Below are 57,140 nucleotides of genomic sequence, written 5' to 3'. Positions count from 1 at the left end.
GCAGGAACCGTTGGGTGATCTGATCCGCAAGCGCAGCGCCAGCCAGTTCTCCTATATCGCTCGTGCCGAATACACTTTGGGCCTTCGCCTGAATGCGGCTGTGCTGGTCGTCGATGTCGAGGCGAACAAACTCGGATGGGAGGCCAAGCGATGTCTGAAGCACCTCTCGCAGCGGGGGCGTGGCCAAAATCTGGTACCATGCCGCGCTGTTCGAACTGGCCGCGCGCCAAACTGTGCTGAGTTCACGGGAAAATCCAAGAGCCAGCCGCATATCATTGTCGGCTTTTCCGATTTCGGTCTCGAAGGTTTGGTTCCTAAAGTTTTCGACTGTCCGGCTAGAAAGACCCGGGTCTGCCTTGTGAGTCGGAGACGAAGCTGAAAAATCGAAATCTGCTGCCAAGGCCCTGTATCTGCGATCTGCAAGCCTGTTTGCGAGCGCTTCTGGATCGGCCACACCTTCGGCCATGACAGTTTTGATGAAATACCTGTTTTCGATATCATCCGAGAGCCCATAGGCACCTAGAACGACACGCATGAGCCGACGGTCAGACACGATGTCGTCGGGAGTATTGATGTCCGCGAAGCGTTCCAGAAAATAGTTTGAATCCGAAAGCGTCGACCTGCTTTGGTTGAACGCAGATTTCTGCATTTCGAGCGTTGCGTTGAGCAAGTTCCATCCAGGCAGGCCGGTTCCTAGGACAAAGGGTTGAAAACTCATTGCTTTGCTTGCGCCAACAGATGCGCCTCCAACGGCAAGAGTTGCCGCAGCAATTTCAGGCACGCATAGGCATTTTGCTCTGAAATTGATGACTTGGCCTGTGCGAGGAGCGCCGCACTGTGCGGATCTGCAAGGATGTCAGACAATGTTTGAACCTGACCGAAAAGTCTTTCCCACAATGGCCGTGCCTCCACTTCACCGCTCAGAAGCAACTGGGCAAGGTAACACGCGCGCCGAACCGGAGTATTGGCCTGATCAGGATGGATTGCATCCCTGAGGCGTAGAATATTGGCCTTTGACGTCAAGACCGTGATCCGTGAGCGACGGTCCCCATTCTCGATGACAGCGCCATTAATCAAGACTCGTTCCTTCGGGCCGAGCTTTAGAACTAGTCCGCTCATCCCGACTTCCCCGTGGCTGCGAGGCCGCGTAACACGGCAAGATTGATGTCAAGAAGGGGAGTAATTTCCAGCTTTTCAGAAAGAACTTTCCGAGAATAATCTTGAGTAAACTCAGACAGATAAAAGATCTTTGCGCGAAGCTCTGCGGGTAGCCCGTTTGTTGAATTTGCGACATCAGCGGCGAGAGTGATCCAGAGCTTCCGATTGTCCTGCAAAGCAGAAGCAAATCGTGGAAAATCGTCGTGACGCAACTCGGCGGCGCATTTTAAGCGACGTGTCGTTTCAAGAATGATCTCGATTTCAGTATCCCTCGCCGATTTGGCAGGAGTCGATGCGTAGCTTTGATACGCGTGCATATGTGCAGCCATTGCCTGAGCCTATGTCCTATCGTCGTTTCGATTGTGTGTCGGGCCACCGGGGTGGCCCGATAGCGCGTTATCGGAACAATGAAAGCAGAGACTGCGGCGCCTGATTGGCGATGGAAAGTGCCTGTACCCCCAACTGTTGTTGCACCTGGAGGGCCTGAAGGCGTGCCGATGCTTCTTCCATATTGGCATCGACAAGCGTACCGATCCCAGATTTGAGCGAGTCTGTCAGACTGCTGATAAAGTTCGACTGCGTTTCGATCCTGCCTTGGGCCGAACCGAAAGATGCCGCTGAATCGATAGCGTTCTGGATCATGAATTCGATCGCGACCAGGGCCGCATCGGCCCCAGCGTCAGTGGTCACATCGATGTCGTTCAGCTTTTCCAGACCGCCGCCAATTGTGACTTCTGTTGGGCTGGTCAGCGTATCGATCCGGGCCGCGATCGTATCGGTCGCATCAGTCACGGTCGAGGTCACTGTCAGGTTGCTTCCCGAGGCAGTGATGTTGAGAACATCTGTATCAAGCCCTTCTTCGGCTGCGTAAATTGCGAAGGCCTGCGCAAGTCCTTTCGCAATATCGCCTGCGGTATCCCCGTCGCGCGCTATGTACATGATTTTCTGGGCATCTGTCGCCGTGGTACCTGTTGTGTAGTCTGCGGCTGTAAATTTGTCGCCGTTGGCGTCCGTGCCCGTCAATCCGATGCTGAAGATCTGGCCGGCACCCGTGGGGGTGGTTACGGCAAGCGAGACGCTTTGGGTCGCGTTGAGAGTTGCCGCCGCCGTCAGGTTCGCGACGGTGCCGCCGGTCACAGAACTTGCAGCTGTCCCAAGGTCTTTCTTGCCGACAGTGATGTCGCTTGCCGCCACGCCGGAAGATGATCGATCCAATGAGGCAAGAACATTGACAGTGCCGGAACCAGCCGTGGTTGCCCGGTTCGACAGCAAATTGAGGCCGTTGAATTGGGCGGCGCCTACAACGGCATTGATCTGGTCGCGCAGGGCAACAATGTCGGTCTGGATCTTTGCGCGATCGACATTCTGCTCTTGCGACGCGACAATCTTGCCTTTCATGTCTGTCAGTAGGTCTGTGACCGTTTCTGCGCCGTTTCGGGCAACGGCGACGGTGGACTCGCCAAGATTCAGGCTGTCGGAAATTCCCTGGAATCCCTTTACGTCGGATTCCATCACCTTCGAAATGGCCCAGACCGCAGCATTGTCACGCGCGTTACCTACAGATTTCCCTGTAGAGATCTCGTTCTGCGTTTCAGTCAGACGAGAGTTGATGGATTTCAGGGTTTGGAGCGCAACCATCGCGCCATTGTTTGTCAGAATACTGGACATTGTGTTCCTTTCAACTGTGCTTTGCACATCTTAATTCAAGCCAAGTCATTTGGCCTGGGTTTGAATGCCATTCTGACACGTGCTGGGAATTTCCCGCGCCACTGATTTGTGCACGATCAAACTCTTTGGAATTCATGAAGGAATTATGAATTGATGGAGGTGTCGAAATCTGAAATGGATCAAAATTTATCCACACAACTCCAAAAATTAACTACTGATTAATGCTCTCTATGGAATATCGAGATCAACATTCTGTGAGAGATAAAATGATTGTTCCAAACAGCCACGGTCTGACACTGAATGATCGATATGGGGCTTCCCCATCTCTTGAGCTTACCAATTCGGAAAGGACCAAGGCAGATGCATTCCAGTTCGAGATGATCAGTCTCGACCTGCTTCTTTGGAAAAAACAGAATTTTGGTTCAGGTGGTGACAATCCTCGTCTCTCGGCAGAAACAAGTCATAAAAATTATATTTTTCCAAACATCCATTGTCAGACAAGCTGTTCTGACAGCGATCATGGTGCTGAAGGAACTATCGAGCCGGTGATGGATGGCGATCGGACAATCCCAACTGATCCTAAGTTTTCAGAGCATTCCAAACATCCAAAGCTTCCTGAAGACCAGTTACTTTTCAGTTCTGATTCAAACGGAGCTGTTTCCTCTTCTGATCTTATAAACCTGACAAAAGATCTGGACATTATTGTTCCGTCAGACGACGAAAATCCCAGAATGTCCGATCTGGATGTTTCAGATAAAATTCTGGAAAATGAAGCTTTTTCAGCGCCTTGGTTGGTCCGTGCAAATGTATCGAGTCAGCCGCTAAAACCTCAAGACTACTTCTTGCAGTATCAACATAGTCAGGTCGATGGAGATGCTCCTTCGCTCGGACTGTTTCGATTGATAACCGGTAAAAGCAACTTGGAGAAAGTTGTGCACATTAAGGGCCACGAAACACCTGACCCGAAAAAGTTTGGACTAGAAGCAATACGCTTGCACCAAACTGCACAAACCGGTGAGGATATTGACATTCGCCCAGTCCGCTCTCCTGCCGGATTAACACGTGTGCCGACATCAGCTCATTCGCACCCCGAAATTCAAACAAAGGAATTTCCAACCAACGGTAGCGTTGAAAATCAAAGGCCAGCGCAGCTACAGCAAGATACGAACGGCGTGCGCCCCAGTTGGGACCCCAAAAAGCCTGCTGTGCCAACATTTGAGGCTTCGATCCACTTGGCGTCGCCCGAATTGGATGCGGAGGTGCCGCCGACGCACGCGCCGCGTTTGAGCGAAAGCGGTCTGAGGCTGGTGGCACACGATCGGCTTGTCGCAAATCCGGCACCGCTCCAACCTCGGGTGCCAGACGGCGATGGCGCGGAACCGCAGTCTTTGGTCACCGTTGAGACCATCGGTGACATACTGGATGTGACTTTCACGTCCTCCAGCAAAGAGGTTCTCGATCTGATGTCCCGTAATCAGCACGAACTCAAAACGACCTTCAAACGTTTGGGCATCGAAGGGTACGAATTCACGTTCAACAGTGGCCGTTCGGGATCTGACGCGCAAAAGCGTTCGCCGGAAATTCGACCACCGGAGACGGAAATCGACCTTTCGATGACCGCGACAATACAAAAAGTTGATGCAGTTGTCTCCGGCATCGACAAGCGAGTGTGACGTACGATGGATGTAGCTTCGATCATGGGGGGAAACAGTGGCACGTCTCAGGCGCAAATCTCGAATGTGTCGCAGGATTTCGAGACTTTCTTGAGGATGTTGACCACGCAGATCCAAAACCAGGACCCGCTCAGCCCAATGGCGGCCGACCAATTCGCGAGTCAACTGGCTTCGTTTTCCATGGTGGAGCAGCAGACTCTGACCAATCAGAAACTGGATATTCTTGCTTCCGCGTTTGGTGCTGGTGGCATCACGGCATATGCGTCAGTCGTCGGCAGGTTTGCCTTGCATGAAGGACCGTTTGATTTCACCGGGGCGGAAATAACGCTGGAAATCGCTGATATCACCGAATTCGACGGAGATGTGAAACTTGTCATCCTCGACTCAAGGGGCGCGGTTGTTTCCGAAGCCGCCTTGGCTGCGGGACAGTCGAGAGTGACTTGGAATGGAACGGATTTCGAAGGTCGGATCGTAGCTCCTGCCACCTATACGGCGGAAATCCGCAGGGTAGCAGATGAAACAAATATCGACGTGCGCATTGCCACAGGTGATTTGGTCGAAGAAGTGCGATTTGGGGCGACGCAGGTGGAATTGTTGCTGGCCAACGGCACGGTCGTTCCTGAAACGGCGATCACGACGCTGCGGTGATCAGCCCAGTGTTTCGCCAAGAGCTGACTTAACTTCCGCTTGCGCAGCACCCATCAAGACAGGGTCTTGCAACGCCCAAACCTGTTTCCAAGTCATTTTAACAATGCAACTAGGCCTGAAGCGGTTTCACGACGAGTTCGCCTTCCTCCTGCGCCTTCATCGCGAGCGCGGCAGCATGTGCGCCGGCTGCGGTGGTGAAGTACGGGATCTTGTCATAAAGCGCGACCGACCGGATATCGCGGCTGTCTTCTACGGCTGCCGCACTCTCGGTTGTGTTCATCACAAGATCGATCCCACCGTCTTTCATGAGATCGACGATATTGGGCCGACCCTCGTAAACCTTCTTGGTGACTTCACAGGTGATGCCGTGTTCCGACAGGAATTTCGCTGTGCCTGAGGTCGCCACGATCTTGAACCCAAGTTCCACGAGAATCTGTGCGGTTTCTACAAGCTGGTCAGTCTTGTCATCATTCTTGATCGAGAAGAACACGCTGCCGGAACGGGGCAAATGGTTTCCCGCGCCAAGCTGTGCCTTGAGGAACGCCCTCGGGAAAGATCGGTCCCATCCCATGACCTCGCCAGTGGAGCGCATTTCCGGGCCGAGAATCGTATCGACTCCCGGAAAACGTGCGAATGGCAGCACGGCTTCCTTGACCGAGAACCACGGCATCATTGGATCGGCAAGGGTCATCGGGTCCGCTAGCGGCAAGATCGTATCGTAATCCGCGTTCTCGGGATAAGGGTCGCGCATTGGGAAGTTGGTCAACGGTTCGCCCGCCATGACACGTGCCGCAATGGAAGCGATGGCCGAATCTGTCGCCTTGGCGACAAAAGGTACCGTGCGAGACGCGCGCGGGTTCACTTCGATCAGATAAACTTCGCCATCCTTGATCGCAAATTGCACGTTCATCAGACCAACGACGTTCAGCGCAAGGGCCAGGGCTTCGGTCTGGCGATTGATCTCGGCAAGAATGTCGTCGGAGAGCGAGTAGGGTGGCAGCGAACAGGCGCTGTCGCCCGAATGAACGCCTGCCTCTTCGATATGTTGCATGATTCCAGCAACATGGACCCGCGTGCCATCGCAAAGCGCATCCACGTCAAGTTCCACCGCTCCGGACAGATAGCTGTCCAGAAGGACCGGGCTGTCGCCGGACACCACGACCGCCTCGTTGATATAGCGTTCAAGGTGACCCATATCGCGGACGATTTCCATCGCGCGCCCGCCCAGAACGTATGAGGGTCGGATGACCAGCGGAAAGCCGATATCTTCTGCAATCGCCATGGCTTGCGCACCGGTTGATGCGATGCCGTTATGGGGCTGCTTCAGACCGAGCTTATTGACAAGCGCCTGAAACCGTTCGCGGTCTTCGGCAAGGTCAATCGCATCCGGCGTGGTCCCGAGGATTGGAATGCCCTCGGCCTCGAGAGCGCGAGCCAGCTTCAGCGGCGTCTGCCCACCGAACTGCACGATCACACCGTGAAGCGTGCCGTTCTCCTGTTCCACGCGCAGGATCTCGAGGACATGCTCAAAGGTCAGCGGTTCAAAATACAAACGATCCGAAGTGTCATAATCGGTCGACACGGTTTCAGGGTTGCAGTTGACCATGATGGTCTCGTAACCCGCGTCAGTCAGCGCGAAACAGGCATGGCAGCAGCAATAGTCGAATTCGATCCCCTGACCGATCCGGTTGGGGCCACCCCCGAGGATGACCACTTTCTTACGGTCGCTCGGACGTGCTTCGCACTCGACCTCGCCCATCATCGGGGCTTCGTAGGTGGAATACATGTAGGGGGTCTGCGCTTCGAATTCGGCGGCGCAGGTGTCGATCCGTTTGAAGCAGGCCTTCACGTTCAGCTTCAGGCGGCGCGCGCGGACGTCTTTTTCTGTAAGACCTGCCAACTTGGCCAGTCGGGCGTCGGTGAAACCCAGCATCTTCACGGCGCGCATGCCAGCCTCGTCAGCCGGAAGCCCGTTGGCGCGGACCACTTCTTCGGCTTCCACGATTTCGCGGATGCGGGCGAGGAACCACGGGTCGAACATCGTCGTCGCGTGAATGTCGTCATCAGACAGGCCGTGCCGCATGGCCTGGGCAATGGTGCGCATCCTGTCGGGGGTCTGTTTGCTGATCGCCTTGATGACAGCCGATTTTTCCGGCGCGCCCTCAATATCGATCTCATCAAACCCGGTCAGACCGGATTCCATTGAGGCCAGGGCCTTTTGCAATGACTCGTGAATGGTACGGCCAATCGCCATAGCCTCGCCTACGGATTTCATCGCAGTGGTCAAATGCGGTTCGGATCCGGGGAATTTTTCAAAGGCAAATTTGGGGATCTTGGTGACCACATAATCAATAGTCGGCTCGAACGACGCGGGCGTTACCTTGGTGATGTCATTGTCCAGCTCGTCAAGCGTGTAACCCACCGCCAGTTTTGCCGCGATCTTGGCAATCGGGAAGCCCGTTGCTTTTGAGGCCAACGCCGAGGACCGGCTGACCCGCGGGTTCATTTCGATCACGACCATGCGTCCGTCCTGCGGATTGATCGCCCACTGAACGTTGGAGCCTCCGGTCTCAACGCCGATCTCGCGCAAAACGGCGATCGAGCCGTTGCGCATGATCTGGTATTCCTTGTCGGTGAGCGTCAACGCAGGTGCGACAGTGATGGAGTCTCCAGTGTGTACACCCATCGGATCAACGTTTTCGATGGCGCAGACGATGATCGCATTGTCGGCGCGATCGCGCACGACTTCCATCTCAAACTCTTTCCAGCCCAGCAGCGATTCATCGACGAGGATCTGATTGACCGGCGACGCATCCATGCCCGAGCGGCAATAATGCATGAAATCTTCGCGGTTGTAGGCCACGCCACCGCCTGTGCCGCCCAAGGTAAAGGCAGGCCGGATGATCGCAGGCAGGCCGATATGCTCCAGTTCGGCCAAGGCCAAGGCAACACCGGCATCCAGATCAGCGTTTCCGTTCGCCTTTTTCGGGGCGGTGATGATCGTGGCCTTGGGATTTTCCAGCCCGATCCGGTCCATGGCTTCGCGGAAGAGCTTGCGATCCTCAGCCATTTCAATGGCTTCACGCTTGGCCCCGATCATCTCGACGCCGTATTTCTCAAGGACGCCCATTTCTTCCAGCGCCAGCGAGGTGTTCAATCCTGTCTGACCACCCATCGTTGGAAGCAGCGCGTCAGGACGCTCTTTTTCGATGATCTTGGCGACGATCTCCGGAGTGATTGGTTCGATGTATGTGGCGTCGGCCAGTTCCGGATCAGTCATGATGGTGGCCGGGTTCGAGTTCACGAGGATGACCCGATACCCTTCTTCGCGCAGCGCCTTGCACGCCTGCGCACCGGAGTAGTCGAATTCGCAAGCTTGCCCGATGACGATGGGCCCTGCTCCGATGATCATGATCGATTTGATATCGGTACGTTTGGGCATTGTGTCACCTCGTTTTGCGCGGTCCAAGCCGGGTGCAGACCCCGGCGGGCAAATTCCAGCGGGTTATAGACATGCGTGAGTGACGTTCAAGCCTCTTGCGACGTTGTTTTTACCCGTACAAGCTTTTCAGCGTTGGCCACGTCCGATGCCGTCTCGCGCCGCATACGCCCCTCGCATTGTGCAACGGGTCAATCGACACTCTGGAACGGCTAAGCTTTGGTCACATTCGTCAACTGGACATGGTGGAATCCCACGCGGTGGCTGGACTTTTGCACCAACCTGCATCATTGAGCCGGGCGACTTGAAATCTACACAGAATTGGGAATCCGACATGCATGCCTTTCGCAGCCACACCTGCGCCGATCTGACAAAGGCCGATGTTGGCCAGACCGTCCGCCTGTCTGGCTGGGTGCATCGTATCCGGGATCATGGCGGCGTTCTGTTCATCGACTTGCGGGATCACTACGGCGTCACACAGCTCTTGTGCGATTCGGACAGCCCGGTTTTCTCGAATGTCGAAAAGGTGCGGTCGGAATGGTGTATCCGCATCGACGGAGAGGTTAAGGCGCGTGACGCAAGTCTCGTGAACCCGAAACTGCCAACCGGTGAAATCGAAGTGTTCATCCGCGATATGGAAGTGCTGGGTGCCGCTGAGGAATTGCCGCTCATCGTGTTCGGAGATCAGGAATATCCCGAAGAAACCCGTCTGCGCTATCGCTTCCTCGATCTGCGGCGTGAGGCGATGCAGCGCAACATGACGTTGCGGTCTGATGTGGTTGCCTCGATCCGCAAGCGGATGTGGGCGCAGAATTTCCGCGAATACCAGACGCCGATCATCACCGCGTCCAGCCCCGAAGGTGCGCGCGATTTCCTCGTGCCGAGCCGTCTGCATCCGGGCAAGTTTTACGCGCTGCCGCAAGCGCCGCAGCAATTCAAACAGCTGATCATGGTCAGCGGCTTTGACAAGTATTTCCAGATCGCGCCCTGTTTCCGCGACGAAGATCCCCGCGCCGACCGGTCGCCGACGGATTTCTACCAGCTCGACATGGAGATGTCCTTTGTCAGCCAGCAGGACGTGTTCAACACGATCCAGCCGGTGATGCAGGGCGTCTTCGAGGAATTTGGCGGTGGTCGCAAGGTCGACAGCGAATGGCCGCAGATTTCCTATCGCGATGCCGCCCTGTGGTACGGGACCGACAAGCCTGACCTGCGCAACCCGATCAAGATGCAGGTCGTGTCCGATCATTTCCGGGATTCGGGTTTTGCGATCTTTGCCAAGCTGCTGGAACAGGATGGCACGGAAATTCGTGCGATTCCGGCACCGGGCGGTGGCAGTCGCAAGTTCTGCGACCGCATGAATGCCTTTGCCCAGAAAGAGGGTCTGCCCGGCATGGGCTATATCTTCTGGCGCGATGGCGACGACGGTATGGAAGCCGCCGGTCCGCTGGCCAAGAACATCGGCCCCGAACGGACCGAGGCGATCCGTCAGCAGCTTGGGCTGGGCAATGGCGACGCGGCGTTCTTCCTTGGTGGCAAACCTGCGAGCTTTGAAAAGGTGGCTGGCAAAGCACGCATCGAGATTGGCAACGAACTGGGTTTGACCGAAAGGGACCGCTTTGCGTTTGCGTGGATCGTCGATTTCCCGATGTACGAAAAGGACGAAGAAAGCGGCAAGGTTGATTTCAGCCACAACCCGTTCTCGATGCCGCAGGGTGGCATGGACGCACTGAATGGCGATCCGCTTGAAGTGCTGGGCTATCAGTACGATCTCGCGTGCAACGGATACGAGCTCATTTCCGGTGCGATCCGGAACCACAAGCCCGAGATCATGTTCAAGGCGTTCGAACTGGCAGGATATGGCGAAGAGGAAGTGCGCAAACGCTTTGGCGGGATGGTCAACGCGTTTCGGTTTGGCGCACCGCCGCATGGTGGCTGTGCCGCAGGGATTGACCGGGTGGTGATGCTGCTTGCAGATACAGCGAACATCCGCGAGGTCATCATGTTCCCGATGAACCAGCGCGCTGAAGACTTGATGATGAACGCGCCGTCCGAGGCCACGAGCGATCAGCTCATGGAGCTTGGTCTGCGCGTCTTGCCGAAAGAAAGCTGAACGCAGGACAAAGGGTAGGGGGGAGCTTGTTGCTTCGCCCCGACCTTATGGGTGCAATTCCTGCGCAGGAATTGATTGGTTTGAAGCGAAGAAGCAAAGGCCACCCAAAATTGGGTGGCCTTTCGCATCAGATTGCGACGGCATCCTGCACGCGGGTTTCGGCCAGCCTGGCCAGTCGGGACACAGGACCGTGGATCGGCAGGCCTTTGGACTGCGCAAGTGCGAGATCAGCAGCGGCATGTTCCAGTACATGGTCCTCGGCCGCCATCGCAACGCCGCGCACAAAGGATGTGACATAACTGATTGCCTGCAAGTCCAGCGGACCTGCAAGGATTTCGGCGGCAAAGGCCATATCCTCTCGAAAGGCGACGGCGTCTGGTTGGATGATATCGGTTCTGACCGGGTGCAGCCCGCTTGGTCGCGTATCGTTTGGCAAGTGTTGGAGGATCGCGTGCTGAAACGCCCCAAGATTTGCGATGGGTTTGGCGAGGAACCCATCCGCACCGGCGGCAAGAGCGACATTTTCCGCAAATGGATCGCCGCTACAGGCAAGGATCACACCCACTCGCGGCGTAGATCGAGACAGGTCTTCGATCAGTTCAGCGCCGTTTCCATCTGGCAGGCCGAGATCAATAAAGATCACCGAAGGACGGTAGACCTGCAGGTGGCGGCGGGCGGATTTCAGGCAGTCGGCGCGCCTGAGACGGGCGCCGCTGTGAAGGCACATCAATCTAAGCGCATCACAGGCATACAAGCTGTCCTCGACAGCGAGGATCGTCAAACCAAGCAGCGGTCGGGTCACTGTTGGCCTGCGCAGGTGGTCGAAAGCGTCATCGTCGATCATTTCACCCTCCGTGAGTTGCTTCATTTTGGCGCGGTCGCGGCTAACAGAGCGTTAATGGGCGGCAGGCTCTTGTCTGATTTTCCGGCTCGGGGGATAAGCCGCCAAACGCAAGACGGAGACAGAAGATGATTGGACGTTTGAATCACGTGGCGATTGCGGTGCCGGATCTCGAAGCGGCATCAGACCAATACCGCACCGCGCTGGGCGCGAAGGTTGGCGCTCCGAAGGACGAACCGGATCACGGCGTAACCGTGGTTTTCATCGAATTGCCGAACACGAAGATCGAACTTCTTTACCCGCTGGGCGACAATAGCCCGATCGCCGGGTTTCTTGAAAAGAACCCCTCGGGCGGCATCCATCACGTCTGTTACGAAGTGGATGATATCATCGCCGCCCGCGACCATCTCAAGGAAACCGGCGCACGCGTGCTGGGCGACGGCACCCCAAAGATTGGTGCGCATGGTAAACCCGTGTTGTTCCTGCATCCCAAAGACTTCAACGGATGCCTTGTCGAGCTGGAACAAGTCTGACGCGGCCCCATATTCGCATGTAAAGGAGCCTGCCCATGTCCATCACTTCTGCCATCGTTCTCTATGCCGTGATCTGGTTCATGGTGTTCCTGATCGTGATCCCCATCAGGTTGCAGACACAGGGCGATGTCGGGCAGATCGTGCCGGGCACCCATGCCGGGTCCCCCGAGGTGCACAACCTCAAGAAAAAGGCGTGGATCACCACCTTTGTCAGCATCGGCCTCTGGATCGTGATTGCCGGGATCATCCTGTCCGGATGGATCACCGTGCGCGATCTGGACTTCTTTGGCCGGATGGGGCCTGCGCCTGAATTTGGTGGTACAGGTGGGTAAAGGTCGCCGCTCCGAGGATCGGGATCACGAGGTTCACCAGCGGTAGCGATAGCGGCATGGCCATCAGCGTGCCTGCGATCCAAATCTTGCCCACATGGCGTTTGCGCAACGCTTTCGCACCTGCGCGTCCCTCTCGGCGCATCGCAGCCAGAGTGAAGTATTCCCGCCCCAGCAGAAAGCCGTTCAGTCCCCAGAAGATGAACAAAGCGAAGGGCGGGAACATCACGTAAAGGATCAGCGCGAACACGTTCGCCGCGATCAGAACGCCGAGAAAATTCACCGTGTCACGCAGCGCATCCCCAAAGGGCACCCGGTCGGCTTTCGGCAGATGCGGATAATGCCGGTCCTCGACCGCATCCGCGACATCGTCGAGAAACATCGACGTGATGGCCGAGGCGACCGGGATCATCAGGAAGACCGACAAAACGATCATCGAAATAAAGGCGGTCCAGCTCAGCAGGTCGTCCAGCCAGGTCACTTCGCCGATGAAGGGCAAGGTTGCCTCGGGGCCAAGCCAGGCATTGAGCAACCACATGAGTGCCGCGAAAAACGCAACAAGCAGCGCAAATCCAAGGCCGACGCCCAGAAACAGAACCTTGCGGAACCGGGGATCGCCCAGTTGCCCCAACGTGAGAAGAAAGCTGCGCAGGATCATCTGTCGAGCCATGTCGTGATTGAGTCGAGGTCCGGGCGTGGGCGTTCCGGGGGAATTGCCGAAGCCGTGCCGATATGAATGAACCCTGCAACCCGCTCATTGTCTGCCAAGCCCAGTGTTTTCTGACAAAACGCGCAGTCATGGGATGGCCAACCGCTCAGCCAATTCGCACCCCATCCCGATGCAAGAGCCGCATTCAGCAAAGAAAGACACACAGCACCCGCCGAATAGGTCTGTTCGATCGCCGGGATTTTCTCGGACGGTTTCTGCACTTCGATCACGGCGACGCAAAGAGGGCTGTCCAAGAATTGCTGCCGGGCCTTGGCGATATCTTCCTCAGTGCGCCCGGTCTCTGCGCCACATTGCTCAACGGCATCGGCAAGACGGTTCAGAGCCGGTTTTTCAAGTACGATAAAGCGCCAGGGTTCCAGTTTCCCATGATCCGGCGTCCGCGCAGCTGCTGTGAGGATCGGCATAAGTGCCTCCCGGTCTGGCGCCGGGTCTTGCAGCAGTTTCGCCGGGCGAGAGCGGCGCGTGTGCAGAAATTCCATCACGGCTGTATTCGCTTCGGGCATCGTCTTTCCTTCATCGTCAAGTGAGACCATGCAAGACTGCAGGTCCGGAGGCGTGTCTTCTGGCGTGATAGGACGAAAGCATGTCGAAGAACAGTCTTGCCGATCTTGCCATTCCCGGAACGACGATCACTGTTCGCGTGACGCCCAATGCGCGTGACAACAAGGTGGTGATGGACAACGGCGTGATCAAGATCGGGGTGACCGCAACGCCGGAGGATGGCAAGGCCAATGCGGCGGTTACGGTGCTTTTGTCAAAGGCGCTCGGCGTGCCGAAATCCAAGCTGACATTGGTGCAGGGGCACAAATCGCGGGACAAGATATTTCGGCTGGATTAGCCCGTTTTTTCCTCGCGGGAATAGACGCCTTCCGGCAACGAGAGGGAGGCTGCCAGGTCGCGCATCTGGGACATCGAAAAGGTGATTTTGTTCATTTGGTCCGTGCGCGGATCATATTGTTCCACGGTGATGCATTCTTCGAAACCGATGACGATCACATCCTCCTGCAAGGGCCCTTTGCCCTCATCAACAAGGGTCACAACGGTCGAGTCAAATTCGTGTTCGATGCTAAACATGGGTCAACCCTAGCGTGCCGTCCGGGCAAATGCCAATGACGATCTGCGAAAAACCACTCAGGGGAATTCGGGACTGGCAGGTCATCCCTGATGCCCCTATTTTGAAGGTCTCAGATCCTGGGAGTGTCTTGATGCGCTGGCTCGTTCTCTTTGCTTTTGTCGCTCTTGCAGCGTGCGATGTTCCGGCACCGACGTCGCAGGTGCAGCCGCGCCCGCAGGGTGGATCAACGCAAGTCTCGCAACAGGACGCCCGCACCCGAGCAGGGGTGGCGGCGCGTCAATTCGTGTCCGTCGTTGAAACGGTCGAACCAGTCGCAGAGCGCGAATGCCGGCGTCTTGTGCCGGGGGCGAATTGCGATTTCCAGATCGTCGTCGATGATCGTCCGGGCCAACCGCCCAACGCGTTTCAAACAGTGGATCGCAACGGACGACCGATCCTTGCTTTCAACCTTGCGCTTATCGCATCCGTCGGTAATGCCGATGAACTGGCCTTCGTGATGGGTCACGAGGCGGCACACCATGTTCTGGGCCATCTTGGCCGTACCCAGCAGAACGCAGCAGTTGGGGCAGTTATCCTGTCCGGTCTTGCAGCGCTCGGTGGTGCGGATGCAGCCACTGTCCAGTCGGCGGAACAGATTGGTGCGTCCCTCGGGGCACGGACCTATTCCAAGGATTTTGAACTGGAAGCTGATCAATTGGGTACGGTCATCACAGCCCGCGCGGGCTACGATCCCGTACGCGGTGCCCAGTTCTTCAACCGGATTCCGGACCCCGGAAACCGGTTCCTTGGCACCCATCCACCCAATGCCGCGCGAATGGAGATTGTGCGTCGAACGGCAGCGGGCCTCTGACAACGAGGCTTGACCTGCATCAAGGTTTGCGGTGATCGCCTCGCTTACCCTTGGGACAGAACAATGGGGAGCATTGTGATGTCCTACGATTCAAAACGTGATGCGCATACGCAGTTGGTTCTCGGCATGGCCGACCGACAGGGCCTTGATCTGCAGGAGATGATTCTCCGCGCCGAACTCTCGGAAGACCAATTCGATCAGTCCGTCGACCGGTGTCTGGGCTGCACCCAGCCGGACGCATGCAAATGCCTTCTGGACAGCGCTGGGCCACAGTTGAACTTGCCGGATTACTGCCGGAACGGTGATCTGTTCGATCAACTGGGGGCGAAATGACCCGCGACGCCGGATCGGTGGCATGGCGGCTTCTTGGCGACGCGACCGAGCATTACTGGCTAGTTCAACGCATGGCCAAAGCCTGTGACATTGACCCAGCGGCTGCTGCGGCACGTGGTGATCTAAGCGCCGAATGCTGGGCTGACATGGTGAACACATGCCGGTCTTGCGACTGGGTCGAAGGGTGTCAGCGGTGGCTTGACCGACAAGACAGCGAGGGTGATGCAACCCCTCCTGTCGCGTGCATCAACGCCGAAAGGCTGAGAGTACTTGCAGAAAGGCAGACAGGATGACCGTCCAACATGTCGGTGACGCCGAATTGCACTTCTGGCTGACACGCAGCGTGGGCAAGGTCATGGGCATCAGCTTTTCCGAAGCCATGGCGCAAGGTCGATTAAGCGCGCAGGACTATGCATCCCTGGTGACGGCGTGCCGGGCCTGTGCTCTTGTCGAGAACTGTCAAAGCTGGCTTGGATCGCAAAAATCCCACGCGAAATTACCTCCGCCGGGATGTGCAAATGCCAAAGCCCTAGGGACCTTGGCACGCGGTCACTGATCGGAGGATCGTCTTGATCTTGAATGGGAAGGTCAGGCCCGAAGGTTCTTGGCGCTTTCCTTGATCCCGGAATATTGCCCGGACGGCCGGAACCGCCACAGATAGTCGGGCAACACAGCTTCCAAGGCTGTCGGTTTGATACCAAGATCCGCAAATGTTTTTGCACCGTCGGATACGACGTTGTCGTTCTTCAGGTTCTTGACCTGATCGCTCGTCACCATCGCCGGGATCAGACCGCCGCTGATGGCGCTGGCAAAGTCGAACAAACCGCCCATGATCGACGCAGCGAAGAACGGAATGTTGAGGATCAGACGACGTCGACGGATGACCTTGAGCATCTCCTGCATCAACTCGCGGAATGTGTTCACATCCGGACCACCCAGTTCGTAAATGCCCGGCGCTGCATGACCGGTGACAGCGAGGCACGCTGCTTGGGCCACGTCATCGACATAGACCGGCTGGAACTTGGTATCTGCACCGACAACCGGAAGAATCGGGCCAAGCCGGGTCATGCCAGCAAAGCGATTGAAGAACCCGTCTTCTGGGCCAAACACGATCGACGGGCGCAGGATCACGGCATTGGGCATGTGTTCAAGAACGGCTGCTTCGCCCTCTCCTTTGGTGCGCTGGTAATCGCTTTCGCTCTTGGTATCGGCGCCGATGGCCGAAACATGCACCATCGTTTCGATGCCGGCCTCGGCCGCAAGCCGCGCAACCCGCCCGGCGCCTTCGGCCTGAACTGCGTCAAAGGTATTCTTGCCATTTTTCGCAAGGATGCCCACGCAATTGACAACCGCATCCGCGCCCTGCATCGCGGCCCGCACGCTGGCATCGTCGCGGATGTTGCACAGGATCGGTTCAACCTGACCGACCACGCCATAAGGCTTTACGAAAATCGCTTCGTTCGGACGCCGCACGGCAACGCGAACCCGCCATCCCTGCTTGGCCATCCGCCGCGCGATATAGCGCCCGACAAACCCCGAGCCGCCGTAGATCGTGACGAGTTTGGACATGTGAATGCTCCCAATCATAGCTTGACTGACCTCTACCGTTGTCGCCTCTCGCGGGCAAGGTGCAGGATTGCCGCAAAGCAACGCACAAAAGCCGCGAAAAGCCCGTTGACACCCTTTCGGGACCGGATTAAACGCCAGCGTCACGACACCTGCCCAGGTGGCGGAATGGTAGACGCGCTGGCTTCAGGTGCCAGTGGCCGCAAGGCCGTGGAGGTTCGAGTCCTCTCCTGGGCACCACTCTTCCCTAGAACTGAAAGAATGACAAAAACCGCCTGTTTCTGGTGAAACACGGTCGTCGTGGCCTGTGCTTCGTTCGAGGCGAAATTGACGTGGCGCCTGTGTTTTGCCTCGGGGCTTGCCAATTGGGCCCGCTTGGCGAACAGTGTCGGCACATCAAATCATCATCTATAACAAAAAACAGGGAAGTCTCATGAAGACGACATTTGCTATTTCCATGGCTGCTGCACTTTTGGCCACGACGGCCACGGTCAGTGCCGAAACCTTGCGCTGGGCTCGTTCCGGCGACGCTTTGACGCTTGATCCGCATGCGCAGAACGAAGGTCCGACCCACACCATCCGCCACCAGATGTACGAACCGCTCATCATCCGCGACGTGACGGGCGCGTTTGAGCCCGCTCTCGCAACCGATTGGGCACCCAGCGCCGACGATCCCAATGTGTGGGTTTTCAATCTCCGTCAGGGCGTCAAATTCCATGACGGGTCGGATTTCACTGCCGAGGACGTTGTCTTCAGCTTTGAACGCGCCAAGCAGCCCAACTCGGACATGAAAGAACTCATCGGGTCGATCACCGAAGTGCGTGCTGTGGACGATTACACCATCGAAATGGTCACCGACGGTCCGAACCCGATTCTGCCGTCGAACCTCACCAACCTGTTCATCATGGACAAAGGCTGGACCGAGGCGAACAACACGGTCAATGTTCAGGACTTTGAAGGCGGCGAGATCACCTTTGCCACCACCAATGCCAACGGCACCGGGCCTTACGTGCTGCAAAGCCGGGAACCGGACGTAAAGACCGTCATGGTCAAGAATGACAATTACTGGGGCATTGACCAGTTCCCGATGGAAGTGACGGAAATTGTCTACACGCCGATCCAGAACGCGGCGACCCGTGTTGCGGCGCTCCTGTCGGGCGAGGTTGATTTCCTTCAGGACATGCCGGTGCAGGATCTTGAACGCGTGAACAATGCCGATGGTCTTGTCGTGAAACAGGCTCCGCAGAACCGCGTGATTTTCTTTGGTATGAACATGGGCGCCGATGACATCGAAGCGGATAACATCGACGGCAAGAACCCGTTGGCCGATGTGCGTGTGCGCAAGGCCATGTCGATGGCGATCAACCGCGATGCCATCCAACAGGTCGTCATGCGTGGCCAGAGCCAGCCAGCAGGCATGATCGCACCGCCCTTCGTCAACGGTTGGACCGCCGAGATGGATGCCGAATCGTCGACCGATATCGAAGCCGCCAAAGCGCTTATGGCCGAAGCCGGTTATGGCGACGGTTTTTCGATCCGTCTGGATTGCCCGAACGATCGCTACGTCAACGATGAAGCGATCTGTCAGGCCGCCGTGGGCATGCTGGGTCAGATCGGAATCACCGTGAACCTGGATGCCAAAACCAAGGCGCAGCACTTCCCGCTGATTACAGACGGAAACACCGATTTCTACATGCTGGGCTGGGGTGTTCCGACCTACGATTCCGAATACATCTTCAACTTCCTTGTGCACGGTCGTGAATCCGACATCGGCACATGGAACGGCACCGGCTATGACAATGACGAACTGGATGCGAAGATCAAATCGCTTGCCTCGAACACCGATCTAGACGCGCGGAACGCGGACATCGCCTCGATCTGGCGGGTTATTCAGGATGAACAGCTGTACATCCCGATCCACCACCAGGTTCTGAACTGGGGCATGTCCGAAAAGGTTGGCATCGAGGTCGATCCCGAGGATCAGCCGAAGATCAAGTACTTCACAATGAACTGAGCGTGCTGCTGCACCAATCGGCAGTAAACGTTTGTACCGCGGTCCAAGATGTTGGACCGCGGCCTACTACAGCAGTTTCCGGACAAATTTGATAAGCGACCCTTATCACGCCGGACACTGATACGGATCGGGGCCGGGAAGGTTCCGAGACACGAATTTTCGGGGGCGGCATGCTCGCATATATCATTCAGCGTGTTGGGCAATCGGCACTTGTTCTGCTGATCGTCGGGCTTGTCGCCTTTTCGATGTTCCGCTTTGTGGGCGATCCCATCGACAACATGCTGGGTCAGGAACGCACCGCCGAAGATATCGACCGTCTGCGTGCGCAGCTTGGTCTCGATCAGCCCTTTGTCGTGCAGTACTACAAGTTCCTTGAAGGCGCGGTGCAGGGTAATTTCGGGGTGAGCTATCGGCAGGGACGACCGGTTGCAGAGATCCTGTTGGAACGCGCACCAGCCACGCTGGAACTTGCCATGGTGTCTGGTGTTCTGGCGATCCTGTTCGGTATCGCTTTGGGTGTGTTCACGGCTATTCGACGCGATGGAGTGCTTGCGAATGTGATCATGTCCGCCTCTTTGCTAGGGGTGTCCTTGCCCACCTTCCTGATCGGTATTCTGCTCATCTACCTGTTCTCTGTCGAACTGGGATGGCTCCCCAGTTTCGGGCGGGGTGAGACCGTGGATCTTGGTGGCTGGTCCACCGGGTTTCTGACAGAAAGCGGGCTTAAAGCGCTGATCCTGCCGTCGATCACGCTGGGGCTCTATCAGATGACACTGATCATGCGGCTTGTCCGCTCCGAGATGCTCGAGGTACTGAGGCAGGATTACATCCGCTTTGCGCGCGCGCGGGGTCTGCGTGATCGGGCGGTGAATTTCCGTCATGCGCTCAAGAACACGATGGTGCCTGTCATCACGGTGATTGGACTTCAGCTGGGCGCGATCATCGCCTTTGCGATCATCACCGAAACCGTGTTCCAATGGCCGGGGGTTGGCCTGCTCTTCATCAATGCCATTCAGTTCGTCGATATTCCCGTGATGGCCGCGTATCTGATGCTGATCTCCGTTATGTTCGTCGGGATCAATCTTCTCGTCGACATCCTCTACTTCTTCATTGACCCGCGTTTGCGGGCAGACCGGTCAGGAGGCCACTGATGTCGGATGTCCCAATTCCGGTGAAGCCGAAGTCGCGCCTGCGGATCGCGCTCGACAGCGACCTCTATTACACATTCCGCCGGTCGCCCGTTGCGATGGTCTCTGCGGCGGTTGTTCTGCTGCTTGTGCTGTCGGCTGTCTTTGCCCCGCTCATCGCACCGACCAATCCGTTCAACCCAGCCTCGCTCAACCTGATGAACGGATTTACCGCGCCAATGACGCCCAATGCGTTCACCGGGGAAACGTTCCTCTTGGGGACAGATGACCAGGGGCGCGACGTGTTTTCGACCATCCTTTACGGCATGCGGATTTCGCTGTTCGTCGGCGTGGCAGCCGTATTCTTCGCGATGGTTCTGGGCATCACACTTGGTCTGATCTCGGGGTATGTCGGCGGCTGGACCGAAACCATCATCATGCGGACCGCGGATGTGCAGTTGACCTTCCCGTCGATCCTTGTCGCCATGCTGATCTTCGGGATCGCCAAGGGTGTGACACCGGTCGAATATCGCGACCAGATGGCAATCTGGGTTCTGATCCTTGCCATTGGCCTGTCAGATTGGGTGCAGTTCGCGCGTGTGGTGCGCGGGGCAACGCTGGTGGAAAAGAACAAGGAATACGTGCAGGCGGCCCGGCTGATCGGTCGGACACCGGGCGCAATTATGCTGCGGCACATCCTGCCAAATGTGCTGTCACCGGTTCTTGTGATCGCGACGATCTCGCTTGCCTTGGCCATCATCGCCGAAGCGACGCTCAGCTTCCTTGGTGTGGGGGCTCCACCAACGCAGCCATCCCTCGGAACCCTGATCCGCATCGGGCAGGGCTTCCTTTTCTCGGGCGAGTGGTGGATTCTTCTGTTCCCGGCGGTCACTCTTCTTGCACTGGCCCTGTCGGTCAACCTGCTGGGTGACTGGCTGCGCGACGCCCTGAACCCGAGGCTACGCTGATGGCTGATCCAGTTCTGTCGATCCGCGACCTGTCGGTCGAAATTCCCACGCGGCACGGCATCGTGCGCCCGGTGGATGGCGTCAGCTACGACATCGCAGCCGGAGAGATCCTTGGCGTCGTCGGCGAAAGTGGCGCGGGCAAGTCGATGGCGGGCAATGCTGTGATCGGCCTTCTCAATCCCCCAGCGCATATCTCCAAGGGGGAGATTTGGCTGAATGGAAAACGCATCGACCACCTCACTGGTGATGCGATGCGACGGCTGCGGGGCAAGGAAATCGGCATGGTCTTTCAAGACCCGCTGACCTCGCTCAATCCGCTTTTGCGGATCGGGGATCAGCTCACCGAAACCATGCTGACCCACCTGCCAATCAGCCGTTCCGAAGCCGAGAAACGTGCAGTTGCTGCTTTGGAAGAAGTCGGCATCCCCGGCGCGGCAGAGCGCGTGAACAGTTATCCGCACGAATTCAGCGGCGGGATGCGGCAACGCGTGGTCATCGCCTTGGCGCTCTGTGCCGAGCCCTCTCTGATCATCGCGGATGAACCGACCACCGCGCTCGACGTGTCGGTGCAGGCGCAGATCATCGCGCTGTTGCGTCGCCTGTGCCGGGATCGCGGAACGGCGGTGATGCTAATCACACACGACATGGGGGTGATTGCCGAAGCCACCGATCGTGTCGCGGTGATGTATGCCGGGCGCCTCGCCGAACTGGGTCCGGTCCGCAACGTGCTGACCCACCCACAGCATCCCTACACGCATGGGCTGATGGCCTCGACCCCCCTTGCTTCGCAGGGCAAAAGCCGTTTGCACCAGATCCCCGGTGCCATGCCGCGCCTCGATGCTGTACCGGACGGATGTGCGTTCAACCCCCGCTGCCCCCACGCAACGGACAAATGCCGGCAGTCCCCTGTGCCGCGTGTGAGCAATGGTCAAGCGGCTTGCTGGTATCCCCTTGTCGAAGAAAAGGTCATCTGATGGCGCTTGTTCGGGTCAAAAACCTCAGTCGCGTGTTTGACGTGTCGAAGCCCTGGCTGAACAGGGTAATCGAACGTCGTCCCAAAGCGTTCCTGACGGCTGTGTCCGAGGTGGATTTCGATGTGGAACCGCGCAGCACCTACGCGCTTGTGGGGGAAAGCGGGTCGGGCAAATCGACCATAGGCAAGATGCTGGTGGGTCTGCTGAAACCGACCTCAGGCGTGGTCGAGATCGAAGGTATTGATCTGGCCAGCGAAACCGACGCCGCCAAGATCGACGCGATCCGGTCTGACATCCAGATGATCTTTCAGGACCCCTACGCGTCGCTCAATCCGCGCTGGCGTGTGAATGATATCATCGTGGAACCAGTTGCCTCGCGGGGTGGCAATACCGAAGGGCTGGCGGAACGGCTGCTTGAACAGGTGGGCCTGTCGGTTCAGGACGCAGGGAAATTCCCACACGAATTCTCCGGTGGCCAACGTCAACGGATCTGCATCGCCCGCGCGCTGGCCTCAGAGCCGAACCTGATCGTCTGTGACGAGCCGACCTCGGCTTTGGATGTGTCGGTACAGGCGCAGGTTCTGAACCTGATGAGCGATCTGAAGGACGATTTCGGTCTGACCTATGTGCTCATCAGCCATGACCTGACCGTGGTGCGCCACATGGCGGATCGGATTGGCGTGCTGTATCTCGGGCGTTTGGTGGAAGAGGCCGAACCGGAAGACCTCTTCAACAGCCCAAAACATCCCTATACGCAAATGCTGCTGGCAGCGGCACCGCAGATGGATGGCTTCGGCCGCGAGGTTCAGCCGCCCGAGGGGGAAATTCCCGATCCGATCAATCCGCCACCCGGCTGCGCGTTTCACCCGCGCTGTCCCATTGCACAGGACATCTGTCGGAAAAAACGCCCGGACATGAGGCAGTTGAACGGGATACGTGTGGCCTGCCACATGGCTGAATGAGAAACGGGGCCCAAAGGCCCCGTTATTCATATCACGCCGCCGATTTTTGTCGTTCTGGCAACAGGTCCTCAATGGAAGTGCGCCCCCAACTGGCCAAATCGTATCGGCGCACGGCCTCCTGCATGGATGTCATGCGGTCACGGCGTTCGGCCTCTGACATGTCGAGTGCCTGCATGATCGCCACATCCATCGACCGGTTGGAGAACGGGTTGGTCGCAACGGCAGCGCCCAGTTCAACGGCCGCACCAGCAAATTCGGACAGCACCAACACGCCGTCGCCATCGACGCGCGAGGCAATGAATTCTTTTGCGACAAGGTTCATGCCATCTGCCAAAGGCGTGATCCAAGCGGCATATGCAGCGCGGTAGTATGCCACGAGGTCATTAAAGGGGATCGCGCGCGACACCAACGTGATCGGTTGCCAGTCAAGAGACCCGAAGCGCCCATTGATCCGGCCTGCGGCTTCTTCGATGGCGGATTGAATCTCGCCATAAGCGGCCATCCCGCGGTTCGCACTGACGGACACATGCATCAACTGCACAGTTCCTCGCAATTCGGGGCGCTCGTCCAAAATGCGTTCGAAGGACTGAAGCTGTTCGATCCCGCCCTTGGTGTAGTCAGTACGACCGACCGACAGGATCAGCTTGCGATCCCCAAGGTCCTCCAGCAGGTCTTTAGCCCGTGTTTGTGTCGCTTGTTCGCTTGCTCGGCTTTGTATGTAGTCCACATCCACGCCGACCGGAGCGACATTCAGATGCACATCCCGGTCGGGTCCGCGCAGGACAGTCGGAACATGACGCTCTGTCAGTGCCGTGCCTTCGGCAATCAGGTCGTCAGACACCTTTTCGCGCTCGGTGATTTCGACATCCATCAGGCTTTGGACTACGGCAGCGAAATTGGTGGCATAGCGTGGGATGTGGAACCCGACACTGTCGCATTGCATCAGGCTTTCTACGATTTCTTTGCGCCAAGGCAAGACATTGAACATATCCGGTGCTGGGAACGGAGTGTGGTGGAAGAAGGCGATTTTGACGTCTGGCCGCATCTGGCGCAGATAGCCCGGCACAAGCCACAGATTGTAGTCATGCACCCATACCAAAGCGCCATGCGCCGCTTCCGCTGCCGCCGCTTCGGCAAACCGCCAATTCACTTCGCGGAAATTGGGCCAATCAACCGGGTCGTAATTGTAGCGGTCCTTGAAGCTGTGCAGGATCGGCCAGAACGCCTCTTTTGAGGTGACGTGGTAAAACTCGTGCACCTGTTTCTGCGTTAGCGGAAGACGTGACACCGAGTAGCTACCAAAGCTGTCGTCAACTTCGATCTGCCTGTCCCAGCCGGGATCATTGGCATCCTCGGCGAGTTTCCAAGCGACCCAAGCCCCGTGATCGACCTTGCCGAAAAAGCTTTTCAGCGTTGGAACGATCCCGTTCGGGCTCTTGTTTTCACGCAGAACGGTTTTGCCGTTCTCTTCGACTTCTTCGTAGGGTTGGCGGTGGTAGACGATCACAAGATCGGAGGACATCAAAAGCTCCCTGAAGTTGGATGAAGATCAAAGGCCGCAATGGCCTCAAGAATGCCCGCAGCGCCTTCGCCGCGCGCGCGATGGATTTTTGGAGAGGTCGGAAGTTGGTCGTAAAGTGCCTGTTCAGAGCCCCCGACCGCGACCGCGTGCAGATCAGCCGTCAGCATCGAAATATCGTTGAGCGTGTCGCCCGCCGTAAGTACGCGCTCTGCTGAGATACCGAGAACATTGATCAATCGACGAAGGGTCGGGCCCTTTGACACGCCTTTGGGAAGAACGTCGACAAACCGGTTGTCCGATATAAGGACATCGACATCCAGCTCGCGAACCGGCGCAAGGTCTGTCGCATCAAACCCGTTCGGCGAGATGTCATAGCTCAGACGATGCCGGAACGGCGTATCCTGCAGCGTTAGACCATCCACCTTGGCCATCAGCGATTGGACCTGATCCGCTTTGCCAACCCAGGCGTGGGCTATCGGCGCTTCAAGCGTGGGCACAGGCAGCACGATGCCGGGGGATAAAACCTGCGCGATCGTCGTGCCCACATCTGCGATCACGTAATCTGGCAAGGGGATGCCGTAGGTGTCGGTATGATCGTGAATAAACTCGGGATGTCGGCCTGTGACGAAGATCAGACCGATCGTGTCACGGTTCTCTTCGATGAAATTGTACAGCGTCTCGCGTGCCTCTGCCGATCCTCCAAGGAATGTCCCGTCCAGATCGGTCGCAAGAACGAAGTCTTTGTCACCAATGGCTTTGTAAATCGCGGAATGAAAAGTCATAGGGGCCTCTTGTCGATTTCAGGGGCAGTGGACAGCGAGGTCGGATGCGCAAAGGTAAGCGACATCGCACGTGGTTCGGATTCGATGGGTTCAGACCAGAACTGCGCAAAGGTTTCCGCGATCGGCTGACCGTTGTTCAGGATGCCGCGGACCGTTTCGCAAATCGGCATAGGGACGGACAATTTGCGCGCGAGGTCGGTGACGGATGTCGCGTTGGCCTCGCCTTCGACGATGATCGGTCTGCCGTCGAAACACGCTGCGCGGTCCAAGCCTTGGCCCAATTGAACGCCAAGCGACATGTTCCGCGACGTTGTGCTGGAACAGGTCAGGGTCAGATCACCGATACCGGACAAGCCCGTGACGGTTTCGCGGCGTCCGCCCAAAGCCTCGGCCAGCGCTTTCATCTCGTCCAGACCGCGGGTGATCAGGGCCGCACGGGTGTTTTCCGCAAACCCGGCACCCCGCATCATTCCGCAGGCGATGGCGATCACGTTCTTGACCGCGCCGCCGATTTCCACCCCGACGAGATCGTCGGACAGGTAAGTGCGAAAGGCCGGTGTCGCCAGTGTGACGGCCATTCGGGCCGCCGCGCTGTTTTCAGGGTCGAGTCGATCCGCCTGATCGAACGAAAACGCCAATGTCGCGGCAGAGGGATGCCCGGCGGCCAACTCGGTGGCAAAGGTAGGACCTGATAATGCTCCAACACTGTGGCCTGGCAGTTCATCCTCCACGATTTGGGACATCAGAAGCCCGGTCTCTGCCTCGATCCCCTTGGCGCAGACCACAATCGGAATTCCTGCGGGAATGACGGGCCGCATTGCACGTGCCGTGGACCTGATCGCGTGGGATGGGACGACCAACAACACCGCGTCCGCATCTCGCAGAGCGGTCATCAGATCGTCCGACGCGGTTATCGAAGGAGCGAGGTCAATCTCTCCAAGATAGCGGGGATTCCGCGCAGTCCGGTTGATGGTCTCGGCAATTTCCGCCCGTCGGCTCCACAGCGAAACCTGCGTTCCGTCCTGTGCAGCCACATGCGCAAGCGCGGTGCCGTATGCGCCTGCTCCAATGACGGCGAGGCGACGATAGGGATAGGCCGACCGCAGGAGGGGGTCGCCCGACATCCGGTCAATTTTCATTCGAATGCACCGTTCAAAAAGGAATTCATACAACGACAACACCAACAAACGCCGATGGGTTCCTTGCAAACGCAGAAAATGCTGCATCTGCGAAACGATTTCGGCCGCAGCGCGTTCATCTGAATATTGCAACCATTCAAGGACTCTGCCGATGACCCGTCATGTGCGTACTGCGATCTTTCCCGTTGCAGGTCTTGGAACACGCTTCCTGCCCGCGACCAAAGCGACTCCAAAAGAATTGCTGCCGGTGCTGGATACGCCGCTGATTCAATACGCAGTCGATGAAGCGCGCGAAGCGGGGATCGAACGTATGATCTTCGTCAGCCATCCGTCAAAAAAAGCCATCGAGCGTCACGTGATGGAAGACGCCCGTCTTACCCGAGAGCTAAAAGCACGCGGAAAAGCGGACATTGCAGAAGCGCTTTCGGATGCCGCGCTTTGTCCGGTGGAGGACGATGCGCGATTTGTCATGCAGCCCGAACCCAAAGGTCTTGGGCACGCCGTACTTTGCGCCAAGGATCATGTCCTTGATGGCCCGGTTGCAGTGATCCTGCCGGACGATCTGATCCTTGGGCAGATCGGATGCCTCAGCGAAATGGCGGCGGCCTATGCTTCGGGCGAAATTGGCCACTTGGTTGCCACCATGGAAGTTCCGGAAGATCGCGTTCACAAATACGGCGTTCTCTCGGTCACTGGTAAGGACGGGGCGATCATCAAGGCCGATGGAATGGTCGAGAAGCCCAAAGCACAAGACGCGCCGTCCCGGCAAGCGGTGGTCGGACGCTACATTCTCGACGCGTCCATTTTTGACGCGCTGGAAACGCAGAAACCCGGTGCCGGTGGCGAAATACAACTGACCGATGCGATTGCGCGTGGCGCAGCGGATTTGGGGCTGGGTGGCTTCCAGTTCTCGGGGACTCGGTATGATTGCGGCTCCAAGGCCGGTATGCTCGAGGCGACCTTGGAACTGGCGGCACAGGATCCGGAATGTCTGGAAGTGCTCAGGGCGCGTGGCCTTCTACAAACACGCCCCGTCGCAGCCTGAACCACGCCACCGGGGGTTCCCCTTTCTGCACAGCCGTGATGTTATCCGCGCAATTCGCACTGCGGCGGGCATCACGGTGGAGAGAGAACCTTGAAGAAAAGACGTTTGCTGCAGTCTGGCAAGATGGTTTCCGAAATCGGACTTGGTTGCATGAGCTTTGGTGGCTTCTACGGTGCGACTGACCAAACCGAGTCGCACGCGACGCTGGCCGCCGCGCTCGACCTTGGAATTGACCTTCTGGATACCGCCAATGTCTACGGGCTCGGCATCTCGGAAACGGTGATTGGGAAGTTCCTCAAGGGCGACACGTCGAAGTTCACCATCGCGACCAAGGCCGGCATCTGGCGCGACAAAGAACACGGCAATCGCGGCTTCAACAACAAGCCGGATTACTTGCGGTCCGAGCTTGAAGGGTCTCTCAGGCGGATGGGTATTGATCACGTCGATCTGTTTTACGTACATCGCCGCGACCGCGAACTGCAGATCGAAGATGTCATGGAAACTCTCTTGGCGCTGAAGGCCGAGGGAAAGATCGGCGGTATCGGGTTCTCCGAAATCTCACCCGCGTCGCTGCGCCGGGCCTCTGCTGTTGGCCCCGTTGATGTCGTCCAAAGCGAGTACTCTCTGTGGTCACGTCAGCCTGATCTTGGCATGCTGCAGACCTGTCGCGACCTTGGAGTTGCGCTGGTGGCCTATTCCCCTTTGGCGCGCGGGATGGTGTCCAGCGTAACGCCAAACCCGGCGACATTCCTCGACAAGGATTTTCGCAAGAACAATCCCCGTTTCCTCGAACGGAATTTCGGCTTTAACCTCCCATACGCCAAGGCGTTTCAGGCTTATGCACAAGATCACGGAACAACGGCGACAGCGCTTGCGTTGGCGTGGTGCCTTGCCCGCGGGGAAAACATCATCCCGATCCCGGGCACACGCACGCCAGATCATCTGGCTGAATGTGCGGCCGCGTCTGCATTAACCGTCACACCCGACATGATGGCCGAAATCGAGCACATCCTTCCCGTTGGTTGGGCGCATGGCGACCGGTATTCGCAAGCGCAATGGAACGGTCCCGAAGGCTATTGCTGATCTGTTTTCGGGGCAAAGAAAAAGGCCGGGTCATGCCCGGCCTTTTTTGTTGATAAGCGATCCAATCAGTCCGCGCCGCGCACTGGGATCGTCGCATCTGGGCGTGGATGCAGGACTTTCTGCACAAAGTAGGTGCCCGCCGCGATGCCGAGCCCGATCAGGTCCGTGATCAACCCGCCTTCGATCATGAAGAGTGCTGCAAAGATCAAAGTGAGCCGAAGGAACCAGACCGACCGTCCGCCAAGGAACCAGCCCTGCACACCAGCGCTCAGAAGGAAGACCCCGATCGTCGCGGTCACGCCGGCGCGGATCACTTCGAACCATGTTCCATCCATCAGGATCGCGCTGTTGTAGAAGAACATGTAGGGCACGATGAACGCCGCAATGCCGATCTTGAACGACGCCACGGATGTCTCCATCGGGTTGGCACCCGAAATCCCCGCTGCCGCATAGCTTGCCAATGCGACCGGAGGCGTGATCGCTGACAGAACCGCGAAGTAGAAGACGAAGAAGTGTGCCGTCAGCGTCGGGATACCAAGCTGCACGAGGCCGGGCGCAACGACTGACGCGGCAACCGCATAGGCGGCGGTGGTCGGCATGCCCATCCCAAGCAGGATCGCGATGCACATCGCAAAGAACAGCGCCAGAAGCTGGCTAACACCCGCAAGGTCGAGAAGCACCGCCGAGAAACGCGCACCGACCCCGGTCAGAGAGATCACGCCGACGATGATACCCGCACAGGCACAGACCGCGATGATCTGGATCGACATGATCCCGGCCAGCTCGAAGGCTTTGAGGATCGACCGCAGGCCCATCCGATGCGGCGTGAACCACGACACGACCGCTGCTGCGACGGTCGCCAAGGTGCCCGCGCGGATCACGGAATACCCCATGAACAGGGCAACGATCAGGATGATAATCGGGATGAATAGATAGACCTGACGCACAAGCTTGTTGAACTTGGGAAGTTCGTCTTCCCGCATCCCGCGCATGCCAAGCTTGGCGGCCTCGAAATCGACCATGAAGTAGACCGACACGAAATAGAGGATCGCGGGGAGGATGGCGGCAATCGCGATGTCGGTATAGGGAATACCCGTGATCTCGGCCATGATGAACGCGCCAGCGCCCATGATGGGTGGCATGATCTGCCCGCCGGTGGAGGCCGCCGCCTCGACCGCGCCTGCTGTTTTCTTGTGATAGCCCACCCGTTTCATCAGCGGGATGGTCAGCGATCCGGTCGCCACCACATTGCCCGCCGAGGTGCCGTTGATCATGCCCATGAGGCCGGAGGCGAAGATCGCCACCTTTGCCGGACCACCGCGGGCACGCCCTGCCGTCGCGAAGGCGAAGTTGACGAAGTAGTCGCCCACTTTCGACGCCTGAAGGAAGGCTGCGAAGATGATGAAGAGGATGATGTAGGTCGAAGACACCGCTGTGGTTGGCCCAAGGATGCCTGCATCCGAGTAGACATGGCCGAAGAACCGCTGCCAGCTATAGGCGCTTTGCACCGCGAGGATGCCCGGCAAGAGATGCGCCACGAACGTGTACAGCAGGAACACACCGGTGATGATCACTAGGGCAAGCCCTGCCACACGACGTGTCAGTTCGAGGATCATCGCGGACCCGGCAGTTGCCGCAAAGGCCACCCCGATGGGCACAAAGGGCGTGCCGACCGAGTTGCGCGCCGCAGTGCCGTAGATCGCAATGAGATAGATCGCGATGACAATCCCGCAAAGAGCCAGAACGACGTCGGAGGCGGCGAAAAGCTCTCGCCCCCGTCTTTCGAACCAGCCAGTGACGATGGCTCCAAACGTGGCGATCAGAAGTGGCGTTCCGAACCACCAGACCTCACTGGCGTAAATTTCGGTTCCCGGAAACGCCGCCCATGTGGTCAGTCCACCCATCTGCGGCAGCGTGCCCGAGTTGATAAGCGTATGATAGCTCGACGCGGTGAAGCCGGCGATCAGCGCAGGAATGACGAGGGCCAAAGCAAGGATCGAAATCAGCTTTGTTTCCTTATGGGGCTCGTCATCGTCCGAGAAGGTGTGCGCCGAGAACAGCAGGAACCCCAAGGCCAGAGCACCAGAAATGTGCACGATCCGGAAGTTCCAGGTTTCCAGAGGGAATTGCGGCAGAAACGGTATTTCGATCCCGGTCCAATCGGAGATGGACACCCCGTTCAGAGCGATCATGTGAAACGCGGCGTATATGGTCGATAGGGCGGCCATCAGGAAATAGGCGCGCCCTGAGAACAAGCGCCGGTTACTCTCGATCGGTTCCTCGTCAACGCCTTCGGCGAGGATGGGTTCGTCCAGCGGCTCGTCGGCATGCAGGTTGTTGGAATCGGTCATCGTGTCCTCCCCGGGTGATGGCCTTTGTAACCTGAACGCTATCTTGAACCGGCCATCTTTGAAACAAAACCGCGCCCGCATGAGGGGCGCGGTTCCGATTGTTCGACGTTTGCAGACAATGGAAACTCATTGTCTGCAAATCATGCACAGTTATCCGCCGTGGATCATATCCGCTGCGATGTTTGCACCCGCGTTCTCGGTGAACCAACGCGCCGCACCGGGATGCCACTTCATGACAGTGTTACGGTCCCAGAACTCCGGCAGCGTCGATGTCGCTGCGCGGTGGGTGTTCACCATGCGCTCGTTGTCGGACATGACCGCATTGACGACTTCGTAAACGAAGGTCTCGGGCAGATCACAGTTTGCGATGGCGAAGTTCCACATGGAAACGGACCGCGCCGGCGCTTCGAGCGTGGTGTAGGCATCGGCCGAAATATCGAAGTTCGCCACTGGGAAGGCTGCCGTGATCTTGGCCTGCTCTTCTTCGGTGAACTCAATGATGTTGATTTCGGTCTGAACCTCAAGCTGCGACACCGCAGGAACCGGAACACCCGCTGCGAACGCGATCACGTCCAGCAGACCATCCTGAAGCTGACCGCCAAGGTCGGACCAGCCGCCGTTGCGGCGCTCAAAGTTCACGCCAAGCGCTTCCATCATCTGCGGGAAGTAGGTGTCGGATGTGGACCCTGCCGGGCCAAAGCCGATACGCGCACCTGCCGGGATATCAGAGATGGACGCGATCCCCGACGATGCGAGAGCGGTGACCGAGAACGGTGTCTGGTACATCGGGAACATCGCGCAGGCGTTGTTCATCTGCAAACCCGGTGCAATCGGGTTCGAACCGGCGATCGATTCCGCCGCAGGGCCCATGGTTGTCATGCCAAAGGGCAGATCGCCGGTGTGGACCAGCGCCATGTTCTGCATCGGGCCGCCGGTGACTTCGGCGCCGCCGGAGACACCCAGAACCTCGGACACGATCCCGGCCCAGCCAGAGCCATAGCCGAAATACGTGCCACCCTGCGAGCCGGTGCCGACGGTAAAGCTCTCTGGCCAGCCGGTTCGATCCTGAGCGACGGACATGGTTGCCGAAAAGGCAGCGACCACAACGGCCCCTGTCAAAGCAGTAAATTTCATTGTTTTCCTCCACTGTGTGCGTTCCTCGGGCGCAGGTTTGCTTTTTGCTGCCCTAGCGGATTGATCCGCGACGCATGAAGTAACGCTACAGGCAAGGAAATCACGAGTTCAAGGCAAAAGACTGTAACTTCAGCCTCATTGGTTATTCAATTATTTTGAATAATTCCAATCCTGACATGCGTCATGCCGTTGCTGCGAGTGCGGAAAGGCGGTCTTCGAGCACTGCCAGAAACGCATCCCGCGCTGGATGCCGTGCGTCCCGAACCCAAACCGCTGATACCGCAAGGCGGTTGCGGGCGCTGTCCGGCAGGTCAAGCGACACAAAGGATACGCCACCCACAGCTAGCCGTGACGCCCAACGTGGCACGATCGCCAAACCTACGCCTGTGCTGACAAGGCTGACAATCGTCTGCTTCTCCTCGGCGATCTGTGCAACACGTGCAGTGAGCCCTGCCTCGAGAAACAGTTTCATCGTCAGGTCGTGGCTGTGAGGGCGGGAATTTCGTTCCGGCACGATCAGCGGGGCGTCTGCCATGTCTTCGACCGAAACCTTAGTTCGCTTGGCAAGCGGATGGCTTTCAGGAACTGCGACGACCGCAGTTTCATAAAACAGATGCTGGTAGACAAGCCGTGCGTCGCGCACCTCTGGAGGCCTGACAATTGCGATGTCCAGACGCCCAGACAGCAATCTTGGCAAAAGCCGGATGGTTTTCTGCTCAAGCAGTTCGACGTCAATCTCGGCATGTCTTTCACGAAAATGGGGCAGAAGCTGCGGAATAAGACCTGCGGCTGCGCTGTCGATGGCACCGATCCGAAGGATCGACGCCTGATCCTGTCGGCTATCCCGGAACGTCGCCTCAAGCCGGTCCGCCTGTTCGATCAGGTCGCGCGCCGCTTCGACAAAATTGCGTCCCGGCTCCGTCAGAGAGACACTGCGCGTTGTCCTGACAAGCAGACGCGCACCCAGGCTTTCTTCCAGAAGCTTGATATGCCGTCCCAACGAGGCAGGCAGCATATTCAGGCTTTGCGCCGCTTTTCCAAAATGCAGCGTGTCCGCGACGGCGACAAGGCACCTGAGTTGACGGAGTTCCATAGCGAGACCATTATTTCATTTTTTTATATGATCTCTGATGCGTTGTGTTGGCTTCGTCAAGTTGCGATTGTCGCGCGGAACGGTCGGAGCGCGCATGTCCCGCGCCAGGAATACCCTCAGGAGACCATGATGCGGACCTATAAAATTGCTGCCATTCCCGCGGATGGCATCGGGCCAGAAGTGATCGACGCTGGAACGGAAGTGCTGTCCGTTCTCGCTCAACGCGCAGGAGACGTGCGCTTTGACGTGACGACTTTCGATTGGGGCTCCGACTATTACAAGAAGACTGGCGTCATGATGCCTGAAGACGGTCTTGAACAGCTCAAACCCTTCGACGCGATCTATTTTGGCGCCGTCGGTGCGCCCGATGTGCCGGACCATATCACGCTCTGGGGTCTGCGGCTGCCGATCTGTCAGGGCTTCGACCAGTATGCCAACGTACGCCCGACCAAGATCATTCCCGGTGTAACCTCGCCCCTGCGCGGCGTGGGTGTCGGCGATCTGGATTGGGTGATCGTCCGCGAGAATTCCGAGGGAGAATACTCCGGACATGGCGGCCGTGCGCACCGCGGCATGCCCGAAGAGGTTGGAACAGAGGTGTCTATCTTCACCCGTGTGGGTGTGACCCGCATCATGCGCTATGCCTTCCAACTGGCCCAATCGCGTCCGCGCAAGTTTCTCACCGTTGTCACCAAGTCCAACGCGCAGCGCTTCGGTATGGTCATGTGGGACGAGATCGCAGCAGAGGTCGCGCAGGAATTCCCGGATGTCACGTGGGACAAGATGCTGGTCGATGCGATGACGGTGCGCATGGTCAAGAACCCACAATCACTCGATACCATTGTGGCCACCAACCTGCATGCGGACATCCTCTCTGATCTGGCAGGTGCGCTTGCAGGCTCTTTGGGCGTCGCGCCTACCGCGAATATCGACCCTGAACGCCGGTTCCCGTCGATGTTCGAACCGATCCACGGCTCGGCCTTCGACATCACCGGCAAGGGCATCGCGAACCCCGTGGCGACGTTCTGGACAGCCAGCCAAATGCTCGACCATCTGGGCGAGTCTGAGGCGTCTGCCCGTCTGATGCGCGCCGTGGAAAAGGTGTGCGCCGAAGGCATCCTCACGCCCGATGTTGGCGGAACGGCCACCACGAAAGAAGTGACTGAGGCGGTGTGCGAAGCGATCCGCGGAGAGAACATCTGATTTCTGATCGTCCAAGGCGATGGCCTTGAAGAGGCCCTTGCCCCGATTGTAGTCTTTGATGAAGCGGTGTCTTCGGCGCCGCTTCTTTATTTGGAAAGGCCGCTTCTCGCATGTCCCAGAACAGCTACAAGATCGCAGTCATTCCGGGCGACGGGATCGGTAAGGAAACCACCCCGGAAGGCGTCCGCGTGTTGCAGGCCGCACAAAAGCGGTTCGATCTTGGCTTCGATTTCGAAGACCACGATTTTTCCAGCGCGGATTACTACGTCAAGACAGGCGAAATGCTCCCTCCCGACTGGAAGGACAGGCTGTCGGGCAGCGATGCGATTTTCTTCGGAGCGGTCGGCTGGCCCGAAATCGTACCTGATCATGTCTCGCTTTGGGGATCGTTGATCCAGTTCCGGCGGGAATTCGATCAATATGTCAGCTTGCGTCCTGCCCGCGCAATGCCGGGCGTTCCGCTTCCACTGGCTGGTCGCAAACCCGGCGATATCGACATGATGATCGTGCGAGAAAACACCGAAGGCGAGTATTCGTCCATCGGTGGTCGCATGTTCCCGGGCACGGACCGCGAGATTGTCATGCAGGAAACGGTGATGAGCCGGATCGGTGTGGACCGTATCCTGAAATACGCGTTCGATCTGGCCCGTTCGCGCGGTGGCCATCTGACCTCTGCGACCAAGTCGAACGGCATCTCGATCACCATGCCCTATTGGGATGAGCGGGTGCAGGAGATGTCGGCGCAATATCCCGATGTGAAGGTCGACAAGTACCATATCGACATCCTGACCGCGCAGTTCGTTCTGCACCCCGACTGGTTTGACGTGGTTGTCGCATCGAACCTCTTTGGTGACATCCTGTCCGACCTTGGCCCTTCCTGTACGGGCACCATCGGGATCGCGCCTTCGGGCAACATTAATCCGGAACGCCGCTTTCCGTCGCTGTTCGAACCGGTCCACGGTTCTGCCCCTGACATCGCCGGCAAAGGCATCGCGAACCCGGTCGGTCAGATTTGGGCGGCGTCGATGATGCTCGACCATCTGGGTCAGCCAGAGGCGGCAGCGGCCATCGTGCGCGCCATCGAAACCGTGCTGGCTGAAGATGCGCTGCGCACTGCCGACTTGAGTGGCAAGGCCGATACGGTGACCTGCGGAAGCGCAATTGCCGACGCCCTTCTGGACGGTGTCTGAGTGTGACCGCCTCGCGTTTTCTGGATGGCTTCACACTGCGGGACGAGACCGTCAACGGCGTGCGCATCCACTTCGCAAGCGCGGGAGAAGGCCCACCCGTCCTGTTACTCCATGGGCATCCGCAGTCGCATGTCGTCTGGCGCAAGGTCGCGCCTGCTTTGGTCAAAGCGGGTTACTCGGTCGTGGCATCGGATCTGCGCGGCTATGGCGACAGCGAAAAGGTCGAGAGCCACGCACCACATCTGCCCTTTTCCAAGCGCGAGATGGCCAAGGATCAGGTGGCTCTGATGCAGGCGCTGGGGCATGAACGGTTCGCGGTTGTCGGACATGATCGCGGCGGTCGCGTGGCCCATCGCATGGCGCTTGATCATCCGGAGGCGGTGGACCGTCTGGTGGTTCTCGACATCGCGCCGACCCTGACGATGTACGAACAAACCAACCAAGAGTTCGCCACGCGCTATTTCTGGTGGTTTTTCCTGATCCAGCCCGAGGATTTACCCGAACGAATGATCGGGCAGGACCCGGAATATTTCCTGCGCCGCCACATCGGTGGCCAGGTCAAGACACCCGGCGCGGTCACCGAAGAGGTCATGGCCGAATATCTGCGCACCTACCGCGATCCGGCGACCATCCACGCGATCTGCGAAGATTACCGCGCGGCATCCAAGATCGACCTCGAGCACGACCGCGCCGATCAAGATCGCCGTATCGAAACGCCTGTCCTCGCAATCTGGGGGGACAAGGGTGTGGTCGGCGATCTCTATGACGTGGCGCAGACTTGGCGAGATAAGGCCCGAACGGTGCGGGGTGTTGCGCTCGCATGCGGGCACGCCATTCCCGAAGAAGCGCCCGATGCGTTGCTGGCGGAAGTCATTCCCTTTCTTGCAACCTGACAAAACGCCCGTTTTTGCGCCAAAGCATTTGGATTCTTTCAGCAGTTGTGTCCTTTGGATCCTGAAAGCCTGTTTTTGCAGGAATATGCGCTACCTACTGCGTTGCGGCATGCCGCCGATTCAATAAAGGAGAGGTTCGATGCAACTTCTTGCCCGTTTTGCCTTGGTATGTCTGATGCTTGGACTTCCTGCTCTTGCGACGGCTCAAGGCCGTCCGGCGGGCGTGACCACCGCAATCGTGACCACCAGCAATATGGCGGAAACCGTGTCTGTGTTTGGCGAAGTGGTTGCCGGACGGGAAAGCGCGGTTGCCGCAAGGGTCGGCGGTGTTGCTCAGGATGTTCCGATCCGGATCGGCGATCTTGTCGAAGAAGGCGATGTGCTGGCACGGTTAGATACCGAACTTCTCGAAATCGAACTGGCACAAGCCGAAGCGCAGATTGCGATTGCTCAGGCGGGGATATCAGTCTCGGAGGCGCGGCTGGATCGCGCTGAAAAGGCGTTCCGTCGTGCCGAAACACTAAGACAGAACTCGACCATTGCCGAAGCGCAATTGGAAGAACGTGCGAGCGACTTTGCCGAGGCGCGCGGCGCGCAGCAGGAAGCCTTGGCACGGATTCAGGCATCACGGAACGCGCTGGAACAGGCACGCTATCGTCTAGACAACGCCGTGGTCCGGGCGCCCTTTGACGCAGTCGTCCTCGATGTTGCGACCGAGGTTGGTCAGTTCATCACGGCAGGCAGCCAGGTGGCGACGCTGATCGACACAAGCGCGCTTGAAATCGAAGCGAACGTTCCCGCGCGCTACGTGTCTGCGCTGAGGAAAGATCAACCGGTTACGGCTACGACGGATATCGGCGATACCGTGACGCTTACTCTCCGGGCCATCCTGCCAACCGAATTTGCTGCAACGCGCACCCGCCCCGTGCGTTTCGAATTGCAGGATACGGAGGCGACGATTGCGGTTGGGCAGACCGTCACACTTGATGTTCCGGTGAGTGCCCCGCGCGAGGTTCTCGTGGTTCCGAAAGACGCGCTGGTGCAGGCTCAAGGTGGGTGGAGTGTGTTCGTCCATGAGGATGGGAAGGCGATGCCGCGTACCATCGAAATCGGCGCTGCCCTCAACAGCTCATTCGAGGTTCTGTCGGGTTTGAACGAGGGCGACGAAGTTGTCGTACGCGGCAATGAAAGATTGCGTCCGGGACAGGACATTGCGCCATCCGGTCCGCCTCAAGGGGCACCAACCGGTGCGCCGTCCACCGGAAGCAACGGGTAAGCCATGGACCTGATCCGTTCATCCATCGAACGTCCAATTGCTGTGATGGCGGTGGTCATCATGGCCGTCCTGTTTGGCGCATTGGCGCTCAGCCGCATTCCTGTTCAATTAGCTCCAGATGTTCGCAAGCCTGTGGTTGTGGTTGAAACATCATGGCCCGGTGCCGCCCCGGCCGAGATTGAACGTGAGATCATCAATCCGCAGGAGGACGCGTTCCGGGGTCTTGAGGGGCTCGAGATCATGACCAGCCGCGCCCGCACGGGTCAGGCGTCGGTCACGCTCGAATTCGCCATCGGGTCAGACATGGGTGATATCCTTCTCCTCGTTTCGAACCGTCTGGACCGTGTCGGGGGCTATCCCAGCGAAGCCGGAGAGCCGACGTTGAATACTTCCGGGTCCGACGACAGCCCAATCGCGTGGGTGATGGTCAAGGCGAGGGAGGGCAACACGCGACCTCTGCCCACATATGGCGACTTCGTCGAAGACGTGGTGAAGGAAAGGCTTGAGCGTGTGAACGGTGTTTCGACCGTCAACGTGTTTGGTGGCGTGTCCCGCGAATTGCAGATCGTGATCCGCCCGGAAGAACTGGCGCGATTGGGTCTGACGATCCCTGCTGTGGTTCAGCGCCTGCGCGCCGAGAACATCAGCATTTCCGCCGGTGATGTGGAAGAAGGCAAACGCCGCTACACGGTGCGTGCCGATGGCAACCTGAACACGATTGAGGCGATCAACAGCGTTGTTCTTCGCAGTCAAAGCCTTGGAACCAATGGCGCGCTGGGCCGTGTCCGCGTTGGCGATGTGGCGGATGTGAGCTTTGCCTACAAGGAAAACACAGCGCGGCTTCGATTCCGGGGCGAACCTGCTTTGGCCTTCAACATCGTGCGCGAACAGGGGGCCAACGTCATCTCGACCATGGAAGAGGTGAAGGCCGTCATCGCCGAACTTGAGGCCGGGCCGGTCGCCACGAATGGTCTGACGCTTGAACAGGTTTATGACGAGACGATCTATATCGAAGGCGCGATTGATCTGGTCACACAGAATATCTGGATCGGCGGTCTACTCGCTGCCGCGGTCCTGCTGATCTTCCTGCGCAGTCCGCGTGCCACGCTGGTCATCAGCATGGCGATCCCGGTGTCCATTGTGGCCACGTTCGTGGCGATGGCGGTCACTGGGCGGACGCTGAACGTGATTTCTCTGGCTGGTATCGCCTTTGCGGTCGGCATGATCGTGGATGCGGCTATCGTGGTTCTCGAAAACATTTTCCGATTGCGGGAAGAGGGCAAATCCCGGCGCGACGCAGCCTATATCGGTGCGAAACAGGTCTGGGGCGCGATCCTTGTGTCGGCCCTGACAACGGTCATGGTGTTTATCCCGATTCTCGTGATGCAGCTTGAAGCAGGGCAGTTGTTCCGGGACATCGCCGTGGCGATTTCCGTGTCGGTCCTGCTTTCGCTGGTAGTTGCCGTGACGGTCATCCCGGCCTTGTCGAGCCGATTGCTCAAAGGTGGGGAGACCAAGAAGCTGGGGCTTCCCGGCATCGACCACTTCGGGCGCGGCTTTACATGGCTCATCATGAAATACGTACGGTTCACGGTGCGCTTCCGTACGGTTGGTCTTGTCATGGTCGCTGCCATCGCGACGGGCGCGGGCGTTGCCGCTTGGGCGTTCCTGCCCAAACTGGAATACCTGCCCGAAGGAAACCGTAATCTGGTGTTCGGTTTGATCATCCCGCCGCCCGGATACAATCTTGAAACCACTGAGACCATCGCCCAGCGCATTGAGGCGGTAGCACAACCGATGTGGGACGCGGCTCCTGCGACTGAAACTGAAACAGGGCAGCCGGCGCTGGAATCGTTCTTTTTTGTCGCCACGCCGGGCAACAGTTTCGTTGGTGCGGCCGCAGTCGATGGAAGTCGTGTGGCCGAGGTGATCCCGATCCTGTCACAGCCGATCTTTGCAGAGCCGGGAACCTTCGGTTTCATGACCCAGCCGTCTCTTTTCGGGCGCGGGGTCGGCGGTGGCCGGACCATCGAGCTGAACATTTCGGGGGACGAGCTTGAAGACATCCTCCGCGTTGCCGGTCAGGCGGCTGGCACCATCGGGCAGCTCTTGCCGCGATCCGAAGGGCACCAGTTCCGCCCCATTCCGGGTCTTGAACTGGGTGCGCCGGAAGTTCGGCTGATCCCGGACCGCGTGCGGCTTGCCGATGCAGGGCTGACGACGCAGGACCTTGCCGCGACGGTGGATGCGTTCAACGACGGCTTGAGGGTGGCGGAAATCAACGTCGGTAACCGGCGTCTTGATCTGACCCTGAAGGGGGACAGCACCATTCTAAGCGGCCTGCGCACGCAGGACGTGGGCAGTTTCCCGGTGGTCACGCCGACCGGGCGGATCGTTCCGGTGTCTGAGTTGGCAGAGGTTCGCGTCACCGCCGGACCGACCGAGATCCGCCATCTCGAGCGCCTTCGGACGATCACTCTCGAAGTGCGCCCGTCGGATGCTTTGCCCTTGGAGGCAGCAGTGGAGCTGCTTGAGACACAAGTGATCGCCGCGCTCGAGGAACAGGGTCTGCCACCCGGTGTGCGCATGTCGGTTTCGGGCACAGCAGACCAGCTTTCTCAGACGTGGAACGCCATTCAGATCAACCTTGCCGTCGCGATGGTCATTGTGTTCCTCGTCATGGCGGTTTTGTTCGAGTCGTTCGTGCTTCCACTCGTTGTGATGATCTCCGTACCCGTGGCCGCGGCTGGCGGTGTCGGAGGATTGGCCGTGTTGAACATGGTGGGCACGCAGCCTTTGGACATGTTGACCCTTTTGGGTTTCGTGATCCTTGTCGGGATTGTTGTGAACAACGCCATCCTGATCGTGCACCAATCGCTCTATCATCTGCGCGAGGAAGGCATGTCGCCCGTTGATGCGATCGAAGAGGCGACACGCAACCGTATCCGACCGATCTTCATGTCGACGCTGACGTCGGTCTGCGGAATGCTGCCGCTTGTGCTGTTCCCCGGTGCCGGGTCCGAGCTTTATCGCGGACTGGGGGCCGTGGTTGTGGGTGGTTTGGCGATGTCTGCCTTCCTGACCCTCCTGACCGTGCCGCCGCTTCTGCGACTGGTTCTGTCGGCACGACCTGCCGAGGCCGATGCCGGACCGGAGCCTGTTGCTGCGGAATAGGCGGGGATTTAATCGCTGACTTTGTCGAGCATCCTTGGCTATAGATCCGGGGATGCCAGATACTCTGACCAAATCGCCGACATATACAGGGGACCCGTCACCGCAGCGGGCGTTCTATGTCTTCGCGGCTGTGCTGGGTCTGTGCGCGGTTGCGATAGCCAGTTACTTTGCTCTGGCATCCTATTTTTTGCGCACCGAGGCGGCGCAGACACCCGAGCGTGCGCAGTTCTTTGCCTCGTCCATCGACGACGCGCTGACCCGGCTCGAGCATCTGCCCTACGTTCTTTCCATCGACGAAAGCACTTTGAACGCACTCACGACAGGAGACACCGACGAGTTGAATCCGATATTGGCGGACATCGCATCGCGGGCCGGGGCAGAGTTTATCTACGTTCTGGACCTGAATGGCAAAACGGTGGCGTCGTCGAATTATCGCGATACAGACAGCCTTGTTGGCAACTACTACACCTTCCGACCGTATTTCCGCGATGCCGTCGCAGGGGGCGCGGGACGGTTCTATGCGGTTGGCGTCACGACGGGACGTCCCGGATATTTCATTGCGGAACCGGTGCGGGATGCGGAGGGAACGATCCAGGGTGTGGTCACCGTCAAGATCGGGTTCAACGACCTGAGCCGCGCAATGTCCGGTAATGGCGAACTGGTGCTTGTGGCGGATGAGCAGGGTGTCGTGTTGGCCAGTTCCGACCCCAAACTGATTTATGGCTACATGTCGCCCTTGTCGGAAGGCAATCGACGCACTCTGGAAGAGCAGCAGCAATTCGGCAGTGAGACCCTGTTCCCACTGGACTGGACACCGGAAAGCGAACGTCGTGCCCGGCTGGATGGGACGGCCTATGTCTGGACCAAAGCCTATCTTGAGGAAGAGAACTGGTCGCTGCACCTCTTGTCCGAAGTGCGCGAGTCGCGGCGGCAGGCATTGCTCTACGTCGCGGGTGGATTGATGACACTGCTGCTCTTGACGGTTGCCGCGTCGGTCTACCGTGCGGCGCAATTGCGAAATGCCCTGGCGATTTCCAATGCCGACCGTCAGCGATTGACCCGCGAAATCGAAGAGCGGCGCATTGCCGAGAAAAACCTTGAATCCGCGCGCAGCGAATTGGCGCAGAAGGAACAGCTTGCCGCGTTGGGACAATTGTCGGCATCGATCACACATGAACTGGGACAGCCGATTTCCGCGATGCGCAACTACCTCGTGGCCGAGGAAATCGCCGCCAATTCTGAACCCAACGCGCTCTGGCCGCAGCTTTCGGGTCTTGTCGACCGGATGCAGCGGATCGTGGACCAGTTGCGGCTGTTCGGTCGGACCTCGGCGTCTGTGCCAACAACGTTCCCGGTTCAGGACACTGTACAGGCCGCTGTCCAACTGGTGCAGCATACAGCGCGGGAGGCAGGTATCCGACTGAATGTCATGCTGCCTGACCATCCAATCCGTGTGCGGGGGCGACCTGAACGCTTTGAGCAGGTGATCGTCAATCTTCTGCGCAACGGCATCGACGCAACCGAAGGCAAAGTGGACGGACGTGTCACCCTTTCCATGGACGAGCGCGACAGCAGCGTTATTCTGACCGTTGCCGACAATGGGCACGGGTTGGGTGATCTGAACATCGCGGACCTAAGCAAGCCCTTCTTCAGCACCAAACCCTCGGGCAAGGGTATGGGGCTTGGTCTTGCCATTTCCGGCCAGATCATCAACGAAATGGGCGGAACGCTGAATGCGGAGAACAACCTGGATCAAGGGGCCGTCTTTGTGATCATCCTTCCCAAGCCTGACAACGCTGATGCCTGATCCGTTTCGTGCCTTGATCGTCGATGACGACGCCGAGATGCGCCAGTCGCTTGCAGTTCTGTTGGAGAGATCGGATTGGGCCGTTGAATCCGTGGGCAGCGCAGAAGCCGCGCTGTCGCGGCTTCAGGCGACTGCGCCTGACGTGGTCCTGTCGGATGTGCGGATGCCTGGAATGTCAGGGCTCGAACTTCTCGAGGCAATGTCGAAGCGACCGTCGCCGCCGTTGGTTCTGATTTCGGCACATGGCGATATCCCGATGGCGGTGGATGCCATCCAGAACGGGGCTTACTCCTTTCTGGAAAAGCCGTTCGAACCGCGACGGCTGTTGACGGTTCTCAAGCATGCGGCAGAACAGCATCGCTTGTCGGACATGACCAAACGGATGCGGGAACAATTGGTGTCCCTGTCGGGATTGGACCGCGTGCTGCTGGGTGGTGATGTGCGTGTGACCAAGCTCAAGGAAGAGGCGATTGACCTCGCCCTGTCCGATGCCCCTGTGCTGATCACCGGCGAAACGGGAACAGGCAAGGAACTGGTCGCCCGCGCGCTGCACCGGTTAGGGCCGCGCCGCGACAAGGAATTTGTCGCGCTGAATTGCGCCTCGCTGGCACCAGACCGCGTCGAAGAACAGATGTTCGGCACGGCGCACACGCTTTTGGGAAGTTTCCGCAAAGCGCATGGCGGCACTTTGTTTCTGGACGAAGTTGCGGCCTGTCCCTTGGAGGTGCAGATCAAGCTGCTGCGCGCGCTGGAAACCGGGGTGATCCAACCCGTCGGAACCGATGAAGAGATTCAGACAGATGTGCGTATCGTGGCCGCCACGAATGAAGATCTGGCACCGCTGGTCGAAGCCGGCAAATTTCGCGCGGATTTCCTGTTCCGCCTCAATACGTTCGAAATGCGCCTGCCCAGGCTGATCGAGCGTGGTGACGACATTGTTCTTCTCTACGAACATTTCGTCGAACAGTTTTGTGAGACCTACGAGATCAGCCCCATCGAGATGACTGCGGAAGACGCTGCGGCCCTCCTGGCCCATAGCTGGCCCGGCAACGTGCGTGAATTGCGCCATGTGGCTGAACGACGGGTCCTTGCCGCACGGCGCGGGGGCGGATCGGTTGCCGAGGCGCTGCGCACCGACGATCTTATCGACGACGTCCCGGCAACCCTGCGTGAGGCTGTCGCGCGGTTCGAGAAGACGCTGATTTCGCAGGCAATCTCGAACCATGGCGGCCGCATGGATGCGGTGGCCGAAGCGCTGGGCATCGGGCGGCGGACGCTGAATGAGAAGATCGTGAAGCTCGGATTGGAGAAATCCAAGCTTCTGGACTGAGCCCTGCGGATTTCCGCAAGGGCTGTTGTCGCTAACCTGCGGATTGATTCCTATCCGAAATCGATTCAAGCGCGTATGGTCTGCTCCAGCGCTGTTAAGGTGCGTATAATGGGGAGGACTACATGAACTACTTCAAGACCGCCGCACTTGCGGCGACGATTTCTCTGTCGGGTGTCGCGGCGCATGCGCAGAGTGAAGGTGGAAGCTACGTTCTGACAACTGCGTCCACGGGCGGCACCTACTATCCGGTGGGCGTCGCGTTGTCGACGCTGGTGAAGGTCAAGTTGGAGCCAAGCCAGAAGATCGGCATGTCCGCGATCAGCTCGGCCGGGTCGGGTGAAAACATCCGCCTTATGCGCGAAAACGAAGCGCAGTTCGGCATTCTTCAGGGTCTTTTCGGGTATTATGCCGCGACGGGCACTGGCCCGATTGCAGAGGTTGGTCCGCAGGAGAACCTGCGCTCTGTCTCGATGCTGTGGCAGAACGTTGAACACTTCGTCCTGTCCTCTGACGTGGCACCGACCGGAACACTGGCGGACATGGTAGCGCTCAAGGGTGAGGGCATGGCGATGGGTGCCCAGAACTCGGGCACGATCGGGTCCAATGAAATGATCCTGTCGGGATTTGGTGTGGACATCAACACAGACTATGAGCTGGTCTTCGGAGGCTATGGCCCGTCTGCCGAAGCGCTCCAGAACGGTCAGGTCAAGGGGCTTAGCGCTCCGGGCGGCGTGCCGGTTGGTGCAATCAGCCAGTTGATGGCCTCTGCAGGTGACAGCGTCACTCTGCTCAGCCTGACCGAAGAAGAAATGAAAATGGCGGATTCGGATCGTGGTCTGTGGACCCCGTACACCATTCCGGCCGGATCGTATCCGGGTCAGGACACGGATGTGCAGACCGTCGCACAACCGAACTTCCTGGCCACCAACGCGGATATCCCGGAAGAGCATGTCTACCAGATCACCAAGGCGATCTACGAGAACCTGCCCTTCCTGCAGGCCATCCACCCGGCAACCAAGGTGATGAGCATCGAAAGCGCGATTGCTGGTCTGCCGCTGCCGCTGCACCCCGGTGCGCTGCGTTATTATCAGGAAGTCGGCTTGGATATTCCCGAGCGCCTGATCGCGAAGTGAACCACACCAATTCGGCCAGCCCGTGCAAAACGCGGGCTGGTTCTCTGACGTTTGGGTGGGACCATGTCAAAAACTGAAGAAGACGAGGACGGAGGTCGACTCCGTTCATTCGACGGGCTTGCGGAAAAGACGATTTCGGTCATCTGTTTCTTGATCGCGGTTGGCCATATCTATGTAGCGTTTGATCCGGTACTGTCCGAACTGCAACGCAATGCGTTTCACTTTGCCGGGTTCGCGTTGTTGGCGGCGCTGCTCTATCCGATGTGGCGCGGATCGTCCGGCAAAGCGGCCCCCGTGGGACTGGATTTCGCGCTGGGGATTGCCGTCGCGGTCTCTGCGGTCTGGCTCGCGCAGGCGGAAACCGCGATCTATGACCGGGGCGTCAAGTTCTCGACCATGGATTGGATTGCGGCAAGCATTTGTATCATCGGCGCGATTGAACTGACGCGGCGCGTTGCCGGAATCATCATTCCGATCCTCATCATTCTGTCGCTCACCTACGTGGCCTATTGGGGTCGCTTCGTCGGGGGAGTGTTCTCTTTCCCCGGGCTAAGTCCCGAAACCGTTGCCTTCAGGTCGATCTACGGCGATGACGCCATGTTCGGCACCATCGCGCGGATCTCATCGACCTATGTTTTCCTGTTTATCATCTTTGGTGCATTCCTGTTGCGCTCGGGTGCGGGCGAATTCGTGATCAATATGGCCCGCGCCGTGGCGGGCAAACTGGTGGGTGGACCGGGCATCGTGGCTGTGATCGCGTCTGGCCTGACAGGCACGATTTCCGGGTCTGCCGTGGCCAACACGGCCTCAACAGGTGTGATCACCATTCCGCTGATGAAACGCGCAGGGTTTCAGCCGAAATTCGCAGGCGGTGTCGAAGCGGCAGCCTCAACGGGTGGGCAGCTGATGCCCCCGATCATGGGTGCCGGAGCCTTCGTAATGGCCAGCTTTACCCAGATTCCCTACGAGAAGATCGTTGCAGTCGCGGCCTTGCCAGCGCTGCTTTACTTTCTATCTGTCGCGTTCTTCGTCCGCATCGAAGCGCGTCGCAACAATCTCCAGCCGCTTCCGGACGAAGGGCAGACCCTGGGGTCGGCCTTCAAGGAAGGGGGCGCGAGTTTCATCATCCCGATCTGCACATTGATCGGTCTCTTGGTCGCCGGGTTCACCCCCACCTATGCGGCGGTGTTCGGTATCCTTGCCGTGATCGCGTCAAGCTGGCTCACGAAGAACCGCATGGGCCCGAAGGCGGTGTTCGAAGCCTTCGTGATGGGGTCGAAAGGCATGGTTCTGACGGCTGTTCTGCTGTGTTCGGTCGGACTTGTCGTGAACGTCATCGCAACCGCAGGGATTGGGAACACGTTCAGCCTGATGATCACCAGCTGGGCGGGTGGGAATATCATGATCGCCTTGATCCTGATCGCGCTGGCCAGTCTGGTTCTTGGCATGGGTCTGCCTGTGACGGCAGCCTATATCGTGCTTGCCACCCTATCGGCCCCGGCGTTGTCTGGCATGATCAGCGACCAGTTCGTGATCGCGCAGCTTGCCGCCGGTACCCTGCCCGAGGCCGCGAAGGCGGTGCTGATGTTCGGTATTCCGGACCAGATCGAACTCTTGAGTCGAGAACTTTCGCATGCCGAGGCGGTTGGATTGATCCGCTCGCTGCCACTGGAAATCGCGGCACCTGTGCGGGATTTGGTGGTGCCACCTGCCGTTGCGACCAGTGCACTCTTGTCGGCCCATATGATCATCTTCTGGCTCTCGCAGGACAGCAACGTCACGCCCCCCGTGGCCCTGGCGGCGTTCACCGCTGCGGCGATTGCCAAAGCGCCCGCAATGGCCACGGGTGTGGCCAGCTGGAAACTGGCCAAGGGCCTCTACATCATCCCGGTGCTTTTCGCCTACACGCCTTTCCTGTCCGGCGATTGGCCCGCGATGATCCAGGTGTTCTGCTTTGGCGTTGTCGGGGTGTACGCCCTTGCGGGCGCTTTGCAGGGATGTATGGAAAAGCCGCTTGGCTGGATCATGCGCGCGCTTTGCCTCGCGGCGGGGCTTGCGACTTTGTGGCCTGACGCCCTGATCCTGAACATCATTGGGGCAATCGCAACGTTCGGTCTTTTGATGGTCAACATCCGCTTTGGAAAAACACCGCCGATGACCGCCGTTCCTGAAGCGGCCTAAGCCGGTAAAACCGCGTCTCGGGCCCGATTACGAATAGGCGCAATCGGGCCCGCGCTCCAAGGGTGTATCGATGGTGATTTCCGTTGGAATCCAGTCGAAAATCGCCAGCGCCTGTCCGCTGTCGAACCCGACATAAAGCGTTCCGGTCTCTGGTTGCAGCGCCACCCCTTCCGCGTCGAACCCGTATTGCGACAAGGGTGTGACCGACAGAACGCGCCCGTCTGGGGCCAGTTCAAACAGGCTGTTCAAACCTTCATTGTCGTCCACAACAAGTATGTTACCCGAATAGGGATCACGCGTGACGCCCTGCGGTTCTGTCATCGGCGGGTCAAATCTGTCTCCGAACAGTTCCATCAGAACAGTGCCGTCTGGTGCAATCCGCATCAGCCGTGACGGATCATCCTCGACCACAAGAAAACTTCCGTCGGCGTCGCGGTGCAAACCTTCGGTATCGTAGAGCGTTTCGCTGAGCCGAAAGGGAGAGTCGATTGGCCGCCCATCCCGGTCCAGACGTCGAAACTCGCCCCAGCCACTGGCGATCAGGATGCCGTCCTCCTCGACCGTCAGGCTGCGCACTGAGCGCATGCCCGTGTCGAAACGGCGTAGTTCCTTGCCGAAGGTCGACAGCAGAACAACTTCATTGCTTTCATTGGCGACCCAAATCCCGCAGACAAGAGCGTCATAGGCGATGCTGACGGCCCTGAAATCGGAAATGGTTTCCCGGTGGTAGATTTCCGCCTCCGCCATGGTTGCCGATCCCATCGCAACCGCCAGTCCGACACCGCTCAGTCTCTTTCGCATCGCAACGTCCTCCACACCACGCAAGCTGTCTCGCGGTGGCGTGAATTCAAGGCGTCGTATGGTGCGACCTGCCAAGGTGCATCCTCTGGAATAGACCGTTCGTCCGTGCCATCCTGCCATAACGCCGTTTGACTCCCGCCGGCGCAAACAGGATGTCCTCTATGGCCAAACATGTCATTGTGATCGGTGCCGGTATTGTCGGTGTGTCAACCGCCATCTGGCTGCGGCGGTTTGGACAGGACGTCACGATCGTTGACCGGGATGGGCCGGGGCAGGGCACATCGTTCGGCAATGCGGGCTTGTTGGCAGCGGGTTCGATGGTGCCGGTCACGACACCGGGCCTGATCACGAAGGCACCGAAAATGGTGCTGGATCCCGGGTCGCCCCTGTTTCTGCGCTGGTCGTATCTGCCACGTATCGCGCCTTGGCTGGTCCGCTATCTCAAACACGCGAATGACCGGGATGCGCGGCGTATCGCATCTGACCTTGCCGACATGACCACCGATACAGTGGACCAGCATTTCGCCCTGACCGAAGGTCTGGCGGCCCGTGCGTTTCTTTGCAAGAGCGACTACGTCTACGCCTATGGTACACGCGCGGACTTCGAGAAAGACCAATACGCTTGGGCCTTGCGCCGGGAACATGGGTTCATTCCCACCCTGATCGAAGGCACAGCCGTTCAAGAGTTCGAGCCAAGTTTCGGCCCCTCGATCACATGTCTTGCCGTTGTCAAGGATCATGGGTTCGTCACCAATCCCGGTGGATATGTTGCAGCACTCGCACGGGAGTTCGAACAGATGGGTGGTCGCGTCGTCAAAGCCACTGTCGAAGACATCGAAACCCAAGAGAATGCGGCCCCGCGGCTGATCACATCCATAGGACCGATGGAGGCCGACAGCATCGTGGTCGCCTCTGGCGCGTGGTCCAAATCCTTGATGGCGCGGCTTGGTTTGAAGATCCCGCTGGAAAGTGAACGAGGCTACCACATCGTCATGACCAACCCGTCCGGCGCACCGCGCCAGCCCTGCATGATCACGTCCGGAAAATTTGTTGCAACACCGATGCAGATGGGATTGCGCTGTGCTGGGATCGTCGAACTGGGTGGGCTGGAAGCGGGCCCGTCTGAGGCACCATTCGCCTTGCTTCGGCGCAAGATTGCAGAGGCCTTTCCGAACCTCGCATTCGACCGTGAAGAGACGTGGATGGGTCACAGGCCTGCGACGACGGACAGTTTGCCGCTGATTGGCGAGGTCAGGAACACCGGGGTCTTTACCGCCTTCGGACACCAGCATATCGGCCTGACCGCCGGTCCAAAAACCGGGCGGCTTGTTGCAGGTCTGATCGCGGACCAGCCCAGCAACCTGAATCTGACACCCTTTTCCCCGCATCGCTTCGGTCATTGACTGCGGAACTTGGAAACACCTCGATTTTTAGGCGTTAAGCAGAGGTTTACACCCACCTGTTACACCCCGTCTCGGGTGTAAGGAGAGTAGGGTATGGCGACCGACAGAAATGTCGCGCCAGTCATCATCAAACGTAAGAAAATAATCGTCGCTGGCGGGCATCATGGGGGTGCCTGGAAAGTCGCCTATGCCGACTTTGTCACCGCGATGATGGCCTTTTTCATGTTGATGTGGCTGTTGAATGCGACAACAGAAAAACAGCGCAAGGGGATCGCGGACTATTTCAGTCCGACTGCCCCCATCAGCCGATTGTCCAGTGGATCGGACGGTCTGTTCATGGGGGACAGCGTCTTTGCAGCGGATGTCTTGCCGCGCATGGGTGTGGGCGCGAATGCCTTGCAGCAAACGGACAGTAACGGCTCGGATTCCGCAGAAAAGACAGCTCAGGATACGTCCTTCAAGGAGGTTCAGGACGTTCTTTTGGGTCTAGGCGGCGAAAGCATGCTGGAAGACAAATGGTTGCGCCATGTCGTCACGCGCATCACCGAAGAAGGACTTGTTCTCGAATTCTTCGATGCAGAAGATGACCCCCTGTTCATCAATGGAACGGAACCGACGGTGCTGACACGGTCCATCGCCTATGCTGTGCGCGAGGCGAGCAAGATGCTGAGCAACGAGATCGCCATCGAAGGTCACGTTGCGAAGGTGCCGGTTGTTCGCATCGAAGACCCGACATGGGATTTGTCCTCGGACCGCGCCTTTGCTTTTTCCGAACTACTGACCGGTTTCGGGCTTGACCCTGAAAGGGTGCGCAGACTGACGGCCTATGGGGATCGCGAACCAGTGGTCAAGAACCTGATGTCCGCACGCAATAACAGGATCGAGCTGATCTTCCTGAGATACTGAGAGCGGCGCTGGAAATTAGGTCAACTTTTATCCGTTAGGTCCCCGTTAAACCCCACGCCTTACTGCTGTGACGAACCCAAGTCATCGCACCAGAAAGGCGTTTCCATGTCGATTTCCTCCTCACTCAGCGCAGGCGTTGTCGGCCTCGCGTCGCACGCAACCCGTCTGGCCACCATTTCTGACAACATCGCCAATTCTCAGACCCCCGGTTACAAACGGGTGGAGGCGAATTTTCACTCCATGGTCGTGACGTCGGGTGGCGGAACCTACACGGCAGGTGGGGTGCGCACCACGACCCAACGCTATATCGATCAGGACAGCGCGATCACCACAACCTCGAATTCGACCGATCTTGCGGTCAGCGGGCGCGGTTTCCTGCCGGTCGCCCAAGCGACTGAGGTGCTGTCGGGCTCGGAAACGCCGCAGATGTTCCTGACCACGACCGGGTCTTTCCGGACCGATGCAAATGGGTATCTGCGCACCGCCTCTGGGCAGATCCTTTTGGGGTGGCCCGCCAACCTTGACGGAACCATTCCAAACTATCCCCGCGCCACCAGCGAAGCGCTTGAACCCGTGCGCATCAACGTCAACCAGTTCAGCGGTGAACCGACCACGCGTATCGAATTGGGGATCAACCTTCCCGCAACCGAAACCGAAGCTGGGGCGCTGGGTGACCCGCTGACCCAGTCGATCGAATACTACGACAATCTTGGTCGCGCCGAGACTTTGGAATTCACCTTTACACCGGTTGTTCCCACCGCGGGCACATCGAACCAGTGGAGCCTTGAAATCGTTGACGGCGCAGATCCGGCAACCGTCATCGGCCAATACGATCTGGAATTCGACGATGCCCGCACCCTTGGGGGGACGCTGCTGAGCGTCGGGGACGTGACCGGGGGTCCCTACGATGCCGCGACAGGTATTTTGACGATCACTGCGCCAAGCGGCCCGATCGACATCAATATTGGCCGCCTCGGACTGAACGAAGGGCTTTCCCAACTTTCCGATATCTTTGCGCCGTTCAATATCAGCCGCGATGGCGCTCCTGTCGGCAAGGTGACGTCGGTCGAAGTGGATGAAACCGGGCTTGTGAACGCCTTCTACGACACGGGCACCACCCGGACACTCTATCAGGTGCCTTTGGTCGACATCCCGAACCCCAACGGAATGGCCGCCGCAGGCAGCCAGCTTTATATGCCGACACCGGAAAGCGGCAGTTTTTTCCTTTGGGACGCAGGTAACGGATCTACCGGCGATATCCTGTCCTTCGCTCTCGAGGAATCCGCGACCGACATCGCCAATGAACTGACTGAATTGATCAGAACCCAGCGCGCCTATTCCTCGAATGCCAAGGTGATTCAGACCGTGGACGAGATGCTGCAGGAAGCGACCAACATCAAACGCTGATTCCATGAAGCCGTAAGGATATTTCCATGAGCCTTTCCGGAGCCCTGTCCAACGCCATGAGCGGTCTTGTCGCCAACGCACGTGGAACAACCGTCATTTCTTCGAACATCGCCAATGCCTTGAACGAAAACTATGGCAGGCGGGACATATCACTGTCCACCAATGCGACGCAAACGTCCGGCGGTGTGATCGTGGCCAATGTGACCCGCCATGCCGATCCGATATTGGCCTATCAGAAACGGCTTGTGTTGGCAGACCATTCCGCCGCGAGCGCACAGTCTGATTTCCAAGCCACTCTCGAACAACTGATCGGCAGCGTCGACACAATCGGGTCTGTCGCAGAAAAACTGACGCGATTTGAAACGGCGCTTTTGTCTGCTGCGTCGGACCCGTCCTCGGAAACGCGTTTGCGCAACATCTCAGTCGCCGCGGAGGCATTTGCAGGTGGGTTGCGGGACACCAGCGCCGGGATTGACGCGTTACGCACCCGCGCGGATGCGGATATCGCGAACACCGTCGATCGTCTCAACAGCGGGCTGTCCCAGTTGGAGCAACTGAACGCACAGATCATGACTGCGAGGCATCTTGGTCAGGACGCACATGGTCTGATGGATCGCCGCGATGCCACGCTCGACGCGCTTGCGGAATTTGTCCCGCTTCATGTCGTCGAACGCGATAGCGGGAAAATTGCCGTGTTCACGGCGCAGGGGCGAACGCTATTGGACGAGCGGGCCATCACGTTCGGCTTTGCGCCAACGTCCACCATCCTTCCACACATGACCGTTGAAAATGGCCTTCTGTCAGGGCTGACCATCAACGGTAAGCCTGTCGACATTCCCGGAAATGGGATGTTGAACGGCGGATCGCTTGAGGCGCAATTCAACCTCAGGGATGTCAGCGCGCCGCAGATGCAGAAACGCCTCGACGCGATTGCAAGGGATGCCATCGAACGGCTCGGCCCGGGTGGGCCGGACACGACCCTCGGCGTCACTGACCCCGGAATCTTCACCGATAACGGTCTCAATTTCGACGTGGCGAACGAGACCGGACTGGCCGGGCGCATCACATTGAACGCCGCTCTTTGGGTGGGTTCTTCCGAACCCTGGCGATGGCGCGATGGCTTGAATGCTACCGCTCAAGGCGATGTCGGTCAAAGTGACCTGCTGTTAAGAATGAAGGCACAACTGAACCTCGCCGCTGTCCCCGGCTCCACCGTTTTGGGCTCTGCGCCGCGCAGTCTTGTCGATCATCTGCAGGAGCTTTCGAATACGGCAGCCGCTCAGCGCGTCGGATCGGAAGAGGCACGTGTGGCAACGTTGTCCCGACTGACCGAACTCCGCGACGCCGCGGCATCGGACGGGGTCAATACGGATCAGGAACTGCAAAAGCTGATCGAGCTTGAAAAATCCTATGCCGCCAATGCGCGTGTCGTCCAGGTCGTGGACGACATGCTTTCAGAACTTCTCAGAATTTGAAGGAACACATCATGCGCGCCATTGGTGATCTTGCATCATTTATGCTCTCCAGTCAGTTTCAGACCCGCCTGCGAAATACCGCGGATACTTCGGCACAGGAGGCGACAACCGGCCTCGCCAGCGACAAAGCGCGCCATCTTGGCGGCTCCCCGATGGCTGTTTCTCTGCTTGATCGGAAAACTCAGCTGCTTGAACAACATCAACGCGGCATCGCCGAGGCATCGGTACTTGCGAACGCAACCCAAAGCGTGCTTGGCCGGATTCAGGACCAGACCACCGAACTTGGGATCAGCCTTTCGCTGGTCGGACAGTTGGACCGGGTTTCAGAGGTCAAGACACTGTCTGACACGGCCGCAAAAACTCTGGTCGATGTGGTCAATGCATTGAATACCGAAGCCGCCGGCCGGTTTCTGTTCTCGGGCGCTGCAAGCCGTTCTGCACCTTTGCCGGACGGTGCGTCATTCCTCCAAATGCTGCGGTCTGCTGTCACGGGATCTGCCAGCCCGTCGGACGTGACGACTGCCCTTGATGCCTGGTTCGACCCGCCCGGTGGATCGTTCGAGTCGCTTGCCTATTCCGGCTCAGACACCGGGTTTGCACAATTGCCGATCGGTCCCGACGACATGGTGACATTCGGCCTGCGCGCAGACGGTGAAACGGTTCGAGACTTGCTCAAGGCTCTTTCCTTTGCGGCCCTCGCGTCGGACCCGTCTCTTGGATTTGACGTCCAAGAACAAAAAACGTTGGTGGAGCAAGGACGCTTAGCCCTGCTCGACGTGGATCGGACCCTGACGGAAGAGCGCGCCGGATTGGGCTTGACCGAAGCCATGATCGAGACCGCGCGCCTGTCGACTGCGACCGAGTTGGACCGCATTGCCTTGGACCGGCTGTCATTGATCGGAATTGACCAGTTCGAAGCAGCGTCCAACTTCGAGGCGGCCCAGCAGCAGCTTGAAGTCTTCTATCGCATCGCAGCCCGACAAGGGCGGGTGTCCCTGGCGGAGTATCTGCGATGAAAGGTTTGCTCGCAGCAATCGCAATTTTCCTTCTTCCGGGATTGGCAATGGCGCAGGGCGTGCGCCTGAAAGACCTGGCCAGCTTTGAAGGTGTCCGTGGCAACGATCTTGTCGGCTACGGCCTCGTCGTCGGGTTGGACGGCACCGGCGACGGCCTGCGGAATTCACCCTTCACCGAAGACATGATGTCCAACATTCTGGAACGGCTTGGCGTCAATGTCACCGGAGAACAATTCCGCGCCAAGAACGTGGCTGCGGTGATCGTGACAGGTCAGTTACAGCCCTTTGCGCGCGCCGGGGGACGGATCGACGTCACCGTATCCGCCATTGGCGACGCGTCGAGCCTCCGTGGCGGGACACTTGTCATGACCCCGCTCAACGCAGCAGACGGACAGATTTATGCGGTCGCGCAGGGTTCGATCATCGCCGGAGGGGTTGCCGCCCAAGGTGACGCCGCACGCACCGTTCAAGGGGTCCCGACAGCCGGAAGCATTCCGTCGGGTGCCATTGTCGAACGGGAAGTCGCCTTCGAATTCAATCAGATGCAGTCTTTGACTGTGGCGTTGAAAAGCCCGGATTTTTCAACGGCATACCGGATCGAGCGCGCGATCAATGTCGCGGCTGGAACCCCCATAGCTACGATGACAGATTCGGGCACGGTTTCTGTCGACCTTGGCGGCTCCAGACAGCGATCACCGTCCCACCTTCTGGCCCAGATCGAGAACCTGCGCATCGAACCCGACACCTTGGCACGAGTTGTCGTCGATCAACGATCAGGAACCATCGTGATCAGTGAAAACGTACGCGTGTCACGCGTGGCGGTGTCGAAGGGCAATCTGACCCTCACGGTTCAGGAAGAACCGATTGTTGTACAGCCAAATCCTTTCGCAGAGGGCGAAACGGTCGTGGTCCCTCGGTCGACTGCACAGATCGAAAACGCGCCAGCCGTGTCCCTGGCCGAGGTTCCGGGCAGCACGACACTGTCCGACGTGATCACTGGACTGAACGCACTTGGCATCACGCCGAACGATCTGATCGACATCCTGAAAACGATAAAGGCGGCCGGTGCGCTGCACGCAGAATTTGTCGTGATGTAAACAGCGGTCTTTGCGCGCAAAAGGAATACACCAAATGATTGCAGTTGCAGGCATCGCCTTCACCTTTTGCATGGTGTTTGGGGGCTATCTTCTGGCAGGCGGAAAGCTGGGCATCATTCTCAAGGCGCTTCCTTTCGAGATGATGATGATCGGCGGCGCGGCCATTGGCGCGTTTGCCGTTGCGAACACCTTTGCGTCGCTCAAACAGACGGGCAAGGACACGTTGAAGGTTTTCAAAGGCAGCCAGTGGAAGGCTGAAGATTACAATCAGCTTTTGCAGGTTCTCTATCAATTGATCAACCTGGCCCGAAAAAACCCCGTCGGTTTGGAAGCCCATATCGACAACCCAGAAGAGTCTGAAATCTTTAGACAATTTCCGAAGCTTCTGAAGGATCATGCCGCTCTCGACATCATCTGCGATACGTTGCGCTCGGCCTCGATGAACTATGACGATCCGATGCAGGTCGAAGAGCTTTTGGACAAGAAGATAGAGGAAACCAAGCATCACCTCGAACAATCTGTGCACGGGCTCCAATCCGTTGCGGACGGGCTTCCTGCACTTGGCATCGTGGCCGCCGTTCTGGGTGTGATCAAGACAATGGGGTCCATCGATCAACCGCCCGAGGTTCTGGGCAAACTGATCGGCGGCGCATTGGTTGGCACATTTCTTGGGGTTTTCCTCGCGTATTGTCTGGTCGCACCATTTGCTCTCAAGGTGAAAGCTGCTGCTGATGACGACATCAACTTTTACCGGACCATCAAGGAAGTCTTTGTCTCGCACCTTCACCAACATCCTCCGAAGATGTGTCTTGAGGTTGCCCGACAGAACATTCCCCATCATTACCGTCCCGGGTTCGCGGCACTGGATGAAGCCATTCGGTCTCTGAAAACCAATGCGTAGATTGTGTGGCTCCCTCCTGATTGGTCTCTGTCTCGCCGGGCCGCAGGCCGTTTCCGCCGCCACGGGAGTCGTGCGCGGTGGAGAACATCCCGGCTTCACCCGTCTGACCGTTTCGACCGACCAAATCTTGTCAGATGTGCAGACACAAACGACGGGACAGGGGCGGTACCACCTTGCCTTTACACCCGGTCTTTCGACGGTGGACAGCAGCAGGGTGTTTGACCGCCTCAACGCAAATCGCGTGACCGCAGTGATCCCAAAGGACTACGGCCTTGAGATTGTTCTGAACTGCAATTGCGAAGCAATTGCCACGCTTGGGTCTCCGGGGCTGGTCATCATCGATATCTCGGAGCGACCCGATTTTCAGGCGGCTGAACTTCCGCTACTCCCCAATCTGACCGGCGTTCTTCCCAACCAGACGTGGCGTCCGGTCGACGATAGCGGCCTTTTTGCGCTCGATTTTTCTGTCTTGGATCGCCTGAACAAGACAATCTCCGCGCAGATCGGACAAACTGCGCATATCAGCGGGTTCTCGGAACTTGCGGTTCCGGCACATCGGAACGCGCCGGTCGTCGATCGCGAACAGACCGAAGCTAATTCATCGGCGCCGCAGCACGACAGGTGCGCATGGTCCGACGCGATCTGGGCCACATTTGGTGGACCTCCGAATGCGGCACATGACGAAGCACCCGATGATACGGTTCTCGTCGATCAGGATGCGATTGCGCTTCAAGACGCCTTGGTTGTTCAATTCCTTTCGGAAGGGCGGCTTGAAGAAGCGCGTATCGCTTTTCTGG

General features: G+C 58.3%; 51 protein-coding genes and 1 tRNA gene (2 of these 52 running past the window's edge). 35 read left to right on the top strand and 17 right to left on the bottom strand.

The window, feature by feature from the left end:
* The 4 genes from ACMVPR_RS16795 to ACMVPR_RS16780 form a co-directional block, all read right to left on the bottom strand.
* A protein-coding gene (locus tag ACMVPR_RS16795; protein WP_416883818.1) for a DUF1217 domain-containing protein crosses the window boundary here: on the bottom strand, positions 1–781 show its 5' portion. Its footprint begins 98 nt before the window's first position; 781 of the gene's 879 nt are visible here — the first part of the coding sequence; its start codon is at positions 779–781; the stop codon falls past the left edge of the window.
* A complete protein-coding gene (flbT, locus tag ACMVPR_RS16790) occupies positions 715–1,119 on the bottom strand; it encodes a flagellar biosynthesis repressor FlbT (RefSeq protein WP_416883817.1) in 405 nt (134 codons plus the stop codon). Before flbT ends, ACMVPR_RS16795 begins: the two co-directional genes overlap by 67 nt.
* Positions 1,116–1,487: a flagellar biosynthesis regulator FlaF gene (gene flaF / locus ACMVPR_RS16785; RefSeq protein ID WP_416883816.1), complete on the bottom strand. Its 372-nt coding sequence runs from the start codon at positions 1,485–1,487 to the stop codon at positions 1,116–1,118. Before flaF ends, flbT begins: the two co-directional genes overlap by 4 nt.
* Before the next feature lie 67 nt (positions 1,488–1,554).
* On the bottom strand, positions 1,555–2,826 hold the full coding sequence (locus tag ACMVPR_RS16780) for a flagellin (protein WP_416883815.1): 1,272 nt from the start codon (positions 2,824–2,826) through the stop codon (positions 1,555–1,557).
* 266 nt (positions 2,827–3,092) lie between these two features.
* Here ACMVPR_RS16780 and ACMVPR_RS16775 point away from each other — a divergent pair, with 266 nt between their 5' ends.
* Positions 3,093–4,499, top strand: a complete 1,407-nt coding sequence (locus tag ACMVPR_RS16775) for a flagellar hook-length control protein FliK (RefSeq protein ID WP_416883814.1) — start codon at positions 3,093–3,095, stop codon at positions 4,497–4,499.
* Between the two features lie 6 nt (positions 4,500–4,505).
* Positions 4,506–5,147, top strand: a complete 642-nt coding sequence (locus ACMVPR_RS16770; RefSeq protein ID WP_416883813.1) for a flagellar hook capping FlgD N-terminal domain-containing protein — start codon at positions 4,506–4,508, stop codon at positions 5,145–5,147.
* Between the two features lie 109 nt (positions 5,148–5,256).
* On the opposite strand, the gene carB is transcribed toward ACMVPR_RS16770, so the two are convergent.
* Positions 5,257–8,589: a carbamoyl-phosphate synthase large subunit gene (gene carB / locus ACMVPR_RS16765; protein WP_416883812.1), complete on the bottom strand. Its 3,333-nt coding sequence runs from the start codon at positions 8,587–8,589 to the stop codon at positions 5,257–5,259.
* 331 nt (positions 8,590–8,920) lie between these two features.
* On the opposite strand from carB, the gene aspS reads away from it, so the two are divergent.
* On the top strand, positions 8,921–10,699 hold the full coding sequence (gene aspS, locus ACMVPR_RS16760; protein WP_416883811.1) for an aspartate--tRNA ligase: 1,779 nt from the start codon (positions 8,921–8,923) through the stop codon (positions 10,697–10,699).
* Positions 10,700–10,826: 127 nt separating this feature from the next.
* Here the strand turns inward: aspS and ACMVPR_RS16755 are convergent, their stop codons facing one another.
* Positions 10,827–11,543 carry a response regulator gene (locus ACMVPR_RS16755; RefSeq protein ID WP_416883810.1) on the bottom strand — a complete coding sequence of 239 codons (717 nt, stop codon included), beginning with the start codon at positions 11,541–11,543 and terminating at the stop codon, positions 10,827–10,829.
* 125 nt (positions 11,544–11,668) lie between these two features.
* On the opposite strand from ACMVPR_RS16755, the gene mce reads away from it, so the two are divergent.
* Complete coding sequence (gene mce, locus ACMVPR_RS16750; protein WP_416883809.1) at positions 11,669–12,073, top strand: methylmalonyl-CoA epimerase; 405 nt, start codon at positions 11,669–11,671, stop codon at positions 12,071–12,073.
* Between the two features lie 35 nt (positions 12,074–12,108).
* A complete protein-coding gene (locus tag ACMVPR_RS16745) occupies positions 12,109–12,405 on the top strand; it encodes a DUF1467 family protein (RefSeq protein ID WP_300585238.1) in 297 nt (98 codons plus the stop codon).
* Here ACMVPR_RS16745 and ACMVPR_RS16740 read toward each other — a convergent pair.
* Together ACMVPR_RS16740 and ACMVPR_RS16735 are read right to left on the bottom strand one after the other, a co-directional pair.
* Complete coding sequence (locus tag ACMVPR_RS16740; protein WP_416884675.1) at positions 12,335–13,060, bottom strand: EI24 domain-containing protein; 726 nt, start codon at positions 13,058–13,060, stop codon at positions 12,335–12,337. The genes ACMVPR_RS16745 and ACMVPR_RS16740 overlap by 71 nt on opposite strands.
* On the bottom strand, positions 13,057–13,635 hold the full coding sequence (locus ACMVPR_RS16735) for a nitroreductase (RefSeq protein WP_416883808.1): 579 nt from the start codon (positions 13,633–13,635) through the stop codon (positions 13,057–13,059). The genes ACMVPR_RS16740 and ACMVPR_RS16735 overlap by 4 nt, the downstream gene beginning before the upstream one ends.
* Before the next feature lie 80 nt (positions 13,636–13,715).
* Between ACMVPR_RS16735 and ACMVPR_RS16730 the strand changes: the two genes are divergently transcribed.
* Positions 13,716–13,970: a DUF167 domain-containing protein gene (locus ACMVPR_RS16730; protein WP_416883807.1), complete on the top strand. Its 255-nt coding sequence runs from the start codon at positions 13,716–13,718 to the stop codon at positions 13,968–13,970.
* Here the strand turns inward: ACMVPR_RS16730 and ACMVPR_RS16725 are convergent.
* Positions 13,967–14,206: a hypothetical protein gene (locus ACMVPR_RS16725; protein WP_300585235.1), complete on the bottom strand. Its 240-nt coding sequence runs from the start codon at positions 14,204–14,206 to the stop codon at positions 13,967–13,969. The genes ACMVPR_RS16730 and ACMVPR_RS16725 overlap by 4 nt on opposite strands.
* A gap of 131 nt (positions 14,207–14,337) precedes the next feature.
* On the opposite strand from ACMVPR_RS16725, the gene ACMVPR_RS16720 reads away from it, so the two are divergent.
* The 4 genes from ACMVPR_RS16720 to ACMVPR_RS16705 all read left to right on the top strand — a co-directional run bounded on the left by ACMVPR_RS16720 (position 14,338) and on the right by ACMVPR_RS16705 (position 15,946).
* Positions 14,338–15,057 (top strand): M48 family metallopeptidase, encoded by a 720-nt coding sequence (locus ACMVPR_RS16720; RefSeq protein WP_416883806.1) that lies wholly within the window; start codon positions 14,338–14,340, stop codon positions 15,055–15,057.
* Between the two features lie 78 nt (positions 15,058–15,135).
* Positions 15,136–15,390, top strand: a complete 255-nt coding sequence (locus ACMVPR_RS16715) for a DUF6455 family protein (RefSeq protein ID WP_416883805.1) — start codon at positions 15,136–15,138, stop codon at positions 15,388–15,390.
* On the top strand, positions 15,387–15,683 hold the full coding sequence (locus ACMVPR_RS16710; protein WP_416883804.1) for a DUF6455 family protein: 297 nt from the start codon (positions 15,387–15,389) through the stop codon (positions 15,681–15,683). The genes ACMVPR_RS16715 and ACMVPR_RS16710 overlap by 4 nt, the downstream gene beginning before the upstream one ends.
* On the top strand, positions 15,680–15,946 hold the full coding sequence (locus ACMVPR_RS16705; protein WP_416883803.1) for a DUF6455 family protein: 267 nt from the start codon (positions 15,680–15,682) through the stop codon (positions 15,944–15,946). Before ACMVPR_RS16710 ends, ACMVPR_RS16705 begins: the two co-directional genes overlap by 4 nt.
* Positions 15,947–15,978: 32 nt before the next feature.
* Here the strand turns inward: ACMVPR_RS16705 and ACMVPR_RS16700 are convergent, their stop codons facing one another.
* On the bottom strand, positions 15,979–16,959 hold the full coding sequence (locus ACMVPR_RS16700) for a complex I NDUFA9 subunit family protein (RefSeq protein ID WP_416883802.1): 981 nt from the start codon (positions 16,957–16,959) through the stop codon (positions 15,979–15,981).
* A gap of 151 nt (positions 16,960–17,110) precedes the next feature.
* Here ACMVPR_RS16700 and ACMVPR_RS16695 point away from each other — a divergent pair.
* From ACMVPR_RS16695 to ACMVPR_RS16670, 6 genes are all read left to right on the top strand, one after another.
* A tRNA-Leu gene (locus ACMVPR_RS16695) sits at positions 17,111–17,196 on the top strand.
* Positions 17,197–17,389: 193 nt separating this feature from the next.
* Positions 17,390–18,970 (top strand): ABC transporter substrate-binding protein, encoded by a 1,581-nt coding sequence (locus ACMVPR_RS16690; protein WP_416883801.1) that lies wholly within the window; start codon positions 17,390–17,392, stop codon positions 18,968–18,970.
* 170 nt (positions 18,971–19,140) lie between these two features.
* Positions 19,141–20,121: an ABC transporter permease gene (locus ACMVPR_RS16685; protein ID WP_300585211.1), complete on the top strand. Its 981-nt coding sequence runs from the start codon at positions 19,141–19,143 to the stop codon at positions 20,119–20,121.
* Complete coding sequence (locus ACMVPR_RS16680) at positions 20,121–21,065, top strand: ABC transporter permease (RefSeq protein ID WP_300585210.1); 945 nt, start codon at positions 20,121–20,123, stop codon at positions 21,063–21,065. The genes ACMVPR_RS16685 and ACMVPR_RS16680 overlap by 1 nt, the downstream gene beginning before the upstream one ends.
* On the top strand, positions 21,065–22,039 hold the full coding sequence (locus ACMVPR_RS16675) for an ABC transporter ATP-binding protein (protein WP_416883800.1): 975 nt from the start codon (positions 21,065–21,067) through the stop codon (positions 22,037–22,039). The genes ACMVPR_RS16680 and ACMVPR_RS16675 overlap by 1 nt, the downstream gene beginning before the upstream one ends.
* A complete protein-coding gene (locus ACMVPR_RS16670; protein ID WP_416883799.1) occupies positions 22,039–23,001 on the top strand; it encodes an ABC transporter ATP-binding protein in 963 nt (320 codons plus the stop codon). Before ACMVPR_RS16675 ends, ACMVPR_RS16670 begins: the two co-directional genes overlap by 1 nt.
* 31 nt (positions 23,002–23,032) lie before the next feature.
* Here the strand turns inward: ACMVPR_RS16670 and ggpS are convergent, their stop codons facing one another.
* Genes ggpS through ACMVPR_RS16655 form a run of 3 tightly spaced genes read right to left on the bottom strand, consistent with a single transcriptional unit; the run spans position 23,033 to position 26,444 of the window.
* Positions 23,033–24,523, bottom strand: coding sequence for a glucosylglycerol-phosphate synthase (ggpS, locus tag ACMVPR_RS16665; protein WP_416883798.1), 1,491 nt, complete (start codon positions 24,521–24,523; stop codon positions 23,033–23,035).
* Positions 24,523–25,305: an HAD family hydrolase gene (locus ACMVPR_RS16660; RefSeq protein ID WP_416883797.1), complete on the bottom strand. Its 783-nt coding sequence runs from the start codon at positions 25,303–25,305 to the stop codon at positions 24,523–24,525. Before ACMVPR_RS16660 ends, ggpS begins: the two co-directional genes overlap by 1 nt.
* Positions 25,302–26,444 (bottom strand): NAD(P)H-dependent glycerol-3-phosphate dehydrogenase, encoded by a 1,143-nt coding sequence (locus tag ACMVPR_RS16655; protein WP_416883796.1) that lies wholly within the window; start codon positions 26,442–26,444, stop codon positions 25,302–25,304. The genes ACMVPR_RS16660 and ACMVPR_RS16655 overlap by 4 nt, the downstream gene beginning before the upstream one ends.
* Before the next feature lie 151 nt (positions 26,445–26,595).
* Here ACMVPR_RS16655 and ACMVPR_RS16650 point away from each other — a divergent pair, with 151 nt between their 5' ends.
* Positions 26,596–27,489, top strand: a complete 894-nt coding sequence (locus tag ACMVPR_RS16650; protein WP_416883795.1) for a UTP--glucose-1-phosphate uridylyltransferase — start codon at positions 26,596–26,598, stop codon at positions 27,487–27,489.
* Between the two features lie 90 nt (positions 27,490–27,579).
* The gene (locus ACMVPR_RS16645) at positions 27,580–28,572 is read left to right on the top strand and encodes an aldo/keto reductase (RefSeq protein ID WP_416883794.1); all 993 of its coding nucleotides are present in this window, start codon (positions 27,580–27,582) and stop codon (positions 28,570–28,572) included.
* Positions 28,573–28,637: 65 nt separating this feature from the next.
* Here the strand turns inward: ACMVPR_RS16645 and ACMVPR_RS16640 are convergent, their stop codons facing one another.
* From ACMVPR_RS16640 to ACMVPR_RS16630, 3 genes are all read right to left on the bottom strand, one after another.
* Positions 28,638–30,923, bottom strand: coding sequence for a TRAP transporter permease (locus ACMVPR_RS16640; RefSeq protein ID WP_416883793.1), 2,286 nt, complete (start codon positions 30,921–30,923; stop codon positions 28,638–28,640).
* 150 nt (positions 30,924–31,073) lie between these two features.
* Positions 31,074–32,057: a TAXI family TRAP transporter solute-binding subunit gene (locus ACMVPR_RS16635; RefSeq protein ID WP_416883792.1), complete on the bottom strand. Its 984-nt coding sequence runs from the start codon at positions 32,055–32,057 to the stop codon at positions 31,074–31,076.
* A 181-nt stretch (positions 32,058–32,238) separates the two neighbouring features.
* Positions 32,239–33,150 (bottom strand): LysR family transcriptional regulator, encoded by a 912-nt coding sequence (locus ACMVPR_RS16630; RefSeq protein WP_300585200.1) that lies wholly within the window; start codon positions 33,148–33,150, stop codon positions 32,239–32,241.
* Positions 33,151–33,276: 126 nt separating this feature from the next.
* On the opposite strand from ACMVPR_RS16630, the gene ACMVPR_RS16625 reads away from it, so the two are divergent.
* From ACMVPR_RS16625 to ACMVPR_RS16585, 9 genes are all read left to right on the top strand, one after another.
* Positions 33,277–34,353, top strand: coding sequence for a tartrate dehydrogenase (locus ACMVPR_RS16625; RefSeq protein WP_416883791.1), 1,077 nt, complete (start codon positions 33,277–33,279; stop codon positions 34,351–34,353).
* Positions 34,354–34,463: 110 nt separating this feature from the next.
* On the top strand, positions 34,464–35,543 hold the full coding sequence (locus ACMVPR_RS16620) for a tartrate dehydrogenase (RefSeq protein WP_416883790.1): 1,080 nt from the start codon (positions 34,464–34,466) through the stop codon (positions 35,541–35,543).
* 2 nt (positions 35,544–35,545) lie between these two features.
* Positions 35,546–36,436 carry an alpha/beta fold hydrolase gene (locus ACMVPR_RS16615; RefSeq protein ID WP_416883789.1) on the top strand — a complete coding sequence of 297 codons (891 nt, stop codon included), beginning with the start codon at positions 35,546–35,548 and terminating at the stop codon, positions 36,434–36,436.
* Between the two features lie 139 nt (positions 36,437–36,575).
* Positions 36,576–37,712: an efflux RND transporter periplasmic adaptor subunit gene (locus tag ACMVPR_RS16610; RefSeq protein ID WP_416883788.1), complete on the top strand. Its 1,137-nt coding sequence runs from the start codon at positions 36,576–36,578 to the stop codon at positions 37,710–37,712.
* Between the two features lie 3 nt (positions 37,713–37,715).
* Positions 37,716–40,886: an efflux RND transporter permease subunit gene (locus ACMVPR_RS16605; RefSeq protein WP_416883787.1), complete on the top strand. Its 3,171-nt coding sequence runs from the start codon at positions 37,716–37,718 to the stop codon at positions 40,884–40,886.
* Between the two features lie 52 nt (positions 40,887–40,938).
* Complete coding sequence (locus ACMVPR_RS16600) at positions 40,939–42,693, top strand: sensor histidine kinase (protein WP_416883786.1); 1,755 nt, start codon at positions 40,939–40,941, stop codon at positions 42,691–42,693.
* A complete protein-coding gene (locus tag ACMVPR_RS16595) occupies positions 42,686–44,023 on the top strand; it encodes a sigma-54-dependent transcriptional regulator (RefSeq protein ID WP_416883785.1) in 1,338 nt (445 codons plus the stop codon). The genes ACMVPR_RS16600 and ACMVPR_RS16595 overlap by 8 nt, the downstream gene beginning before the upstream one ends.
* 122 nt (positions 44,024–44,145) lie before the next feature.
* Positions 44,146–45,156: a TAXI family TRAP transporter solute-binding subunit gene (locus tag ACMVPR_RS16590; RefSeq protein WP_300585192.1), complete on the top strand. Its 1,011-nt coding sequence runs from the start codon at positions 44,146–44,148 to the stop codon at positions 45,154–45,156.
* A gap of 63 nt (positions 45,157–45,219) precedes the next feature.
* Positions 45,220–47,337 carry a TRAP transporter permease gene (locus tag ACMVPR_RS16585; RefSeq protein ID WP_416883784.1) on the top strand — a complete coding sequence of 706 codons (2,118 nt, stop codon included), beginning with the start codon at positions 45,220–45,222 and terminating at the stop codon, positions 47,335–47,337.
* A 27-nt stretch (positions 47,338–47,364) separates the two neighbouring features.
* Here ACMVPR_RS16585 and ACMVPR_RS16580 read toward each other — a convergent pair whose 3' ends face one another.
* Positions 47,365–48,138, bottom strand: a complete 774-nt coding sequence (locus ACMVPR_RS16580; RefSeq protein ID WP_300585190.1) for a hypothetical protein — start codon at positions 48,136–48,138, stop codon at positions 47,365–47,367.
* Between the two features lie 152 nt (positions 48,139–48,290).
* Between ACMVPR_RS16580 and ACMVPR_RS16575 the strand changes: the two genes are divergently transcribed.
* The 8 genes from ACMVPR_RS16575 to ACMVPR_RS16540 form a co-directional block, all read left to right on the top strand.
* On the top strand, positions 48,291–49,541 hold the full coding sequence (locus ACMVPR_RS16575; protein ID WP_416883783.1) for an NAD(P)/FAD-dependent oxidoreductase: 1,251 nt from the start codon (positions 48,291–48,293) through the stop codon (positions 49,539–49,541).
* Between the two features lie 93 nt (positions 49,542–49,634).
* Positions 49,635–50,447, top strand: coding sequence for a flagellar motor protein MotB (locus ACMVPR_RS16570; protein ID WP_416883782.1), 813 nt, complete (start codon positions 49,635–49,637; stop codon positions 50,445–50,447).
* A 105-nt stretch (positions 50,448–50,552) separates the two neighbouring features.
* Positions 50,553–51,854, top strand: coding sequence for a flagellar hook protein FlgE (locus ACMVPR_RS16565; protein ID WP_292264317.1), 1,302 nt, complete (start codon positions 50,553–50,555; stop codon positions 51,852–51,854).
* Positions 51,855–51,880: 26 nt separating this feature from the next.
* Positions 51,881–53,329 carry a flagellar hook-associated protein FlgK gene (gene flgK / locus ACMVPR_RS16560; protein WP_416883781.1) on the top strand — a complete coding sequence of 483 codons (1,449 nt, stop codon included), beginning with the start codon at positions 51,881–51,883 and terminating at the stop codon, positions 53,327–53,329.
* 152 nt (positions 53,330–53,481) lie between these two features.
* Positions 53,482–54,345, top strand: a complete 864-nt coding sequence (locus ACMVPR_RS16555) for a hypothetical protein (protein WP_416883780.1) — start codon at positions 53,482–53,484, stop codon at positions 54,343–54,345.
* Positions 54,342–55,442 carry a flagellar basal body P-ring protein FlgI gene (locus tag ACMVPR_RS16550; protein WP_416883779.1) on the top strand — a complete coding sequence of 367 codons (1,101 nt, stop codon included), beginning with the start codon at positions 54,342–54,344 and terminating at the stop codon, positions 55,440–55,442. The genes ACMVPR_RS16555 and ACMVPR_RS16550 overlap by 4 nt, the downstream gene beginning before the upstream one ends.
* A 34-nt stretch (positions 55,443–55,476) precedes the next feature.
* Positions 55,477–56,343 carry a flagellar motor stator protein MotA gene (gene motA, locus ACMVPR_RS16545; protein WP_416883778.1) on the top strand — a complete coding sequence of 289 codons (867 nt, stop codon included), beginning with the start codon at positions 55,477–55,479 and terminating at the stop codon, positions 56,341–56,343.
* Between the two features lie 70 nt (positions 56,344–56,413).
* A protein-coding gene (locus tag ACMVPR_RS16540) for a hypothetical protein (RefSeq protein ID WP_416883777.1) crosses the window boundary here: on the top strand, positions 56,414–57,140 show its beginning. 911 nt of this gene lie beyond the right edge of the window; only the first 727 of its 1,638 coding nucleotides appear in the window; it begins with the start codon at positions 56,414–56,416; the stop codon falls past the right edge of the window.

The sequence above is a fragment of the Marivita sp. genome, assembly GCF_048006345.1.
Classification (GTDB): domain Bacteria; phylum Pseudomonadota; class Alphaproteobacteria; order Rhodobacterales; family Rhodobacteraceae; genus Marivita.
Note: the sequence above shows the minus strand (reverse complement) of the source record. Positions and strands in the feature narration are given on the sequence as shown.

What these genes read in the sequence shown, in the direction of transcription:
- ACMVPR_RS16605 (WP_416883787.1), top strand. Translation starts at nt 37,716, where the DNA reads ATGGACCTGATCCGTTCATCCATCGAACGTCCAATTGCTGTGATGGCG.
- ACMVPR_RS16635 (WP_416883792.1), bottom strand. Translation starts at nt 32,057, where the DNA reads ATGAAATTTACTGCTTTGACAGGGGCCGTTGTGGTCGCTGCCTTTTCG.
- ACMVPR_RS16585 (WP_416883784.1), top strand. Translation starts at nt 45,220, where the DNA reads ATGTCAAAAACTGAAGAAGACGAGGACGGAGGTCGACTCCGTTCATTC.
- ACMVPR_RS16730 (WP_416883807.1), top strand. Translation starts at nt 13,716, where the DNA reads ATGTCGAAGAACAGTCTTGCCGATCTTGCCATTCCCGGAACGACGATC.
- ACMVPR_RS16640 (WP_416883793.1), bottom strand. Translation starts at nt 30,923, where the DNA reads ATGACCGATTCCAACAACCTGCATGCCGACGAGCCGCTGGACGAACCC.
- ACMVPR_RS16595 (WP_416883785.1), top strand. Translation starts at nt 42,686, where the DNA reads ATGCCTGATCCGTTTCGTGCCTTGATCGTCGATGACGACGCCGAGATG.
- ACMVPR_RS16555 (WP_416883780.1), top strand. Translation starts at nt 53,482, where the DNA reads ATGGCTGTTTCTCTGCTTGATCGGAAAACTCAGCTGCTTGAACAACAT.
- ACMVPR_RS16590 (WP_300585192.1), top strand. Translation starts at nt 44,146, where the DNA reads ATGAACTACTTCAAGACCGCCGCACTTGCGGCGACGATTTCTCTGTCG.
- ACMVPR_RS16720 (WP_416883806.1), top strand. Translation starts at nt 14,338, where the DNA reads ATGCGCTGGCTCGTTCTCTTTGCTTTTGTCGCTCTTGCAGCGTGCGAT.
- ACMVPR_RS16550 (WP_416883779.1), top strand. Translation starts at nt 54,342, where the DNA reads ATGAAAGGTTTGCTCGCAGCAATCGCAATTTTCCTTCTTCCGGGATTG.
- ACMVPR_RS16780 (WP_416883815.1), bottom strand. Translation starts at nt 2,826, where the DNA reads ATGTCCAGTATTCTGACAAACAATGGCGCGATGGTTGCGCTCCAAACC.
- ACMVPR_RS16625 (WP_416883791.1), top strand. Translation starts at nt 33,277, where the DNA reads ATGATGCGGACCTATAAAATTGCTGCCATTCCCGCGGATGGCATCGGG.
- ACMVPR_RS16755 (WP_416883810.1), bottom strand. Translation starts at nt 11,543, where the DNA reads ATGATCGACGATGACGCTTTCGACCACCTGCGCAGGCCAACAGTGACC.
- ACMVPR_RS16630 (WP_300585200.1), bottom strand. Translation starts at nt 33,150, where the DNA reads ATGGAACTCCGTCAACTCAGGTGCCTTGTCGCCGTCGCGGACACGCTG.
- ACMVPR_RS16655 (WP_416883796.1), bottom strand. Translation starts at nt 26,444, where the DNA reads ATGAAAATTGACCGGATGTCGGGCGACCCCCTCCTGCGGTCGGCCTAT.
- ACMVPR_RS16570 (WP_416883782.1), top strand. Translation starts at nt 49,635, where the DNA reads ATGGCGACCGACAGAAATGTCGCGCCAGTCATCATCAAACGTAAGAAA.
- ACMVPR_RS16670 (WP_416883799.1), top strand. Translation starts at nt 22,039, where the DNA reads ATGGCGCTTGTTCGGGTCAAAAACCTCAGTCGCGTGTTTGACGTGTCG.
- ACMVPR_RS16565 (WP_292264317.1), top strand. Translation starts at nt 50,553, where the DNA reads ATGTCGATTTCCTCCTCACTCAGCGCAGGCGTTGTCGGCCTCGCGTCG.
- ACMVPR_RS16660 (WP_416883797.1), bottom strand. Translation starts at nt 25,305, where the DNA reads ATGACTTTTCATTCCGCGATTTACAAAGCCATTGGTGACAAAGACTTC.
- ACMVPR_RS16715 (WP_416883805.1), top strand. Translation starts at nt 15,136, where the DNA reads ATGTCCTACGATTCAAAACGTGATGCGCATACGCAGTTGGTTCTCGGC.
- ACMVPR_RS16770 (WP_416883813.1), top strand. Translation starts at nt 4,506, where the DNA reads ATGGATGTAGCTTCGATCATGGGGGGAAACAGTGGCACGTCTCAGGCG.
- flgK (WP_416883781.1), top strand. Translation starts at nt 51,881, where the DNA reads ATGAGCCTTTCCGGAGCCCTGTCCAACGCCATGAGCGGTCTTGTCGCC.
- ACMVPR_RS16575 (WP_416883783.1), top strand. Translation starts at nt 48,291, where the DNA reads ATGTCCTCTATGGCCAAACATGTCATTGTGATCGGTGCCGGTATTGTC.
- ACMVPR_RS16600 (WP_416883786.1), top strand. Translation starts at nt 40,939, where the DNA reads ATGCCAGATACTCTGACCAAATCGCCGACATATACAGGGGACCCGTCA.
- ACMVPR_RS16775 (WP_416883814.1), top strand. Translation starts at nt 3,093, where the DNA reads ATGATTGTTCCAAACAGCCACGGTCTGACACTGAATGATCGATATGGG.
- ACMVPR_RS16580 (WP_300585190.1), bottom strand. Translation starts at nt 48,138, where the DNA reads ATGCGAAAGAGACTGAGCGGTGTCGGACTGGCGGTTGCGATGGGATCG.
- ACMVPR_RS16650 (WP_416883795.1), top strand. Translation starts at nt 26,596, where the DNA reads ATGACCCGTCATGTGCGTACTGCGATCTTTCCCGTTGCAGGTCTTGGA.
- ACMVPR_RS16675 (WP_416883800.1), top strand. Translation starts at nt 21,065, where the DNA reads ATGGCTGATCCAGTTCTGTCGATCCGCGACCTGTCGGTCGAAATTCCC.
- ACMVPR_RS16710 (WP_416883804.1), top strand. Translation starts at nt 15,387, where the DNA reads ATGACCCGCGACGCCGGATCGGTGGCATGGCGGCTTCTTGGCGACGCG.
- ACMVPR_RS16680 (WP_300585210.1), top strand. Translation starts at nt 20,121, where the DNA reads ATGTCGGATGTCCCAATTCCGGTGAAGCCGAAGTCGCGCCTGCGGATC.
- ACMVPR_RS16705 (WP_416883803.1), top strand. Translation starts at nt 15,680, where the DNA reads ATGACCGTCCAACATGTCGGTGACGCCGAATTGCACTTCTGGCTGACA.
- ggpS (WP_416883798.1), bottom strand. Translation starts at nt 24,523, where the DNA reads ATGTCCTCCGATCTTGTGATCGTCTACCACCGCCAACCCTACGAAGAA.
- ACMVPR_RS16745 (WP_300585238.1), top strand. Translation starts at nt 12,109, where the DNA reads ATGTCCATCACTTCTGCCATCGTTCTCTATGCCGTGATCTGGTTCATG.
- ACMVPR_RS16685 (WP_300585211.1), top strand. Translation starts at nt 19,141, where the DNA reads ATGCTCGCATATATCATTCAGCGTGTTGGGCAATCGGCACTTGTTCTG.
- ACMVPR_RS16740 (WP_416884675.1), bottom strand. Translation starts at nt 13,060, where the DNA reads ATGATCCTGCGCAGCTTTCTTCTCACGTTGGGGCAACTGGGCGATCCC.
- aspS (WP_416883811.1), top strand. Translation starts at nt 8,921, where the DNA reads ATGCATGCCTTTCGCAGCCACACCTGCGCCGATCTGACAAAGGCCGAT.
- ACMVPR_RS16690 (WP_416883801.1), top strand. Translation starts at nt 17,390, where the DNA reads ATGAAGACGACATTTGCTATTTCCATGGCTGCTGCACTTTTGGCCACG.
- flaF (WP_416883816.1), bottom strand. Translation starts at nt 1,487, where the DNA reads ATGGCTGCACATATGCACGCGTATCAAAGCTACGCATCGACTCCTGCC.
- ACMVPR_RS16725 (WP_300585235.1), bottom strand. Translation starts at nt 14,206, where the DNA reads ATGTTTAGCATCGAACACGAATTTGACTCGACCGTTGTGACCCTTGTT.
- motA (WP_416883778.1), top strand. Translation starts at nt 55,477, where the DNA reads ATGATTGCAGTTGCAGGCATCGCCTTCACCTTTTGCATGGTGTTTGGG.
- ACMVPR_RS16620 (WP_416883790.1), top strand. Translation starts at nt 34,464, where the DNA reads ATGTCCCAGAACAGCTACAAGATCGCAGTCATTCCGGGCGACGGGATC.
- ACMVPR_RS16700 (WP_416883802.1), bottom strand. Translation starts at nt 16,959, where the DNA reads ATGTCCAAACTCGTCACGATCTACGGCGGCTCGGGGTTTGTCGGGCGC.
- ACMVPR_RS16610 (WP_416883788.1), top strand. Translation starts at nt 36,576, where the DNA reads ATGCAACTTCTTGCCCGTTTTGCCTTGGTATGTCTGATGCTTGGACTT.
- mce (WP_416883809.1), top strand. Translation starts at nt 11,669, where the DNA reads ATGATTGGACGTTTGAATCACGTGGCGATTGCGGTGCCGGATCTCGAA.
- ACMVPR_RS16735 (WP_416883808.1), bottom strand. Translation starts at nt 13,635, where the DNA reads ATGCCCGAAGCGAATACAGCCGTGATGGAATTTCTGCACACGCGCCGC.
- carB (WP_416883812.1), bottom strand. Translation starts at nt 8,589, where the DNA reads ATGCCCAAACGTACCGATATCAAATCGATCATGATCATCGGAGCAGGG.
- flbT (WP_416883817.1), bottom strand. Translation starts at nt 1,119, where the DNA reads ATGAGCGGACTAGTTCTAAAGCTCGGCCCGAAGGAACGAGTCTTGATT.